Raw genomic sequence first — 57,671 nt, 5'->3', positions numbered from 1 at the left:
CGTTGCTCGCGGTACGGCACATTTTGCTGGAGTGTGCGCCGGACGACGCCGAGGCGCGGCATGTCGCGCATTCCCAGGCCGAGGTGTTGTTGTTGAGCCTGCAAGAGTCACCGGCCAGCTTTGCCGACCTGGCCTTGAAGTACTCGGCGTGCCCGTCCAAGGCCCAGGGCGGTTCGTTGGGGCAGGTGAGCAAAGGCCAGACCGTGCCAGAGTTGGAGCGCCAATTGTTTACCCTGGCCCCGGGCCTGGCCAGCAAACCCCTGGAAAGCCGCTACGGCTGGCATGTGATCTGCGTCGATCAGCGCATCGAAGGCCAGCCGCTGCCCTACGAGGCGGTCGCCACAGCGATTCGCACCCAGTTGCAGCAAGGGGTGTGGCAGAAGGCGCTGGTGCAATACCTGCAAACCCTGATTGGCGCGGCCGATGTACGTGGCATCGCGCTGCAGGGCGCCGACTCGCCGTTGGTGCAGTGACATGAGCCTGGTGGATGGTGTGGGCCGTTCCATTGACTACCTGCGGTTGTCGGTGACTGATCGTTGTGATTTTCGCTGTGTGTATTGCATGGCAAAAAACATGACCTTCCTGCCGCGCCAGCAGGTGTTGACCCTGGAGGAGCTGCAACGGCTGGCGACGGTGTTCGTCAGCCAGGGTGTGCGCAAGATCCGCCTGACCGGGGGCGAGCCGCTGATCCGCCCGGGCATTGTCGAGCTGTGCCGCCACATCGCCGCGTTGCCCGGCTTGCGCGAACTGGTCATGACCAGCAACGGCTCGCAACTGGGCCGCCTGGCGCGGCCGCTGGTGGAGGCTGGGGTCAAACGCATGAATATCAGCCTCGACAGCCTCGACCCCGAACGTTTTCGCGCGATCACCCGCAACGGCGACTTGCGCCAGGTGCTGGGCGGCATCGAGGCCGCCCGGGATGCCGGGTTCGAGCGGGTCAAGCTCAACTGCGTGGTGATGAAGGGCCGCAACTTTGATGAAGTGCCGGCGCTGGTGCAGTACGCCATCGACCAGGGCATCGATATCAGCTTTATCGAAGAGATGCCGTTGGGGGATGTGGGGCGCTCGCGGGGCGAATCCTTTTGTTCCAGCGAGCAGGTTCGGGCCTTGATTGCCGAGCATCACTCGCTGCTCGACAGCACCGAAAACAGCGGCGGCCCGGCACGTTACGTGCGCCTGGCCCGGCATTCGCAGACGCGCATCGGCTTTATCTCGCCCAACTCCCACAACTTCTGCGCCAGCTGCAACCGGGTACGGATGACGGTGGAAGGGCAGTTGCTGCTGTGCCTGGGGCAGGACAACGCGGTGGATTTTCGTGCGTTGCTGCGCCGCTATCCGTTGGATGACCGGCCGTTGGTGGAAGCGCTGCACAAGGCGCTGCGGGGTAAACCACTGCGCCATGACTTTACCGGGGAGGGCGAGGTGCAGGTGGTGCGGTTTATGAACATGAGTGGGGGGTGAGGAGGTGCTGGAACCCTGTCGAACAGTAGTTCCCGTTGTTTTGTATCAAGGGCATTCCGCTGGCCCGCGTGGCGTTTTTCCGTCGTTACCATTGCTGGTTTCTACAACGGGCAATATCGACAAGGAACCCGGAATGAATCGATCCGCTGAGGGCCTCACTACACCTCCTGAGGGATATGGCGACTGGTTGAAGGAGCTGAAAAACCGTATTCACTCTGCCCAGCAGCGTGCATCGCTGGCAGTAAACCGTGAGCTTGTGCTGCTGTACTGGCAGATTGGCCAGGACATCTTGACCCGCCAGGCGCAGCAAGGGTGGGGAGCAAAAGTCATTGAGCGCCTGGCGCAGGATTTGCGTTCAGCTTTTCCTGATATGAAAGGTTTTTCGCCGCGTAACCTCAAGTACATGCGCGCATTTGCCGAGGCTTGGCCGGAACCTGAGTTTGTGCAAGCGGTGCTTGCACAATTGCCTTGGTATCACCAAATAGCACTGCTCGATAAACTGCCCGGCCCCGAAACCCGCCGCTGGTACGCCGCCCAAGCCATTGAACACAACTGGTCACGCAACATTCTGGTCATGCAGATCGAGACCCGTTTGCTGGAGCGCAGTGGCAATGCTGTCAGCAACTTCGAAACCCTGCTGCCCAAGCCCCAGTCGGACTTGGCCCGCGAGTCGCTGAAAGATCCCTATCGTTTCGATTTTCTGGGGCTGACCCTGGACGCGCAGGAGCGTGAGATCGAAAGCGCTCTGATCAGGCATGTCACCGACTTTTTGCTGGAGTTGGGGGCAGGCTTTGCTTTTGTCGGCAAGCAGGTCCTGCTGGATGTGGGCGGCGAGGAGTTCTTCATCGACCTGCTGTTTTATCACCTGAAACTGCGCTGTTACGTCGCTATTGAGCTCAAGGCCGGCAAGTTCAAGCCAGAGCATCTGGGGCAGTTGGGTTTTTACCTCGCAGCGGTGGACGCCCAACTCAAGCACCCGCAAGACAGCCCCACCATTGGTTTGCTGCTGTGCAAAAGCAAAAACAAGATAGTGGCTGAATATGCCTTGCGTGACAGCGCTCGACCCATCGGGGTGGCGGAGTACCAGTTGGTCGGCGCCCTCCCGGCAGAACTCCAAACCAGCTTACCCAGCATCGAACAGATTGAACGTGAACTGGCCCGTGACGATACCTCTGCGCAAACTTGACCCTGATCAATTGCAACCCACCTTTCACTGCGTACCATCACTGCATCTTGTGTCTATACGAACTATTAAATCTATATGTAGTGTTTTGGAGCCCCCATGCAGATCACCTCAAGCCCGCTGGTCAGTACCCGCCTACACAAGCGCGATGGCACCCTCGTAGCCTTTGACGCCGAGAAAATCCGCCAGGCGATGATCGCCGCGGGTAACGCCACCGGTGAGTATCAGGACGCCGAAGTCGATCTGTTGTTAGGGGCAGTGCTCGCCCGTCTACGCGGGATTACCCGCCTGGATGTGGAGCAGATCCAGGACAGTGTCGAGCGGGTGTTGATGGACGCCGGGTACTTTTTGGCGATGCGTGCCTATATCGTCTATCGCGAGCAGCACGGGCGCCTGCGCCGGGATCGCAAGACCCTGGTGGAAGTCGCCACCTCGATGAACGAGTACCTCGACCGTGAAGACTGGCGTGTGCAGGCCAACGCCAACCAGGGTTACTCCCTGGGTGGGCTGGTGCTCAACGTGTCGGGCAAGGTCACCGCCAATTATTGGCTGGACGAGGTCTATAGCCAGGAGATCGGCCAGGCCCATCGCGAGGCGGACTTGCATATCCATGACCTGGACATGCTCGCCGGCTACTGCGCCGGCTGGTCCCTGCGCACGCTGCTGCACGAAGGCCTCAATGGCGTGCCCGGCCGCGTCGAAGCCGGGCCGCCCAAGCACCTGGGCAGTGCCTTGGGGCAGATGGTCAACTTCCTCGGCACCCTGCAGAACGAGTGGGCCGGTGCCCAGGCTTTCAGCTCGTTCGACACCTACCTGGCGCCCTTTGTGCGCAAGGACCAACTGACGTTCCCCGAGATTCGCCAGGCAGTGCAGGAGTTTATCTACAACCTCAACGTGCCCTCGCGCTGGGGCACGCAAACGCCGTTTACCAACCTGACATTCGACTGGGTCTGCCCGGAAGACCTGCGCGAGCAGATCCCGATTATCGGCGGCGAAGAAATGCCATTTGCCTACGGTGACCTGCAAGCGGAGATGGAGCTGATCAACCGCGCCTATATCGAAGTGATGCAGGCCGGCGACGCCAAGGGCCGGGTGTTTACCTTCCCGATCCCCACCTACAACATCACCCATGACTTCCCGTGGGACAGCGAAAACGCCGACCGCCTGTTCGAGATGACCGCGCGCTACGGCCTGCCGTACTTCCAGAACTTCCTCAACTCCGATATGCAGCCCAACCAGGTGCGCTCGATGTGCTGCCGCTTGCAGCTGGATGTGCGCGAGTTGCTCAAGCGTGGCGGCGGGTTGTTCGGTTCGGCGGAGCAGACCGGCTCATTGGGGGTGGTGACGATCAACTGCGCCCGCCTGGGCTACCTGTTCAAGGGCGACACCAGCGGCCTGCTGCAACGCCTGGACCACCTGATGGAGCTGGCGATGGAGAGCCTGGAGGTTAAGCGCAAGGTGATCCAGCACCATATGGACGCCGGCCTGTACCCCTACACCAAGCGCTACCTGGGGACCTTGCGCAATCACTTCTCAACCATCGGCCTGAATGGCATGCACGAGATGCTGCGCAACTTCACTGGCGACGAGGAGGGCACCCATACCGCCCGCGGTCGCGAGTTTGCGCTGCAGGTGCTGGACCATGTGCGCGCCACGTTGCTGCGCTTTCAGGAAGACACCGGCCACCTCTACAACCTGGAGGCCACGCCGGCCGAAGGCACCACCTACCGCTTTGCCAAGGAAGACCTCAAGCGTTTCCCCGCGATCCTCCAGGCCGGCAGCTTTGGCGCGCCGTATTACACCAACTCTTCGCAGTTGCCGGTGGGCTTCACCGAAGACCCATTCGAAGCCCTGGAGCTGCAAGACGAACTGCAATGCAAATACACCGGCGGCACCGTGCTGCACCTGTATATGGCCGAGCAGATTTCCTCGGCCCAGGCCTGCAAGCAGCTGGTGCGCAAGGCCCTGGGGCGTTTCCGCCTGCCGTACCTGACGGTGACGCCGACGTTCTCCATCTGCCCGGTGCACGGCTACCTGGCGGGCGAACATGAATTCTGCCCCAAGTGCGACGAGGTCCTGGCCCTTAACGCCACCTTGTAGGAGCGAGCTTGCTCGCGAAGCACTCAAGGACACCGCGTTTAACCAGGCAGCACGCGTGATCGTTGACGTTCTTCGCGAGCAAGCTCGCTCCTACAGAGCAAGGTGCTAACCGTTTTCCAACCCCAAGGAGATTCACCATGCAAACCACCCAGCCACAACGCCAACGCTGTGAAGTCTGGACCCGTGTCATGGGCTACCACCGACCGGTTTCGGCCTTTAACCCCGGCAAACAATCGGAGCACCGTGAGCGCGCGCACTTTACCGAAAGTGCGGCGGCGGCCGGGCGCCAATGAGTCGAGCACTACGGGTCGGGGGCCTCGTGCCCCTGACCACCCTCGACTACCCCGGCATGCTCGCCTGCGTGCTGTTTTGCCAGGGCTGTGCCTGGCGTTGTCGGTACTGCCATAACCCGGACCTGATCCCCCCTCGCGGTAGCGATGAGGTGGATTGGCGCCGGGTTTTGCTGTTTCTGCAACGGCGCCAGGACCTGCTGGATGCCGTGGTGTTCAGCGGTGGTGAACCGACCCTGCAGGAAGGCCTGCCGGCAGCCATGGACGAAGTGCGCAAGATGGGCTTTCGCATCGGCCTGCACAGTGCCGGGATCAAGCCTGCGGCGTTCGCCAATGCCCTGGCCCATGCCGATTGGGTTGGCTTCGACGTCAAGGCCCTGGCCGAGGACTGCCAGTTGATCACCCAGGTCAAGGGCAGCGGCACCGCCAATTGGCGCAGCCTCGACCTGCTGCTGCACAGCGATGTGGACTACGAATGCCGCACCACCGTGCATTGGCACCTGATCGACCCGCAGCGCCTGCTGCTGCTGGCCCAGCGTTTGCAAGAGCGGGGAGTCAAGCGCTTCGCCGTACAGCTGGTGCGCACCGCGCGCATGCTCGATGAGCAATTGCCGAGCGTTTCGGCACAGGCCTTGCTGCCTGAACTATGGGAGAAAATGCGGGCACTGTTCCCGGCATTTGTTTTACGGGGTTGATCCCTTCGCGGAGCCCTTTCAAGCGTGGCGATTGAACTCCCACCGGATTATCAAAGATGCTGCCCCCTGGGGGCAGGTATTCATCAGGGAGCTTATGACATGACTCGACTAACCACCGCTCGCCGTATCGCGATCGGCTTTGCCATCGCCCCCTTGGCCCTGGCGGGCATGGAGCTCTACGCCTTGCACGACCTGGGCACCCTCAAGGAACAATCGGAACTGATCGTGCAGCAGGACTGGCCGAAAATCGCGCCGATCATGGTGATTGCCACCGGTGTGCGCGACAACGGCCGTAATACCCGCGACTTGCTGATCGATGAGGACAACCAGGCCGCACAACAGGCCATTGGTACCACCCGCCAACGCATTACCGATGCCTTCACCCAACTGGAGCCGCTGTTCAACACACCTGCGGGCCAGGCGGCCTATGCCGACCTGAAGCAGCGTCGCGAAGCCTATGTGGGCGCCTTTACCCAGGTGCAGGCACTTATCCGCCAGGGCGCCCATGCCGAGGGTGTGGCGCAGCTCAAGCAGAATGTGCAACCCGCCGAGCAGGCCGTATTCAAGAGCCTGGAGGCGATGATGGCCTTGCAGGGGCAGATCTTTACCGAGCGCGAGCGCGCAGCGCAGACCCTGTACAGCGAGGCGCGGCGCAACATGCTGGGGCTGTTCCTGCTGTGCGTGGCCCTGGTGGTGGCGGCGGGGGTGATTGTCACCCGCAGCGTGACCCGGCCCCTGGGCGGCGAGCCCGACGAGGCCGCGCGGGTATTGAGCCAGATTGCCCAGGGCGACCTGACTACCGAAGTGCCAACGGCGGGCAGCGCCGACGGCAGCGTGATGAAAAACATGCAACAGATGCAGGACAACCTCAATGAAATGGTGCGCCAGATCGCCACGTCGGTGGACCGCGTGGCCAGTTCTTCCGAGGAGTTGAGCGCGGTCAGCAGCCAGACCAGCAGCAGCTTGCAACTGCAAGGCATGGAGATCGAACAGGCCGCCACGGCGGTCAATGAGATGACGGCGGCGGTAGATGAAGTGGCGCGCAATGCAGTGAGCACCAGTGAAGCTTCGCGGTTATCGGCGCAGACGGCCCAACTGGGGCGCGATCAGGTGCAAGAAACCGTCGCGTCCATCAACACCCTGGCAGAGGGCGTCAGTGGCACCTCGGTGCGCATCCAGCAACTGGCCGGGCGGGTGCAGGACATCAGCGGCGTGCTGGAGGTGATCCGCAGTATTGCCGACCAGACCAACCTGCTGGCCCTCAACGCGGCCATCGAGGCGGCACGGGCCGGGGATGCCGGGCGCGGGTTTGCCGTGGTGGCCGATGAGGTGCGGGCCCTGGCCCATCGCACCCAGGCCTCGACCCAGGAAATCGAGCAGATGATCGGCAATATCCGCCTGGACACCGAACAAGCTGTGACCGCGATGCAGGGCAGCAGTGATTTGGTACAGGCTACCTTGAGCGTGGCCGAGCGTTCGGGCCAGGCCCTGGAAGCGATTACCCAGTCGATCTCGCAGATCAACGAACGCAACCTGATGATCGCCAGCGCCACCGAAGAGCAAGCATTGGTGGCGCGGGAGGTGGACCGCAACCTGGTGGGGATTCGCAATCTGTCGGAGCAAGTCTTGCTCGGCGCACGGCATACCGATACGGCAGGCCATGAACTGGCGCAAATGGCTGGGGAACTGCACCTGACGGTTGCCAGGTTCCGCGTCTAACCGCGCAAGATGGGCCATTGTGGCGAGCGGGCTTATTGTGGCGAGCGGGCTTGCCCCGCGCTGGGCGGCGAAGCCGCCCCAATAGCCTCACCCCGTTCTGCCAGATATACCGAGGTGGCTGGTTTTGGGGCTGCTACGCAGCCCAGCGCGGGGCAAGCCCGCTCGCCACAATAAGCCCGCTCACTGCGACAAGCGGGCTCCTAGAGGTTCCAACCCCAGAACTGTAGCCACCAGCCGTACCCCACCAGCCCATTGCCCAGTAGCAGGCAAGTCCAGGCGGCGCAGTGTCGTGCCAGTGGTGTGTCGGCCAGCTGTTTCCACCCCAGCCACAAACACCAGCCCATCGCCCCAACCAGCAGCGCGCCGCGTGCCGGCTGTACCCAGTCGAGCAACAACCCTTCATAACGCAACAACTTGACGGTGGTTGCCGACAGCCCCAGGAACAGTCCTGCACCGCCAAGGGGCGTGAAGGTCAGCGCCAGGGCCCAATACCGTGCACGCTCACCGCTCAGTCGTGCGGCGAGGTGCACCAGCCCCATCAATGCGCCGCCGATCAGCAGGCTGCTGGCACCCAGGTACGCAACGATACAAAACCCATCCAACCAACTGAAGCTGTCGTTGGCCTGGGGGTAATGGGTCAACAGCCACCAGGGCGCGTTGTCCTGCAACGGCCACAACCAGTCGTGCTCCACCAACCATTGCGCCAGGGCTTGCTTGAACGTGATGAACCACGGGCTGACGGTCCACTGGAAGGCGCCCATCGCCAGGCCGATCACGCCAAACAACAACAAGCGCGTATCCCAGGCCAAGGCGGGTTTGCGTGGGGCCTGGAGGATTTCGCTATTGCACGAGCGCGCAATCAACTGCACCGCGCCGCGTTGCCCGCTGCAGCGGCCACAGGCGTGGCAATCGCTGGCACCTTGCAAGCGGCGGATGTCCAGCAGTGGCGCGCAGTTGGGCAGGGGCAGCCGTGGGCCGTCGTTGGCTTTCCAACGTTGTTCATCAACCTGGAAATGCACGGGTGCCAGGCGCGCGAGCAGGGCGAACACACCGCTGACCGGGCACAGGTAGCGGCACCACACCCGTTTGCCGCGCACAAACAGCAGCCCCACCAGCACGGCGGCGACGGTCGAGCCGCCGAGGATCAGCAGGGCCGCCTGGGCGTAGTCGTACACACTGATCAATTGCCCGTAGAGAGTGGTCAGGCAGAAACCCACGGTGGGCCAACCGCCCCAGCGGATCCACCCCGGAATGCCCAGGCCGCGCCCATGGCGGCTGGCCCATTCGCTCAACGAGCCTTCAGGGCAGAGCACGCCGCACCACACGCGGCCGAACACGACGATGGACAGCACCACGAACGGCCACCACACGCCCCAGAACAGGAACTGTGCCAGTAGCGTCAGGTTATCCAACAAGCGCGCCTGGCTGGCGGGCAGCGGCAGCAGCGCGGGTAGCACCAGCAATCCCGCGTAGAACAGCACCACCGCCCATTGCATACCGCGAATCAGCCGCGCGTGGCGGCGCATGCCATCCCCCAGGCGTTGCAGCCAGGGGGGGGTCACAGCGCTGCTCGCCGGGTGCGATACAGCCCTTGGCCCACCAGCAACCAATAGCCGGCCAGAACCAGCAGGGTGACCGTGCTGGGCGTTGCGCGGTACCCGGCAAAGCCGGCGAGCACTGCGCCCAGGCCGTGGCTGTCACTGAGCAGCGCGCTGCTGTCCCACCAGGCTTCGCCCACCAGGGTGTAGACCCAATCGGGCATGTCCATCGCCAACAGTTGCCCGCCGATGCGTTCTGCGGCAGCGACCAGCAAGGAGGCCGCCAAAAGCAGCAACAGCACCTCACTGAGGGCGAAAAACCGCGACCACGAAATCAACCGCTGCGTGCTGCGCAGCAGCATCACTGTCAACCCGGCCAACACCAGGCCCAGCCCCCCGCCAATGGCGAACAGGCCCAATGCCGGGCCATGCAGTTGGGCGCCGGCGCCATACAGGAACACCACGGTCTCGCTGCCTTCGCGGCTGACTGCCAACAACGCCAGCAACAACACACCGAGGCCGCCCTGGCGCGTCGCACGCTGCTCGGCGTCCCGTAGCAGAGTGTGCTTGAGGCCCGGCCCGTGGCGGTGCATCCAGAACACCATCTGCACCATCAACAGGCTTGCCACCAGGGTCATGCCGGCCTGGAACCATTCACCGCTGGGCCCGCTCATGGCTTCACCGGCCCACAGCATCAAGCCCGCCAACCCGGCGGAACACAGCAGCCCCAGGAGCACTCCGGCCCACAGGAAACGCCCCAGGCGCGAGCCCTCGGATTGTTGGCTGATCCAGGCCTGGAGGATGCCGATCACCAGCAACGCCTCGACGCTTTCGCGCCAGACGATAAACATCGATTGATTCATCAAATGCTCCTGGGCCGTTATTCGGCGAGGATGCTGCCCTCGGGCAACTGTGGGTTGAATTCGTCGAAAAACCCATAAGTGCCCGGCTTGAGCGGGTGGATCACCACAAAGGTGGTGACCCCAGGCGACAGCACTTTCTCCACGCGTAGCGGCGTGCTCTCGAACTCGGCCGGGCCTTGGCCGATGTTTTTCAACACGATCTTGAAGCGCTGGCCGGCCGGCACCTTGAGCTGCGCCGGGTTGAAGTGGCCGTCCTGCAGCGTCAATTTATAGGTCGGCAAAGGTGCTGCCAGGGCCGCACCAGCGGCCAGCAGGGCGCACAGGGCGCACAGGGCGAGGGCGCGGCGCATTCAGTAGCCGCCTTTCTTGCCAATACCCGCGTAGACGAATTCGTAGTGCACTTCACAGCGCTCGAACCACGGCGCGACCCCGGTTTCCTTGTCGGTATGCCGGCCCAGTGAGCCGTGGCCGCTGGGTGGCATCACGGTGAAAGTCAGCTGGTACTTGCCAGGGCCCAGCAGCTTGACGTTATCGCCGTAGTGCGGCCCGTCGTTGGCCACCATGGCGTGGAACTCACCGATGATCGGGCTGGCTGCACCTTGCTTCTGCAGACGGAACGAGACGTTGAGGTAAGGCACGAAACTGCCTTCCTGGAAGCCCTGCTGATTGTCGGCAGTGGCGCGGATATCGGCCTCCAGATGCACATCCGAATCGGCGGTGGCGCGCATCATGCCCGGTGGCGCCATCTCGATCGGTTGCAGATAGACCGCACCGACTTCCAGGCCGGGGCACATTTGTGGCTCGCCGATCGGGTATTCCTTGGCGACGGCCGCGCCAGTCGACAACAGCAAGGCCAGTGACAGCGTGAAGGGGATACGCATGGGGGCTTCCTGACAGGGCAAAAGAGAGTCCGAGTCTAGAAAGCTTTGCTGTAAATAATAATGATTCCTGTCAAGTTTCCAGGGATATAACCACAACCATTCTTGACGTTGGTCAAGGCTGTGGGCGGGCGGCGGCCGTAGGATCAAATCACCGCCCACTGCCGTGGAGCCTGCTCATGGCCAAGCCATTCCCGCTAAACCCCAAACACCCTGAGCGTATCTGCTGGGGCTGCGACCGTTATTGTGCGACTAGCGCCCTGGCCTGCGGCAACGGTGCCGACCGCACCATGCACCCGGCCGAAATGATCGGTGAGGATTGGTACTTGCATGGCGATTGGGGGATTGAACTGCCGATTGCAACAGACAAGGTGCCAGACCCTGGTTGACCTGAGCCTGCAACTTGCAGCCCACTGCTGGCTTTTTTGTGGCGAGCGGGCTTGCCCCGCGCTGGGCGGCGAAGCCGCCCCAACAGCCTCACCACGTTCTGCCAGATATACCGAGGCGGCAGGTTTTAGGGCTGCGTTGCAGCCCAGCGGAGGACAAGCCTCCTCGCCACAAATCTGAGCAGTCGTTGGTATTTTTTCTGAACCCTCGCGTTCACCCCTGGCCCTAAGGTGTATGACCTCAGGAGGTGAACCATGCAAATCGAATACGTCTGGATTATTTTGGCCACGCTGTTGGTGCTGGTGGAGTTGTGGGCCATCAACTGTGTACTGCGCAGTGCCAGTCGAGCCGAAACCAAAATGCTATGGGTTGTGGTGATTGTCTTCGTACCCCTGCTGGGCGTGATTCTATGGGCGATCACTGGCCCCAAGGCGATTGCCAAGCAAAAGGCTGACGTCAGCCGGTGAACCATCAGCGTAAAAAAATCGTTTAAATGCAAAAAGAGTTGTCCACGAAAACCGTGGGTATCTCTGTGGATAACCTTGCGTGGCCCCGGCGCCACTGGCGATTCGACCTGCGATCAATATTTGATCAGGAACGTTTGCAGGCCTTTTGGCGCGTGGCATGCGCTTGACACGCGTCGCTCCAACCGGTGCCGGATTCGCCGTTCTACAGCAAACCCTGGAGTGCCTGGCGATAGCTGCGGCCGCCCAGGCTCAGGCTGTTGTTGTGACTGGCTCCCGGTACCAACAGCAAGTGCTTGGGTTCTTGCGCGGCATCAAACAGTTGCTGGCTGAAACGCGGCGGCACGTAGCGGTCATCCAGGCCATGCACGACGAGCAAGGGCATGTGGATATCGGCGATCTTGTCGATGGAGTCAAACTTCTGTGACAGCAACCACCGCACCGGCAGCGAGGTGTTGGCCACCGCCGCCGCGACATCGGCCAGGGAGGTAAAGGTGGATTCGATCACCAGCCCACGCACCGGCGGCGGCAGGTGTTCAGCGACGGCCTGCTGGCCCAGTTCGGCCGCCAGGTCAATGGCCACGGCGCCGCCCAGGGAGTGGCCGTAGATCAGGCGCTTGCCCGGGTCGGGTTGCAGCAGTTGGAAGCGCTCCCAGGCCACCCGTGCATCTTCGTAGACACTGGACTCTGAGGGCAGGTCGCCCCGGCTTTGGCCAAAGCCCCGATAGTCGATGGCCAGCACCGAGTAACCCTGGGCATGCAGTTGCTCGATGCGAAACAGCTGGCCGGTAAGGTTCCAGCGCACGCCGTGCAGATACAGGATCGCCGGTGCGTCTTTTTTCGCCGCCGGCCACCACCAGCCATGCAGGCTCTGCCCGGACTTGAAGCTGGCGGGCTTGAGCTCGAACTCCTGCACATCGCTGGGCAGCCCGCGATACCAACTGGCAGGGCCGGGTTCGATACGAAACACCAGCTCCCGCTCCTTGTGTTGCAGCACATTGCACCCTACTGGCAGGCCGAGGATCAGTAGCGCCATGCACAGCAGCGGTAGCCAGCGCCAGCGCGAGAGAGAACGTGAGGACATGGAGGTTCCAGGACAGAAGCGAAGCAGGTTTTTTACCAGAAGCCTTGCCCGTGAAGGAATTATTCAGACCGCCGTCAGGGGGCGATTGCTTGCAAAGTGTTACAGGCCGTCTGTACGCGGTTGCGCCCCTGATCCTTGGCGCGATACAGCGCCTGGTCTGCCTGGGACAGCAGCCGTGACAGATCGTGGCACGCGGCGGTGCTGGTCACCACCCCGATACTCACACTGAGGAACCCGGGGGCCAACAAGTCCAGTTCGGCGAACCGCTGGCGGATACGTTCGGCCACCTGCACCGCGCCTTGTTCATCGGTGTCGGCCAGCAGGCAGGCAAATTCTTCACCGCCGATGCGCGCAAACAGATCGTGCTTGCGCAAAATCGACGAGGTCAGTTGGCTGAAGGCTATCAATGCCTGGTCGCCCATGGGGTGGCCGAAACTGTCGTTAAGGCGCTTGAAGTAGTCCAGGTCACACAACAGCAGTGTCACCGGCTTGCCGCGTTGTTGGCTGTCGGCCAGCAGTTGCTCGCCATGCAGCATGAACGCCCGGCGATTGCCGATGCCGGTCAACACATCGCTGAATGCAGCGGCCTTGAAGTTGAGTTCGGCGCGCTCCTTGACCATCGCCAGGGTGACGTAGGCGATGCCGATCGCATACAGCATGGATTCGAACAGCATGAACGAAAAAAACGGCACGCCTTCGCCCATCAGCGCATGTTCATTCTTGAGCGGCATGCCGGGGTCAATCACCGCCCGTACGCAGTAAAACGTCGTATGAAACAGCATCAGCCCCATCGCTGGCAGATAGGCCACTTCCAGGTGTCGGCGATGGCGCCACAACTCCAGCGCCGACAGCACGCCATAGCTGGCAGCCAGCAGGGAATACAGCGACACCCGGCTGGACATCGACCCATAGAACTGCGGCACCAGGCACATCAACAGCCATAGCGCGGGGCCTGCGAGGATGCCCGGCAGGTGCGGCCTGCCATGGACGAACAGGCGCATGGCGGTCCAGTTCATGGCGGCACTGAGCAGCAGCACCACATTGCCCAGCACCAGCGCGACAAAATCCACGCCCACGCCGCGCACCACGATCAGCGTGGTGCCGAGGGAAGCCAGCAACAGCATCACCCCCAGGTAGCCCAGGGTCGGCTCACGCACGCGATGCCAGGCGTGGACGGTAAGCAGGCCCATCAGGCAGAAAACGAAGACCGCGACCATCAAGAGCGTCGGTATGTGCAGCATCATGTCCTTGACCCCGCAAGATGCATTGTCGAGATAACCCCGTCAGCCACACGCGTGGGCGGTCATCCGGTACAGAAAGGGCGCGATTGTAGCCGGATAACGCGCGCCGATGCTGGCCGATGGACAGCTTGACGCTGACAGGATGTCCCCGACATGCTGCGCCCCCTGCGACCAAAAGGACCTGCCATGGACAACAGCCCCGTACGCATCACCTCCCAAGAGCTGCTCTCGGACAACTGGTACCTGCTGAAAAAGTACAGCTTTGACCTGCGCCGCCGTGATGGCAGTTGGCAAGCCCAGACGCGGGAGGTGTATGACCGTGGCAACGGAGCGACCATCCTGCTGTACAACACCCAGCAGCGCACGGTGTTGCTGATTCGCCAGTTCCGCATGCCGACCTTCGTCAATGGCCATGACGGCTACCTGATCGAAGCCGCTGCAGGCCTGCTGGACAACGCCAGCCCAGAGGAACGTATCCGCCTGGAAGCCGAGGAAGAGACCGGCTACCGCATCGGCCATGTCGAAAAAATCTACTCGGCGTTCATGAGCCCCGGGTCGGTGACCGAGCGCATTCATTTCTTTATCGGTGAGTATCAACCCGGCGACCGCGTGAGCGAAGGCGGTGGGCTTGCGGAGGAAGGCGAGGATATCGACGTGCTGGAGCTGGGCTTCGACGAGGCAATCGCCATGGTTGCGCGCGGTGAGATTGTCGATGGCAAGACCATCATGCTCCTGCAATACCTGGAGCTGCGATTGCTCAAGGCAACCCTGGCGGGAAGGTAGGCGCCGGCTCCTGCAGGGGCATTTTGTTCAATACGCATTGGCTACAGGAACGTAGCGTACAGGCCTCGCTCCCTGTGATTACAAAAAGGAAATGCAATGAGTTTGATCATGTCCATGGCCGCCTTCGCCCTGGCGACCTCTATCACCCCCGGCCCAGTCAATATCGTCGCCCTCGGCTCGGGGGCGCGCTTTGGTTTTGTCGCCAGCCAGAAACACGTGGCTGGCGCGGCGCTGGGGTTCACATTGTTGCTGGTGTTGATCGGCCTGGGCTTGCACGAATTATTGATCCGTTGGCCGCTGTTGACCCAGGGTATCCAGTGGGGTGGGGTGATATTCCTGCTGTACATGGCCTACAAGCTGGCGACCGATGACGGCCGGCTGGATGCGCAAGATGCCAGCGTTGCGCCTTCGATGCTGTATGGCGCGGTCATGCAGTGGCTCAACCCCAAGGCCTGGCTGGCATGTGTCGCCGGTATGGGCCTGTTTGCGGCCGACGGCGAAGCCGCGCGGGTCTGGCAACTGGCGGCGGTGTACCTGGTGATTTGCTATTTGTCGGTGGCGTGCTGGTCGTATGTGGGCACTTTTTTTCGGCGTTACCTGAGCAATGCGCGGGGCATGCGCCTGTTCAACCGGGTGATGGCGTTGTTGCTGGTGATCAGTGTGGCGTACCTGTTGCTGGGCTGATTCAGCCGCGATATTGCCCCGGCGTGGCTGCCAGGTGCTGCTTGAACGTGCGCTGGAAGTGCGCCTGGTCGGCAAAGCCCGCGGCCAGTGCCACATCGGCAATCAACTGGCCGCTGCGCAGTTGCTGGCGGGCAAACTGGATACGCTGGTTGACCAGGAATGCGTGGGGCGTCATGCCGTAATACTGCTTGAACGCGCGGATCAGGTACGACGGCGACAGCTGCGCGGCCTGGCAGATATCTTCGAGTTTCAGCGCCTCGGTGCACTGTTCGCGGATGTACTCGGCGGCGCGCTCCAACTTGTGATTGACCTCCCGCACCACTGTTGCCGCTGGGTTCAGGCGCAATTGCACGTCACTGAAAAAACTCACCACGGCGCTGTGTTTGTGCAGGTGCTCGGCGTGTTCGTCGGTCAGCACGGCGTACAGTTCGAGCAGGCCGGCAAACAGCTGCGGGTCATCGGTGTGGGTGGTGCTGAAACGGCGAAAGTCCAACTCGCTGGCAAACCCCAACTGGTGTTGCAGGTCGGTCAGCCAGGGCGTGTCTATGTAGAGCATGTGATACGACCAGGGTTGGTCGTCGATCGGGTTGCAGGCGTGCACGTCGCCGGGGTTCATCAGCACCACGGTGCCGGTATGGATATGGAAGGTGTCTGCGCCATGGATATACAGGCTCTGCCCGGCGGTGATCGCGCCAATCGAGAAATGGTCGTGTGCATGCCGGGTGTAGCAGACCTTGCGCCCATCATCGATGGTACGTGCTTCGATAAACGGCAGGCTGGCATCACGCCAGAAGCGCGGGGCGGCCAGGTCGGGCAGCGACATGATGGCAATCTCCAATGGGCCTTGTAGGGCCTCGATGATTGCACATAAATACGCCGCCGACCTTATGTAGGCGCCGGCAAGCCGGCTCCTACGTTTGTGTTGGGTTAGAAGTCCCAGCGTGTGGCCAGTTGCAGGCTGCGCGGCTCGCCGTAGAAACCGGTACCGAAGTTGCCCAGGCCTGTGTAGTACTTTTTGTCGAAGGCGTTCTTCACGTTCAACGTGGTGCTCAAGTGCTCGTTGAAGCGATAGCGTGCCATCAGGTCCACCAGGTAATAGCTGTCCTGGGTGATGCGCGCGTATTGGCCGAAGTTGACCGTGTCATTCGGGTTGGGCTGGAACACATTGCCGAAGAACTCGCTCTGCCAGTTGACACCGGCACCGATCGTCACCTTATCCAGCGCCCCCGGCAGGCGATAGGAGTTGAACAGGCGCACCACCTGCTGCGGCGTGGTGGTTTGCAGGACGGAGCTGTAGACATAGTCGTCGTTGGCATCACGGGTGTGCTGGTAGGTATAGCCGGCCGAGACATTCCAGCCGTCGAGTACTTCGCCGGCCAGCTCCACTTCAAAGCCCTTGGTCGTGGCGCCGGCAATCGGGCGGTAGATCGAGTCGCTTTCAAAGCCCGAGACGTATTGCGCAACATTGTCCTGCTCGATACGGAAGGCGGCGAAGCTGGCATTCAGGCGGCCGTCGAAAAAGGCCGCCTTGAGCCCGGCTTCGTAGGTGTCGCCTTCAATCGCGTCAAGCAGCTTGCGGTCGGCGTCCTTGGTGTTCTGCGGGCGGTAGATCTTGGTGTAGCTGCTGTACACCGACCAGATATCGTTGAGGTCGTAGACCACCCCGGCATAGGGTGTCACCACGCCGGTCTGCTTGTAACTGGTGCGCGCGTCGGTGGCGGTCGGATCGTAGAAATCCGTGGTGTCGTTGTTGCTGAAATTGCTCACGCGGGTGCCGAGGATCACCGACAAGTCATCGGTAGGTTTCAGGCGGGTCGCCAGGTAGGCGCCGGTCTGGCGTTGCACAATGTCGTTCTGGCCGCTGCGTGGAATGTTCGGCTTGGCATACTCGCCACGCCAGTCATAGATGCTGCCGCCCACCGGCGGGTAGACCGAACCGTAGACCGGCACGTCCTGTTTGGAGCGGGTCGCCATAAAGCCCATGATCAACTCATGCTCGCGGCCCAACAGGCTGAACGGGCCGCTGAGGTTGACGTCGAGGGTGTTCTGCACCTGGTCGCCCTTGTACTTGCCCATGAACATGTACATGCCTTCGCCTGTGACCTGGTCCGGGTTGCCGCCGCTGGCGGAGGCGAGCAGGGTGTCGTGCTGGCTGCGCTTGCGGTCCAGGCTGACTTTGAGTGACCAGTCGTTGGCCAGCTTTTGCTGGACCGAGGCGAAGATCGTCTGGTTCTGGAAGTCGCGGCGGCTCCAGTCGGCGGCCGGGTTGAACGAGCGCGAGAAGTTCGTGCGATTGCCGTTGCTGAAGTACATCGGGAACCCGGTCCAGCTGGCGCCACGGGAGCGGGTGTCCTGCTGGTCGATACCGAAGGTCAGCAGGGTGTCGGGGGTGAGATCGGCTTCGAGGATGCCGTAGGCAATGTCCTTGGTGTTCTGGTAGTGGTCCAGGTAGGACGAGCGATCCTGATAGACCCCGACAAAACGCCCACGCACATTGCCCGACTCGGTCAACGGCCCGGAGATATCACCTTCGGTGCGGTAGTTGTCCCAGGAGCCCACGGTGCCGGTCACCGAGGCCTTGAATTCTTTGGTGGGTTTTTTGCGGATCAGGTTGACCGTGGCCGAGGGGTCGCCGGAACCGCTCATCAGGCCCGACGAGCCCTTGATGATTTCCAGATGGTCGTACACCGCCATGTCGGTACTGGTGGTGCCGTAGTCATACACGCCGTCATAGGTGGAGTTGACGCCGTCGTACTGGAAGTTGGTGATTGGCAGGCCCCGGCTGGAGAATTCCCAGCGCTCGCTGTCGTAGTTCTGCACGCTGACGCCAGGGGCGCGGCGCAGGGTGTCGGCGATGTTGTTGGAACCCTGGTCGTCCATCTGCTGGCGGGTGATCACGGTGACTGACTGTGGGGTTTCGCGGATCGACAATGGCAGGCCGGTGGCCGAGGCCATCGAGCCGGTGGTGTAGGAGTGGCTGTCTTCGGTGGTGGCCCCCAGTGCCACGCCGGAAATAGTGGTAGCGCCCAGTTCAAGTTCGCCGGTATTGAGCGGCGCAAGTTCCAGCACATAGCCATTGTTGCCCTGGGGCTGGGCCTGCAGACCGCTGCCTTGCAACAAGCGTTGTAGACCGGCAGCCGGGGTGTAGCTGCCGCTCAGGCCCGGACTGGTCTTGCCTGCCGCCAGGCTATTGTGGCCGGCGATGAAAATCCCCGACTGTTCGGCAAAGCGGTTCAACACACTGACCAAGGATCCTGCGCCGATGCTGTAGCTGCGGGCGGTTTCCTGGGTTGCCGGCGTTTCTGTCGCCTGCACGGTAAGCGGGCCCAGGCAGAGCAGGGTTGCGGTGATGGCCAGCGCCAGAGGGCGCAGCGTGAAAGCAGCGGGTTGCGGCATGGAAGGTTCCCTAGGGGTTCGGCGAATTTGAAAGCGTCTGCTGGGTTAACCGAACGAACGTTGAAAAGGGGAACTGGGGGAACGCAATTCGCATGGCAATGGGGCTTTGTGGCGAGGGGGCTTGTCCCCCGTTGGACTGCGTAGCAGGCCCATTTTTGGGGTCGCTTCGCAACCCAGCGGGGGACAAGCCCCCTCGCCACAAAAGCCCCCACAACAGCCTGGCAGCCCGACAGTCAGGTGGCGTGTATTTTCGGTCCCACGCTGACCCACCATGGCATCACTTTGTCTATCTGGATCGGCAGCGCGGCCTCCAGCAGTTGCAACGCGTGCTCGCTGTCCTTGAGCGGGAATGAGCCCATCACCGGCAGGTGGGCCACGGCCGGATCGCATCCAAGGTGGCCGGGGCGGTAGCGATTCAGTTCGCTGATCAATTGGCCCAGTGGCAAGTTGTCCGCCAGCAGCACGCCCCGGCTCCAGGCCTCGCGGGTGGCGGATGCCGTGCTGGTGCCGCGGATGGCGTGGCGATCGAATACCGCCTGTTGCCCTGCCTCGATAATGCGCACCTGTTGGCCGTCGGCGGTACGCACTTCTACCCGGCCATCGAAGACATTGAGGGCAGTGTCGTGCTCGCCTTGCAGCACGCTGAAGCGGGTGCCCAGGGCACGCAGGCGGCCGTGCGCGGTGTCGACCAGGAACGGGCGCTGGAGGTCCTTGGCGGTGTCGATCAGCACTTCGCCAAAACGCAGGTGCAGCAAGCGTTGATATGGATCGAAGCGCACGTCCATGGCGCTTAATGCGTTGAGCCAGATATGCGTGCCGTCACCGAGCAAGGCATCGCGGATCTCGCCGCTGGCCGTGGCGTAGTCGGCGCTCCAGCCGCCGACCACCCGGGGCAGGGCGGTGCCGCGCCAGGTGCCCCAGGCCAATGCCGAACCTACACCCAGCACCAGTAGCGTCTTGAGGGTTTGCCGTCGAGTACAGCGCAGGGCCCGGCTGGCGCCGATGGGCTCGTCGGTCAGGGGCGCAAAGCGCTGGCTGACGCGCTCGACGTACCGCCAAGCCGCCTGATGCTCTGGGTTCTGTCCAAGCCATGTCTGCCAATGCTGTTGTGCCTGGCTGCCGCCCTGAGGGTCTTGCAGGCGCACATACCATAGGGCTGCCTGCTGCAAGCTGGCGTGGCTGAGTTTTGCGCTGGGGTTCATTCCACGAGCAACCCGTCGAGTTCGGCTTCCAGCACCGCGCAGTGCAACAGCGCCTGGGCCATGTATTTTTTCACCATGCGCTCACAGACCCCCAATTGCACGGCGATTTGCTTGTAGGTCAGGCCATGCAGTTGCGCCAGCAGGAAGGCGTCGCTGACCTTGCGCGGCAGGCGCGCGAGCATGGCGTCTACCTCGTACAGGGTTTCGACGATGATCGCCCGCTGCTCCGGCGAGGGTTGCACCGCTTGCGGGCGGTCGGCGAGGCTTTGCAGCCAGGCTTGCTCCAGTTGGCGGCGGCGCCAATGGTCGATGCACAGGCCCCGGGCGATGGTCGCCAGGTACGAGCGCTCGCGCACCGCATCGGCCTGCTCGGGTGGGCGTTTGAGCACGCGGATAAAAGTGTCTTGCGCCAGGTCGGCTGCATCCCAGCGATTGCTCAGGCGTCGGCGCAGCAGGCCGAGCAGCCACGAGTGGTGGCTGCCATAGAGCTGACTGAATGAAGTGGGGGAAGTCGACACAATATCCAACCGGCGCTGACGCCATGACGTGAATAGGAATTGGTCGCGATTAAAGCAAAGGGCTGCGGGCAGCGCAAATGATATTGGTTTGCTTTTGCGAAAGACGTTGCCTGCAGATCTGCACAGATCAAATGTGGCAGCTGGCTTGCCTGCGATAGCGGTGTGTTGCCTGACCCACCGCTATCGCAGCCTCGCCGGGCGAGACGGCTCCCACAGGATCCCCCTGAATCAGATGCGAGAGGTCGGCACCAGGAACGCGGCCTCCAGCAACTGCCGGGTATAGGCATGCTGGGGAGCGGCGAAGATGGTCTTGGCATCGCCCTGTTCCACCACCTGGCCTTGCTTGACCACCATCAACTGGTGACTCAGCGCCTTGACCACCGCCAGGTCGTGGCTGATAAACAGGTAGGTCAGGTTGTACTTGGCCTGCAGGTTGCGCAGCAGTTCTACCACCTGGCGCTGCACCGTGCGGTCCAGGGCCGAGGTCGGTTCATCCAGCAGGATCAGGCGTGGCTTGAGCACCAGGGCGCGGGCGATGGCGATGCGCTGGCGCTGGCCGCCGGAGAATTCGTGGGGGTAGCGGTGGCGGGTCTGCGGGTCCAGCCCCACTTCCTTGAGCGCGGCGATAATCGCCGCTTCCTGCTCGGCCGCCGTGCCGATCTTGTGGATGCGCAAGCCTTCGCCGACGATCTCGCTGACGCACATGCGCGGGCTCAGGCTGCCAAATGGGTCCTGGAACACCACCTGCATTTCCCGGCGCAATGGCCGCACCTGTTGTTGGGTCAGTTGGTCCAGTTGCTGGCCTTCAAAACGGATCCCTCCCTTGCTGCCGATCAACCGCAGGATCGCCAGGCCAAGGGTGGATTTGCCGGAGCCGCTTTCGCCGACGATGCCCAAGGTCTGGCCCTGGGGCAGGCTGAAGTGGATACCGTCCACGGCCTTGACGTAATCGACGGTGCTGCGCAAGAAGCCTTTCTTGATCGGGAACCAGACCTTGAGGTCGTCGACTTCCAGCAACGGTGGACCAATGGCGTTGCTGACTGGCCCGCCGCTGGGTTCAGCGGCCAGTAGCTCCTGGGTGTACGGATGCTGCGGGGAACGGAACAGTTCTTCACAAGACGCCTGTTCGACAATGCAACCGCGTTGCATCACACACACGCGGTGGGCAATGCGCCGGACCAGGTTCAAGTCATGGCTGATCAGCAGCAGCGCCATACCCAGGCGCGCCTGCAACTCCTTGAGCAGTTCGAGGATCTTCAACTGCACGGTTACGTCCAGAGCGGTAGTTGGCTCATCGGCGATCAGCAGTTCCGGCTCGTTGGCCAGGGCCATGGCGATCATCACCCGCTGGCGCTGGCCGCCGGACAATTCATGGGGCAGGGCCTTGAGGCGCTTGTGTGGCTCCGGGATGCCCACCAGCTCCAGCAACTCCAGGGAGCGCAGGGTCGCGGCCTTGCCGGTCAGGCCCTTGTGCAGGCCCAGCACCTCGTTGATCTGCTTCTCGATGGAGTGCAGCGGGTTCAGCGAGGTCATCGGCTCCTGGAAGATCATCGCAATGCGGTTGCCGCGGATCTGGCGCAAGGGTTTTTCTTTCATGGTCAGCAGATCCTGCCCGGCATACCCGATCGTGCCGGACGGATGCCGCGCCAGGGGGTAGGGCAGCAGGCGCAAGATCGAGTGGGCAGTCACCGATTTGCCGGAGCCGCTTTCGCCGACCAGGGCCAGGGTTTCACCACGGCGGATATCGAAGCTGATGTTTTCCACCACGCGCTGATGCTGCTCGCCGGTGACGAACTCGACACTGAGGTCGCGGACTTCGATCAGATTGTCCTGGTTCATCTCATTTCCTCGGGTCGAAGGCATCGCGAGCGGACTCGCCGATAAACACCAGCAAACTCAACATAATCGCCAGCACCGCAAAGGCGCTGATGCCCAGCCACGGTGCCTGCAGATTGGATTTGCCCTGGGCTACCAGCTCGCCCAGGGACGGCGAGCCGGCGGGCAGGCCGAAGCCCAGGAAGTCCAGGGCAGTCAGGGTGCCAATCGCGCCGGTGAGGATGAACGGCATAAACGTCATGGTCGAGACCATGGCGTTGGGCAGGATATGGCGGAACATGATCGCCCCGTTCTGCATGCCCAGGGCCCGCGCGGCGCGTACGTATTCCAGATTGCGTCCGCGCAGGAACTCGGCGCGCACCACGTCCACCAGGCTCATCCACGAGAACAGCAGCATGATCCCCAGCAACCACCAGAAGTTGGGCTGGACGAAGCTGGCCAGGATGATCAGCAGGTACAGCACCGGCAAACCGGACCAGATTTCCAGGAAACGCTGGCCGGCCAGGTCGACCCAGCCGCCATAGAAACCCTGCAAGGCGCCGGCCGCCACGCCGATGATCGAGCTCAATACGGTGAGGGTCAGGGCAAACAGCACCGAGACCCGAAAGCCATAGATTACCCGCGCCAGCACATCGCGCCCCTGGTCATCGGTGCCCAGCAGGTTATCGGCCGACGGCGGTGCCGGTGCCGGGACTTTCAGGTCGTAGTTGATGCTCTGGTAGCTGTAGGGGATCGGCGCCCAGAGCGTCCAGGCATCCTTGGCCTTGAGCAGTTCGCGGATATACGGGCTTTTGTAGTTGGCTTCCAGGGGGAATTCGCCGCCGAAGGTGGTTTCCGGGTAGCGCTTGAGCGCCGGGAAGTACCAGTCGCCGTCGTAATGCACCGCCAGCGGTTTGTCGTTGGCGATCAACTCGGCGCCCAGGCTCAGGCCAAACAGGATCAGGAATAGCCACAGCGACCACCAGCCGCGTTTGTTGGCCTTGAAACGTTCGAAGCGGCGGCGATTGAGGGGGGATAGGTTCATCTCAATGCTCCCGGCTTTCGAAGTCGATACGTGGGTCGACCAGGGTGTAGGTCAAATCACCAATCAGTTTCACCACCAGGCCCAGCAGGGTGAAGATAAACAGGGTGCCGAACACCACCGGGTAATCGCGGTTGATCGCCGCCTCGAAGCTCATCAGCCCCAGGCCGTCGAGGGAGAAGATCACTTCCACCAGCAACGAGCCGGTAAAGAAGATCCCGATAAACGCCGAAGGGAAGCCTGCGATCACCAGTAACATGGCGTTGCGGAATACGTGGCCGTAGAGCACGCGGTGATTGGTCAGGCCCTTGGCCTTGGCGGTGATCACGTACTGCTTGTTGATCTCGTCGAGAAAGCTGTTCTTGGTCAGCAATGTCATGGTGGCGAAGTTACCGATCACCAGGGCCGTGACCGGCAGTGCCAGGTGCCAGAAGTAGTCGAGGATCTTGCCGCCCCAGCTCAGTTCGTCAAAGTTGTTGGACGTCAGCCCGCGCAGGGGGAACCAGTCGAAATAACTGCCGCCGGCAAACACCACGATCAACAGGATGGCAAACAGGAACGCCGGGATTGCATAACCGACGATGATTGCCGAACTGGTCCACACGTCAAAGTGGCTGCCATGCCGGGTGGCCTTGGCGATCCCCAGGGGGATCGAGACCAGGTACATGATCAGGGTGCTCCATAACCCGAGGGAGATGGACACCGGCATCTTCTCCTTGATCAGGTCGATGACCTTGGCATCGCGAAAGAAGCTGTCGCCAAAATCCAGCTGGGCGTAGTTCTTGACCATGATCCACAAGCGTTCCGGCGCCGACTTGTCGAAGCCGTACATTTTCTCGATTTCCTTGATCAGCGTCGGGTCCAGGCCCTGGGCCCCGCGGTAGCTGGAACCTGCCACCGAAACTTCGGCGCCGCCACCGGCGATACGGCTGGTGGCGCCTTCAAAGCCTTCGAGCTTGGCAATCATTTGCTCCACCGGGCCGCCGGGCGCAGCCTGGATGATGACAAAGTTGATCAGCAAAATGCCGAACAGCGTCGGGATGATCAGCAGCAACCTGCGAAAAATATAAGCCAGCATGTCAGTCGCCTCCGCTCGCCGGGTCGGCGCTGGTGTCTGTGGGCGGTGTCATTGCCGGTGGCGTGTTGGGTTTGATCCACCAGGTATTGATACCCACGTCATAGCGCGGCGGGACTTCGGGGTGACCAAGGTGATTCCAGTAGGCCACGCGGTAGGTCTTGATATGCCAGTTGGGGATCACGTAGTAGCCAAACTGCAAGACCCGGTCCAGGGCCTTGGCGTGGGCCACCAGGCTGTTGCGTGAGTCGGCGTTGATCAACTGTTCCACCAGTTCGTCGATGGCCGGGTCCTTGAGGCCGATGTAATTGCGGCTGCCGGGGTTGTCGGCACTGCTCGATTGCCAGAATTCACGCTGCTCGTTACCGGGTGACGAGGACTGCGGGAAACTGCCGACCATCATGTCGAAATCCCGTGAGCGTACGCGGTTGACGTACTGTGAAACGTCGACCCGGCGGATCACCAGTTCGATGCCCAGGTCTGCCAGGTTGCGCTTGAAGGGCAGCAGGATGCGCTCGAAGTCGGTCTGGAACAGCATGAATTCGATGCTCGCCGGTTTGCCATTGGTGTCGACCATCTTGTCGTCGACGATGCGCCAGCCGGCTTCCTGCAGCAGTTGGTAGGCTTCGCGCTGCTGGCTGCGGATCATGCCGCTGGCATCGGTTTTCGGCGGGGCGAAGGCTTCGGTGAACGCTTGGGGCGGAATGCGGCCGCGCAACGGTTCGAGAATCGCCAGTTCGGCGGGGCCGGGCAGGCCGGTGGCGGCCATGTCCGAGTTTTCGAAGTAACTGCGGGTGCGTGTGTAGGCACCGTTGAACAGTTGCTTGTTGCTCCATTCAAAGTCCAGCAACAGGCTGATGGCCTTGCGCACCCGCACGTCCTGGAACATCGGCTTGCGGATATTGAACACAAAGCCCTGCATCCCGGTGGGGTTGCCGTTGGGCAGTTCTTCCTTGATCAACCGCCCCTCGGCGACGGCCGGGACGTTGTAGGCATTTGCCCAATTCTTCGCCGTGGTTTCCTGCCAATAGTCGAACTGCCCGGCCTTGAGTGCTTCCAGGGCCACCGTGCTGTCCCGGTAGTAATCGCTGATGCGGTAATCGAAGTTGTACAGGCCCTTGTTGATCGGCAGGTCCTTGGCCCAGTAATCCTTGACCCGCTCGTAGCGGATCGAACGCCCCGGCTTGACCTCGGCCACCTTGTACGGGCCGCTGCCCAGGGGGATCTCCAGGCTGCTCTTGGCAAAATCGCGGCCGGCCCACCAATGCTTGGGCAACACGGGCAATTGGCCGAGGATCAGTGGCAGTTCGCGGTTGCTGGTGTGTTTGAACTTGAACAGCACCCGCAGCGGGTCTTCGGCCACCACTTCGGCGACATCGGCGTAGTAGGTACGGTAGATGGGGCTGCCTTGCTTGATCAGGGTGTCAAAGGTGAACACCACATCCTCGGCATGCACCGGATGGCCATCGTGGAAGCGCGCTTCGGGGCGCAGGTAAAAGCGTACCCAGCTGTTATCCGGGGCTTTTTCGATCTTGCCGGCAATCAGGCCGTACTCGGTGATGGGTTCGTCCAGGCCTTGCTGGGCCAGCGTGTCGAAGACCAGGGAGATGTTATCCGCCGGCACGCCCTTGCTGATAAACGGGTTGAGGCTGTCGAAGCTGCCCATGGCCGACTCGCGGAAGGTGCCGCCTTTGGGTGCGTCGGGATTGACGTAGTCGACGTGCTTGAAATTGGCCGGGTACTTGGGCGGTTCGTCATACAGGGTCAAGGCATGTTGGGGAGCGGCGACAGCCTGGGTGCACAACAACAGGCCACTGATAATCGCAGTACGCAAAGCCATCATTGGGGTTTCTCCGATGCTTTCAGCCACCACGCGCTCAGGCCCAGGCTGTAGGGCGGCGTGGTCACGAAGGCGAACCGGTTACGGTACGCCAGGCGATGATAGTTGAGATACCAATTGGGAATACTGTAGTGCTGCCACAGCAGGACCCGATCCAGGGCCCGGCCGGCGGCGATTTGTTGGTCGCGGGTCTGCGCGGCGAGCAATTGCTCCAGCAGGTGGTCGACCACCGGGTTGGCGATGCCCGCGTAATTCTTGCTGCCCTTGATCCCGGCCTGGCTGGAATGGAAGTACTGCCACTGCTCAAGGCCTGGGCTGAGGGTCTGGTTGAGCGTCATCAGGATCATGTCGAAGTCGAACTGGTCGAGGCGCTGCTTGTACTGCGCGCGATCCACGGTGCGCAAGCGCGCATCGATGCCGATGTAGCGCAGGTTCTCCACATAGGGCTACAGGATCCGCTCCAGGTTCGGATTGACCAGCAGGATTTCGAAACGCAGCGGCTGCCCGTCGCTATTGAGCAGGCGCTGGCCGGACAGTTTCCAACCCCCTTCGGCCAGCAGGCCGAGGGCGCGGCGCATGGTTTCGCGGGGGATACCGCGGCCGTCGGTCTGCGGCAAGCTGAACGCCTGGGTAAACAGATTGGCCGGTAATTGTTCGCGGTAAGGCGAGAGCATCAGCCATTCATGGCCCACCGGCAGGCCGCTGGCGGAGAATTCGCTGTTGGGGTAATAGCTCAAGGTACGTTTATAGGCGCCGCTGAACAGCGTGCGGTTGGTCCACTCGAAGTCGAACATCAGCCCCAGTGCCTCGCGCACCTTGGCCTGGCTGAAGGTGGCGCGGCGGCTGTTCATGAACAGGCCCTGGCTTTGGGTCGGGATCTGGTGGGCAATCTGTGCCTTGATCACCTCGCCACGGTTGACCGCCGGGAAGTTGTAGCCATTGGCCCAGTTCTTGGCCTGGTGTTCGATGTAGATATCAAACTCGCCGGCCTTGAACGCTTCGAAGGCCACGTCGCTGTCACGGTAGAACTCCACCTCGACCTTGTCGTAGTTGTAGAACCCGCGATTGACCGGCAGGTCCTTGCCCCAATAGTCCTTGACCCGCTCGAACACCAATTGCCGGCCTGGCTGGACCTGGCTGATCCGATAGGGCCCGCTGCCCAGCGGCGGCTCGAAGGTGGTGGCCTTGAAGTCACGGTTCTTCCAGTAGTGCTGGGGCAGCACCGGCAGTTCGCCCAGGCGCAGGATCAACAGCGGGTTGCCGGCGCGCTTGAATACAAAACGAATGCGGTGGGGGTTGAGCACATCTACCCGGGCCACTTCCTGCAGGTTGGTGCGGTACTGCGGATGGCCTTCGGTCAGCAATGTGCGGTAGGAAAACGCCACATCGTCGGCGGTGATGGGCTTGCCGTCATGAAACCGCGCTTGCGGGCGCAGGTTGAACACCACCCAGCTGCGGTCTTCGCTGTACTCCACCGATTGCGCAATCAGGCCATAGCTGGACGTGGGCTCGTCGCCGGAAGGGGCGTATTGGCCGGTGCCGACCATCAAGGGCTCGTTGAGCTCATTGACGCCGTATTGCAGGAAATTGGCGGTGGAAACCGGGCTTGAGCCCTTGAAGGTGTAAGGGTTGAGGGTGTCAAACGTGCCAAACGCCATGACCCGCAAGGTACCGCCCTTGGGCGCTGCGGGGTTTACCCAATCGAAGTGGGTGAATTTGGCCGGGTACTTGAGCGTACCGAACTGCGCATAACCGTGGTTCTCGGTAATGGTCGCGTTCGCGGAAAAGCTCAAGGCCAGACTTATTAGTAGAAGGAGGGAACGCTTCAAGTCAGAGATCCGATCCGGGCGGCTTGGGCTTTATGATCGGTACAGTAACAGCTTGTTCCACTTGGAAAAAGACTGTTGAAAATGACGAAAATCAATGTGGGAGCGGGCTTGCTCGCGAAAGCGCTGTGACAGGCGAAAAATGTATCACCTGATGCACCGCTTTCGCGAGCAAGCCCGCTCCCACAAGGGGTCAGCGTGGCCCGGAAACCACCAGCATCTGCCCCGGCTTCAGCGCCTGGCCAGTGCGTGGGTTCCAGCGTTTGAGATGTTGCATCTCAACGTTGAAGCGCTTGGCAACCATGTAAAGCGAGTCACCTTTCTTGACCTTGTACTGCACCGGCTTCTTGCCGCCAGCCTTGGCCACGACTTTGCGGGTGTCCTGCATCACCAGGGTCTGGCCGACTTTCAAGGCCTGGCCATTGAGCTTGTTCCAGCGCTGCAGGTCATGCACATCGACCTTGTTGGCCTTGGCAATCAGCGTCAGGTTGTCGCCGCTCTTGACCTTGTAGCTGCGCGAACGCCCGGCCACGGCCTTGTGCTCGACTTCGTCAAACACCGGTTTTTTCGGGCGCAGGCTCAACAGCTCCTCGGGGTTCATCGAGGACAGGCTGCTGGCCAGCAATTGCGCCTTGGAAGTGGGCACCAGCAAATGCTGGGGGCCGTCCAGGGTGGTGCGTTGCTTGAAGGCCGGGTTGAGCTGGAACAGTTCGTCTTCGTCGATCTCGGCCAGCGCGGCGACCCGGGACAGGTCCATGCTTTGCTTGACTTCAACCATCTCGAAGTACGGCGTGTTGGCAATCGGGTTCAGGTTGACGCCGTAGGCCTCGGGGGCCAGCACCACCTGGGACAGCGCCAGGAACTTAGGCACGTAGTCCTTGGTTTCCTGGGGCAGCGGCAGGTTCCAGTAGTCGGTGGGCAGGCCAAGCTTCTCGTTACGCTCGATGGCCCGGCTGACCGTGCCTTCGCCCGCGTTGTAGGCTGCCAGGGCCAGCAACCAGTCGCCGTTGAACATGTCATGCAGACGTGTCAGATAGTCCAGGGCAGCAGTGGTGGAGGCGGTGATGTCGCGGCGGCCATCGTAGGCGCGGGTCTGGCGCAGGTTGAAGTAGCGCCCGGTGGAGGGAATGAACTGCCACAGGCCCACCGCATCGCTGCGTGAATAGGCCATTGGGTTGTAGGCACTTTCAATCACTGGCAGCAGCGCCAGCTCCAGGGGCATATTGCGTTCTTCCAAGCGTTCTACGATGTAATGAATATAGAGACTGCCGCGTTCGCCGGCGTTCTCCAGGAACGATGGGTTGCTGGCGAACCACAGGCGCTGTTGCTCGATACGCGGGTTGACGCCGACACCGTCCTGCAGTTGAAACCCCTGGCGCATGCGTTCCCAGACATCCTGGGGTACCTGCGGGCTTGGCTTCTCTGAGAGCCAAAGGGGTTTTTGCTTGATCTTGGCAGCAAATACGGGTTTGGGTTGCACGGTGGATTGTGCAGCGAAATTATTGGTTTGGCAGCCCGCCAGAGTTGCGGATACGGCCACCGCAATGGCTTGAGCCAGGCGGGTCAATGCGTCTGAATGGTTGGATTTACGAATAGATGACGACATTGGCTGGAAGTTAGTTCCGGGCAAAAATGTCGGGCGATTCTAGAAAGCGCTTTGGTTCCGGTCAACCATTCAGAAATTTCGTACCAGAACCTCTCTGCTTAGAACGTATCTTTCCAAGCGCGCAAGCTAGCAAACACCTCGCTCCCAGAGCGGTTGTCGCGGCCATTCCGCTGGTCCGCTTTTTGTTTAACGGATGTTTCAGCGGTGCGCAGAAAAGGGTTAGTCAACTTTTCCAGGGCCAAGGTCGAAGGTAATGTCATCTTGCCGCCTGCCCGCAGCTCGCTGACCTTTGCCACTCGTTCGGCTATATCGGCGTTATCCGGCTCCACTGCCTGGGCAAAGCGCAGGTTGCTTTGTGTGTATTCGTGGGTGCAGTAGACCAGCGTGTCGGCGGGCAGGGCGGCCAGGCGTTCCAGGGAGTGATACATCTGCTCTGGCGTGCCCTCGAACAAACGCCCGCAACCGGCGGCGAACAGGGTGTCGCCGCAGAACAGCAAGCCATGATGATAAAAAGCTATATGTCCCAGGGTATGTCCGGGCACGGCCAACACCTGGAGGTTCCAGCCCAGTACCTCGATACGGTCGTTATCGTGGAGCGCGACGTTACGGGCCGGGATCTTTTCGTTGGCCGGGCCATAGACCGTGGCGCCCGAGGCCTGCTTGAGTTGCTCCACACCGCCGACGTGGTCTGGGTGATGATGGGTCACCAGGATGTCGCTGAGGGTCCAGCCGGGGTGCTGCGCAAGCCACGCCAGTACGGGCGCGGCATCACCGGGGTCAACCACCGCGCAGCGATGGCTGCGATGATCTTGTAACAACCAGATGTAGTTATCGGTGAAGGCGGGCAGGGCACTGATCTGTATCATTCTTCTATTCGCCAAGCTGAACACATTGGTGCATCTTAGAACGTCTTGGCGAGTTGGAGAATGCAATGACTGATAAAGCGTTCGCCCAGGCCGATCCTGAGTGGCTGGCCCTGATCAGCGCAGCCCGTGAGTGGCTGTCCGGGCCGATCGGGCAATTTCTGCTGGAACAAGAGCGGCTTATGCTCGAAGAAGAGCTGGAACGCTTCTTTGGCGGTTACTTGGTGCACTACGGCCCTTCGGCCCAGACCCCACCGCCCGCACCCCAGGTGCAGCGCAATGTGCGCCTGGGTGCGCCGTTGCCGGGGGTCGAGATTGTCTGTGAAGAGCAGGCGTGGCCTTTGAGCGAGCATGCCGCCGATGTGGTGGTGATGCAGCATGGCCTGGATTTCTGCCTGTCGCCCCATGGTTTGTTGCGTGAAGCGGCCAGCGCCGTGCGCCCAGGCGGGCATTTATTGATCGTTGGCATCAACCCCTGGAGTTCGTGGGGCCTGCGGCACGTCTTTGCCCATGATGCGCTGCGCCAGGCCCGCTGCATCTCGCCCTCGCGGGTCAGCGACTGGTTGAACCTGCTGGGCTTCGCGCTGGAGAAACGCCGCTTCGGGTGCTATCGTCCGCCGCTTGCCTCGCCCAAGTGGCAGGGCCGCCTGGCTGGCTGGGAGCGCCGGGCCGGCGCATGGCAGTTGTCCGGTGGCGGTTTCTACCTGTTGGTAGCCCGCAAGATCGTGGTCGGGCTGCGGCCGGTGAGCCAGGTGAGGCGCGAGCCCATGGGTAAACTGGTGCCGATGCCCCTGGCCAAGGTCAACCGTCGCTCCAGCGAGCCATAAATCATTTTTTTCGAATTCAGGTCGCCGTGTTCGACCTCGGGAACTGCCGGTCGATTGCCGGTAACCCGCTTTGATGGATAGCGTAATGACCGATAGCGTAGAACTCTTTACCGACGGCGCCTGCAAGGGCAACCCTGGCCCCGGGGGCTGGGGCGCCTTGCTGGTGTGCAAGGGGGTGGAGAAGGAGTTGTGGGGCGGCGAAGTCAACACCACCAATAACCGCATGGAGCTGATGGGCGCGATTCGCGGCCTCGAAGAGCTCAAGCGCCGTTGCGATGTATTACTGGTGACGGACTCGCAATACGTCATGAAGGGCATCAACGAGTGGATGGTCAACTGGAAAAAGCGCGGCTGGAAAACCGCCGCCAAGGAGCCGGTGAAGAACGCTGACCTGTGGCAGTTGCTGGATGAGCAGTGCAACCGCCACAACATCACCTGGAAATGGGTGCGCGGGCACATCGGCCACCCCGGCAACGAGCGCGCAGACCAGTTGGCCAATCGTGGCGTGGATGAAGTGCGCGGGTACAAACAGAGCTGAAGCTCCCCATCGCCTCGCCGGGGGGCTGGAAGTTACAGCGCCAGCATTGCGCAGGCGAGTTGCCCGTCCGTCTCGCGCAACGCCGGCAAAGTGCGGCGGATGTGCAGCAATGCAGACTCCAGCCGCGCACCGTGTATTTCACCCCCGCTTGCGACGTAAGCCGCCGCATCGTCCTTTGCCGCCAATACGATTTTGTCATCCTTGAAACTGCTGCTGGTGCCCTTGGTGGCACTCATCGACAGGCTGACCAGCGCATCCGTGGTCATCACAAAGCTGGTGGCCTGGGCATTGGCGGCACTGATCAGGCACAGGGCGAGCAGGTAGTTTGGTGTGGACATGGGTAGTTTTTACGCATAGTAAAGAGCGGCGCAGGCTACCAAAGGGCGTGATGGCAAACTGCGCAAGCTTTGCTAAACCTTGTTAAAAACTGTTGGGCGAGGGGGCATGGCGCTCCGCCGTGGGGCGCGTCGGGTATAGAGCGTGTTAATATCCCGCCCCTTGAAATACACACACCGTTGAGAGCTGAACCCTGATGGCCATCCGATCTGTTGTACTCGATACCGAAACCACCGGCATGCCGGTGACCGATGGCCACCGGATCATTGAAATCGGCTGTGTCGAACTGATGGGTCGTCGCCTCACGGGTCGCCATTTCCACGTGTACCTGCAACCGGACCGGGAAAGTGACGAAGGCGCCATTGGCGTCCACGGCATCACCAACGAATTCCTGGTCGGCAAGCCGCGCTTTGCGGAAGTTGCCGATGAGTTTTTCGAGTTCATCAACGGCGCGCAGTTGATCATCCACAACGCGGCTTTCGACGTTGGCTTCATCAACAACGAATTCGCCCTGATGGGCCAGACGGATCGCGCGGACATCACCCGTCACTGCTCGATCCTCGATACCCTGATGATGGCCCGCGAGCGCCATCCGGGCCAGCGCAACAGCCTCGACGCCTTGTGCAAGCGCTATGGCGTCGACAACTCAGGCCGTGAACTGCACGGCGCCTTGCTCGACTCCGAGATTCTGGCGGACGTCTACCTGACCATGACCGGTGGGCAGACCAGCCTGTCCCTGGCCGGCAACGCCTCCGATGGCAACGGCTCGGCAGAAGGCTCGGGCAACCGGCCTTCGGAAATCCGCCGCCTGCCGGCTGACCGTAAGCCCACCGCGATCATCCGCGCCAGCGAGCAGGACATGGCCGAGCACGCGGCACGCCTGGAGGCGATCGCCAAATCGGCGGGTGCGCCGGCGTTGTGGACCCAACTGACCCAGCAATAATCGCGGTCAAAACTGTGGGAGCGGGCTTGCCCGCGATTGCGGTGTGACAGTCAGCGCATTCCTTACTGACCCACCGCCATCGCGGACAAGCCCACACAAGCCCATTCCTACATTACTTATTATCTTCATTCGCCACATTCGCTCCCAGCTTCTACCCTGAGTACATCGCCCTCAGGACGCCAAGCCCTCATGTACAAAGACCTGAAGTTCCCCATCCTGATCGTGCATCGCGACATCAAGGCCGACACCGTCGCCGGTGATCGGGTCCGGGGGATCGCCCGGGAGTTGGAGCAAGAGGGTTTCAGCATCTTTTCCGCCATGGATTACGCCGAGGGCCGCTTGGTGGCCTCGACCCACCATGGCCTGGCGTGCATGCTGATCGCCGCCGAAGGCGCCGGGGAAAATACCCATTTGCTGCAGAACATCGTGGAACTGATCCGCCTGGCGCGCCTGCGTGCACCTAACCTGCCGATCTTTGCCCTGGGCGAGCAAGTCACCCTGGAAAACGCCCCGGCCGATGCCATGAGCGAGCTCAACCAACTGCGCGGTATTCTCTATCTGTTCGAAGACACGGTGCCGTTCCTGGCCAGGCAGGTGGCCCGCGCGGCGCGTACCTATCTCGATGGCCTGTTGCCGCCCTTCTTCAAGGCCCTGGTACAACACACCGCCGACTCCAATTATTCCTGGCATACCCCCGGTCACGGCGGCGGCGTTGCCTATCGTAAAAGCCCGGTGGGGCAGGCGTTTCATCAGTTTTTCGGGGAAAACACCCTGCGCTCGGACTTGTCGGTGTCAGTGCCGGAGCTGGGTTCGCTGCTGGATCACACCGGCCCCTTGGCTGAAGCCGAAGCCCGCGCGGCGCGTAACTTTGGCGCCGACCATACCTTTTTTGTGATCAACGGCACCTCCACGGCCAACAAGATCGTCTGGCACTCTATGGTCGGGCGCGATGACCTAGTGCTGGTGGACCGCAACTGCCACAAGTCGGTATTGCACTCGATCATCATGACTGGGGCGATCCCACTGTACTTGTGCCCAGAGCGCAATGAACTGGGGATCATCGGCCCCATCCCACTGACTGAGTTCAGCCGCGAATCGATTCGCGCGAAGATCGAGGCCAGCCCGTTGACCCGTGGCCGCGAACCCAAGGTCAAGTTGGCCGTGGTGACCAACTCGACCTATGACGGGTTGTGTTACAACGCCGAGCTGATCAAGCAGCAATTGGGCAACAGTGTAGAAGTGCTGCACTTTGACGAAGCCTGGTACGCCTACGCGGCCTTCCACGAGTTTTTCGCCGGGCGCTATGGCATGGGGACCTCGCGTACGCCCGACAGCCCGCTGGTATTCACCACGCACTCGACCCACAAGCTGCTGGCCGCGTTCAGCCAGGCCTCGATGATCCATGTCCAGGACGGCGGCGCTCGGCAGCTGGATCGTGATCGCTTCAATGAGGCGTTCATGATGCACATCTCCACCTCGCCGCAGTACAGCATCATCGCCTCGCTGGACGTGGCGTCGGCCATGATGGAAGGGCCCGCCGGGCGTTCGTTGCTTCAGGAAATGTTCGATGAAGCCTTGAGCTTTCGCCGCGCCCTGGCCAATCTGCGCCAGCATATCGCCGCCGATGATTGGTGGTTTTCCATCTGGCAACCGCCTTCGGTGGCGGGTATCGACCGGGTGGCGACGGCTGACTGGTTGCTGCAGCCCGAGGCTGATTGGCATGGTTTTGGCGATATTGCCGAGGACTATGTATTGCTCGACCCGATCAAGGTCACCCTGGTCATGCCCGGCCTGACCGCGGGTGGCGCGTTAAGCGATTGCGGAATTCCGGCGGCGGTGGTCAGCAAATTCCTCTGGGAACGCGGCCTGGTGGTGGAAAAAACCGGGCTGTATTCGTTCCTGGTGCTGTTCTCCATGGGCATTACCAAAGGCAAGTGGAGTACCCTGCTCACCGAATTGTTGGAGTTCAAGCGCAGTTACGACGCCAATACCAGCCTGGCCAGTTGCCTGCCGTCGGTGTTCCAGCAAGGCCCGGCGCGCTACCAGGGCATGGGTTTGCAGGACTTGTGCGACCAGTTGCACGGCTGCTATCGCAGCAACGCCACGGCCAAACACCTCAAACGCATGTACACGGTGCTGCCGGAGATTGCCATGAAACCGGCCGATGCCTATGACCAGTTGGTGCGCGGCGAAGTCGAGGCGGTGTCCATCGACGCCTTGCCAGGGCGTATCGCTGCCGTGATGCTGGTGCCTTATCCGCCCGGCATTCCGCTGATCATGCCGGGGGAGCGCTTTACCGAATCGACGCGCTCGATCATCGACTACCTGGCCTTCGCCCGGGAGTTTGATAGCAGTTTCCCTGGGTTTGTCGCCGATGTGCATGGCTTACAACACGAAGACGACGGCAACGGTCGTTGTTACACCGTCGATTGCATCAAGTGTTAAGGATGGTTATGCAAGCTGTAATGAATCCGAAGTACCCGGGGCTCAGTGTGCGAGTCGCCGACGAGGGATTTGACGCCTACGTGTGGGGCAATGATTTCAGCTTCGAGGTGTGCACATATGGCACGCCGGAGCTGGGCAAGCCTGTTGACCAGTGGGCGGTGGAGCAGATATTGCCGTACCGCAAATGCTACGGCATCGATCCCGAGGAGTTCGCCAGTTACCGCAATGCCACCGACAGTGCGGTATTCATGGCGTACCTGGATGATCGGCCGGTTGGGCATATTGTTGTCAGTACCAATTGGAACGGTTTTGCCCATGTCGATGAACTGGCGGTGGTGCTCCCGGCCCGTCGGCATGGCGTGGCCAAGGCTTTGCTTGATGTTGCGCAATTCTGGAGCCGCAAGAAAAACCTGCCGGGGATGATGCTGGAGACGCAGAACAATAATCTGGGGGCGTGCCGGCTGTACGAACGCAGCGGCTATGTGATGGGCGGCATCGACCACCTGCGCTATCGCGGGATTGATCCGCAGACCCGTGAGGTGGCGATTTTCTGGTATCGGCTGTTCCACTGACCAAGGGCAGGTGGTGGCTGTGGGTCTTTTATGGCGCTTTTTGTGGAGAGGGGGCTTGTCCCCCGCTGGGCTGCGCAGCAGCCCCAATAAGACCGCCGCGGTTTATCAGGCTGGCCGCATAGCCAGAATTTGGGGCTGCTGCGCAGCCCAGCGGGGGACAAGCCCCCTCGCCACAACTGGCCCCCACAACTCCACAATAGGCCCTCTCAGCTAATTGATCGGGGACAGCAGGGCCTGTGCCTTCTGCGTGACAATCTCCAGCAACGCATTCAGCGCCGGGCTCGGGTTGCTGTCCTTGACCGTCAACCCGTACAAACTCACCAGGATCGGTGGTGACAATGGGCAAGTATCCAGCCCGGCTTCCCGTGCGCCACTGGCGGTGAAGGGGTCGACCACTGCCAACCCTTCGCCAGCTTCGACCATGCTGCGCATCATCTGGTAGGTCTGCACCCGTGTCTGGATCACCGGCAACGGCCGCAGCGCTTGTAGCTTGCTGTCCAGCAACTGGCTCAACGGGTCTTGTCCCTCCAGGCCGATCATTGCCTGGCCGGCCAGTTCTTGCAGGGCGATGTATTTTTGCCGTGGCTTGAGCCAGCCATGGGGCGCCAGCAACTGCAGCTTGCCCTGGCCCAACAGGGTACTGGTGATTTGCGGGTGTTCGGGGTCATGCAGGCTCAGCCCCAGGTCTGCCTCGTGCAGCAGCAGGCTCCTGACGATGTCGCGTGTCGGTTGGCTGGACAGGTTGCAGGGCGTGTCCTGGAAGCGGCGGCGCAACAACGCGATGCTTTGCGGCAATAGCTGGTTGGCCAAAGGCGGGGTACAGAGCGTGCGCAGCGGCGGGGCATGGTGGTGCTTGAGGCTGCTGGCCAGGCGCTGTATGGGTTCCAGTGCTTCGTAAAGGTGGGCGATCTGCGCCTGCATGGCCAGGGTTTCACGGGTGGCCTGCAACCGCCCGCGGACGCTGGCAAACAGCATGAAGCCCAACTGTTGTTCAGCGTCCCTCAGGGTAGCGTCCACATCGGACACAGCCAGTTGCAACCATTCGGCGGCCGTGCCGAGGTGTCCGGTCTGCAAAATGGCTTGAATCACTTCGATATGACGTAAACGCATGCATGAAGTCCATGTTCAGCAGGTAAGGGATTCACCGGGTGAATCCTAACCCAAGTCCGCTCATATGACTTCTGCCTGGAGGCACAGCCTTGTCAAACAGGCATGTTTTCAGGCTCGCGGGTCAGGGATACCTGCGACTGAACCAAAACGAAGGTGTTCTCATCGACCTTGTTGACCCGGTCGCCAATCGCCAGCTTGTAGGAAATTACCGGTTCTGAACCGTCGCCTGACGAGGTGGACTCCTGGAATTCATGCACGGAATAAACGCGACCTTCCGCGTCACGAGCATGGAATTGTCCGACAAGTACTGCTGCCATCTGCTTAGAACCTCTGGAGAAAAACACCGATTTGCGGTTCTGTAGACCGTCATTAAGGCGGGTAGTTTACCTACATCAAAAAAATACTATTCGTTGATGTTCCGCTTATTTTTCCTACGAGCCGGCAATGGGGCCAAACCGCTGCCGATTGAGCAAAACCTGCTGGTGATAGGCCGGCGAAGGCTCTATAACTACAGGTTCCTTTAGTCAGATGTCGGGAAAGCCCCATGAGCAAGGTCTATACGATTGCCGTACTGGTCGGCAGCTTGAGAAAAGAGTCGATCAACCGCAAGGTCGCCTTGGCATTGGCACAGTTGGCGCCGGCCAATCTCAAGCTCAACATCGTCGAAATCGGCGAATTGGCGCTCTATAACGAAGACCTTGATGGTGCAACGCCACCTGCGGCCTACACCACGTTCCGCCAGCAGGTGGCGGCGGCCGATGGAGTGCTGTTCGTCACCCCTGAATACAACCGTTCGGTGCCGGCAGCCCTGAAAAATGCCATTGATGTCGGCTCGCGCCCTTACGGCCAGAGCGCCTGGAGCGGCAAGCCTGGTGCCGTCATCAGTGTTTCGCCAGGGGCCATTGGTGGCTTCGGCGCCAATCATCATTTGCGCCAGTCCCTGGTGTTTCTGAATGTGCCTTGCATGCAGCAGCCGGAAGCCTACCTCGGAGGCGCGGGCAGCGCGTTCGATGAGTCGGGCAAACTGTCGGAGAAAACCAAACCGTTCCTGCAAGCGTTTATCGATGCCTATGGCCATTGGGTCGCACAGCACAAGGGCTGACGTACACAACGGCGCCTCTCGGAGCCCATAAAAAAACCGAAACCTGCGACGCCAGGTTTCGGTTTTTTTGTTTCCCGTCAGGGCTTAGCGACGACGGAACAGCGGCAGCGGTTCGTCGGTTGCGGCCTGGTACGTCACCGAGAAGTCCTTGAGGCTTTCCAGTGCTTCGTACGGGTCTTTGTCGGCGCGCAAGGCGTAGGCATCGAAACCGCAGCGGTGCAGGTAGAACAGCTGGTCGCGCAGCACATCGCCAATCGCCCGCAGTTCGCCTTTATAACCATAGCGGTCACGCAGCAGGCGCGCGTTGGAGTAGTTGCGCCCGTCGGTGAAGGCCGGGAAGTTCAGCGCGATGACCTGGAAGTGCTGCACGTCATCACCGATTTCTTCGGCTTCTTCATCGGCGTCCAGCCACACACCCAGGCCGCCGTCGCGGGCCTTGAGGGCGTGGCCATGCTCACGCCACAGGGCCAACGGTACGATCAGGTCGTCGCAGTTGGAGATGCCATCGAACGTCGCGTCCTTGGGCAGCAGGTGCCAGGTTTCGTCGACGACTTCGTTGTTCTTAATGATTCGCTGCATAGACGCGCTCCTTGAACAGGTCAATGCCGATGCGCTGGTAGGTGTCGATGAAGCGCTCATCTTCGGTGCGCTGTTCGACGTAGACGTCGATCAGCTTGCCAATCACCTCGGGCATGGCTTCCTGGGCGAAGGATGGGCCGAGGATCTTGCCCAGGCTCGCATCACGGCTGGCGCTGCCACCCAGGGACACTTGGTAGAATTCTTCGCCTTTCTTGTCCACCCCCAGGATGCCGATATGGCCAACGTGGTGGTGACCACAGGCGTTCATGCAGCCAGAGATGTTCAAGTCCAGCTCGCCGATGTCGAACAGGTAGTCCAGGTCGTCGAAACGGCGTTGGATCGACTCGGCAATGGGAATTGACTTGGCGTTGGCCAGGGAGCAGAAGTCGCCGCCCGGGCAGCAGATGATATCGGTCAACAGGCCGATGTTCGGCGTAGCGAAACCGCCTTCGCGCAGTTCGCCCCACAGGGTGAACAGTTGGCTCTGCTCAACGTCCGCAAGGATGATGTTCTGCTCGTGGGAGGTGCGCAGTTGACCAAAGCTGTAGCGGTCGGCCAGGTCGGCGACGGCGTCCAGTTGCTTGTCGGTGATATCACCAGGCGCCACGCCGGTGGGCTTGAGTGACAAGGTCACCGCCACATAGCCCGGCTGCTTGTGCGCCAGGGTGTTGCGGGTCCGCCAGCGGGCAAAGCCGGGGTGCTGCTGGTCGAGTGCGGTCAACTCGGCGTCCTGGTTGCCCAGGGCCTTGTAGTCCGGGTCGACGAAGTGCTTGGCCACGCGATGCACTTCGGCTTCGGTCAGGGTTGTCTGGCCGCCGCGCAGGTGTTCCATCTCGGCGTCGACCTTCTGGGCAAATACCTCTGGAGTGAGGGCCTTGACCAGGATCTTGATGCGCGCCTTGTACTTGTTGTCACGACGGCCATAGCGGTTGTACACACGCAGGATGGCGTCGAGGTAGCTCAACAGGTCTTGCCAGGGCAGGAATTCATTGATGAACGCGCCAACTACCGGGGTACGACCGAGGCCGCCACCCACCAGGACGCGGAAGCCCAGTTCGCCGGCGGCGTTGTACACTGGCTCCAGGCCGATATCGTGGACTTCGATCGCGGCGCGGTCGGAAGTCGAGCCGTTGATGGCGATCTTGAATTTGCGCGGCAGATAGGCAAATTCTGGGTGGAACGTAGTCCACTGACGAACAATCTCGCACCACGGACGCGGGTCGATCACTTCATCGGCGGCAACACCGGCGAACTGGTCGGTGGTCACGTTGCGCAAGCAGTTACCGCTGGTCTGAATGGCGTGCATCTGCACGGTGGCCAATTCAGCCAGGATGTCTGGCACGTCTTCCAGGGCCGGCCAGTTGAACTGTACGTTCTGGCGGGTACTGATGTGGGCGTAGCCCTTGTCGAAGTCACGGGCGATCTTGGCCATCATGCGCGTCTGACGCGAGGTCAACTGGCCGTAAGGCACGGCCACCCGCAGCATCGGCGCAAAGCGCTGAACATAAAGGCCATTTTGCAGGCGCAGAGGGCGGAACTCTTCTTCGCTCAGTTCACCTGCCAGATAGCGTCGGGTCTGATCACGGAACTGCTTGACGCGGTCCTCGATGATGCGCTGATCGTATTCGTCGTATACGTACATATAGGTCCTGTTCTCGGCAAATCTGCGCGCACGGCCGCGCACTCCCAACGGAGCCGGCGCACGATACCAGCTTGCGTTTATGCGCAAAAGTGATGTTTTAGTATATGCAAAGAACCAAATCGACTAATGAGAACGTTTATCGCGATACCCCCATTTGTCATAAGGGCAATCATCGACTTTACTGTGGTCGAGTCTTAGTGCAATCACCTATAAAACCGACAAGAGGCGATGCGATGAGCAATCCAATCAAAGCCCGTAAAACCGACAGTACCGTGGACGCCTGGGCGATTCTGTTTCTGATTATCCTGGTGGTTTCAACCGCCGTGTTCTGGGTCAGCCATCAATAACCGGCGCTGATCCCTGCGAAGCTGTCCGATCTGCCGGTAAATAGCCAAGATCAAAAGGCTCGTTGCCATTATCATGATCGGTCAATTTCCGGGGTTCGGGCTGTAATGTTGAAGGTTCTCTGCGGGTGCGTGTGGTGGGTGGGAATGACGTTCGGGGCGATGGCCCATGCCACGTCAGTGGTGTTTCTCAACCCTGGAATGTCCACTGAAGCCTTCTGGGTCAGTTACGCGCAATTCATGCAGGCTGCGGCCAAGGACCTCGGCCTGGATTTGCGTGTGCGCTATTCAGAGCGTGATCCGCAAAATACCCTGCAGCAGGCCCGCGAAGCATTGCAGGGGCCGCAGCGCCCGGATTACCTGGTGCTGGTCAACGAGCAATACATTGCCCCGCAGATCCTGCGCATGGCCCAGGGCAGCACGGTCAAGTTATTGATCGTCAACAACGCCCTGACGCCGGACCAGGCGCAATTGCTCGACGCGGGCAAATACCCCAACCTGCTGGGCAGCATGGTCGCCAATGACGAGGAGGGCGGCTACCTGATGTTCACGGAGTTATTGCGCCAATACGGCCCGGTCCCGGCGGGCACGACCCTCGACGTGCTGGCGTTTTCCGGCGCGAAGAACACCCCCACCGCGCAACTGCGTGAACAGGGCCTGCAGCGTGCCCTGCGCGAACACCCCCAAGTGCATCTGCGCCAACTGGTCTACGGCGAGTGGAAGCGGGAGCGCGCGTTTGAACAGGCCATCCAAATGTTCAAGCGCTACCCGCGCACCGCGCTCGTCTGGTCGGCCAATGATGAAATGGCCCTGGGCGCAATGCAGGCGCTCAAGGCCAGTGGGCGCACGCCCGGCAAGGACGTATTGTTCAGCGCGGTCAACAGCTCGCCCGACGTCCTGCGAGCGCGGCTCGACGGGCAGCTCAGCGCCCTGGTCGCCGGGCATTTCACGGTCGGTGGCTGGGCGATGGTGCTGCTGCATGATGATGCACGGGGCGTGGATATCCAGCGCCATGGCGGGCGCGAGCGCCAGGTGAAGCTGTTTCAGGTGATCGCCGAGCCACAGGCTCAACGCTTGCTCGACAGGGCGGGCCGCGAGGGCGAGGGCGTGGACTTTCGCGCGCTGTCGGCCCAGGGCAAGCCTGCGGCCTATCAGTATCCCTTCAGCATGCAGAGCGTGCTGCACTGAACCCCTAGACCCCGGCCAGATGCACCACCAGCTTGACGATGGCAAACAGGGTCAGGGCAAACAGCACGGTAAACACAATCCCCAGCACCACAAAATGACTGGGCTTGCCATGGGTAAAGTCCCGGGCGCGGTTTTTCCCGCTCTGTACGCCGAACGCGGCGGCCATCACGCTGTGCAGCATCTGCCAGAAGGTCGGCGGTTTGTTGTCGGGAGCATCCATAAGTCCTCCTGCTGGGGTGGGTACGTGGGCGACTCCACAGAGAATAGCCAACCCCCCGGGAATGTGCAGACGTAGTTACCGCCGCGCTTTCCAGTGAGCGTGGTGTGCTGTGGCTTTTCCTGGAGCCGCACCATGACCGACTCTCCTGTATTGCCCCCGACCCCCAGCATCCACGGGCGGTTGTTGAAGACACGTACGCCGCAATGGCTGATCGACGCCAGCTCCCCACGCCGCGAGGCACTCAAGCGCAGCGATGCGCCTGTGCCGCCCGCCTACCGGCGCGCGCCCCCCGAGCAACGCCAGCGAGTGCGCGACTGCATTGTCGCCAGCTTCACCGCGCAGACTGCCCTGGACAAGACGATGTCAGCCCTGCAGGACATAGAGACCTTTGCCCGGCCGCTGCTGGTCAACGCCCTCAAAGACCAGTTCGGCGTGACGCTGGCCCCGCGGATCGAAACCTGGCTGAGCCTGCGCAAATCACTGCAAGTGACTCACTTCAACGTGAACACGCTGGCCTATGACTTTCTGAAACTGGAACTGCTGCAAGCGGCGCTGCATAACTTTGAGGAAGCCGAGTGCGAGCAGGGCGCGTTTCACCCGTCATCGGGTTTCAAGTGGCAAGTACCGACGCGTGGTGTATCACCCCAACATTCCTTGTTGCCGTTGCGCATGCGAGGCCTTGAAGTCCATCAGTTCATGACCATGTGCCGGACCCTGGACCTCGGTGGCCAGTACCGCAGTTACATCAGTAAATTCTTCAACCCCAGCGATGCCGCAGTCGAGACAACCCTGCGCCAACAGTTCATTGCCAGTCAAAAGACGGCGATGAGGGCGGCCGCCGAACTGGCCCTGGTGGGCGAGGACATAACCCACGACGACTACAACATGCTGCTGTCGGTGATCGATGGCGAGCGTTCACCGCGCAGTGGCGGCCAACCGGTATGGATCTGCGACCTGGGCCTGATGAAGCTGCGCATGACTGGGTGCGTGTTGTTTCTGGCTTTCGATCAGGCCCGCGCCCATTTCCCTATCTTGTACATCCCCCACGACCCCTATACCCCGCTCAAGCGCTACGCCTCCCTCGCGCAGATGCTGGAAACCCTCACACAGCGCCTGATCACGCCGGGCTCGGCGTCAACCCGCGTGACCCGTCCGACGGATTACCAACGGTTCTTCAGTCAGTTCGTTGACGACGCCGATCGCCCTCACTATTTCAGCGAGTTCACCGAGGATGCTGCCGATGCGACCTTGCTGGAAAAAATCGGTTCTAACTTTGCTGGTCTTGGGCAGACATACGAACTGATCAGCAAGCTGACGCCATTCACCGTGAACAATCTGCCGGCCATGCCGTTAGCGCCGCAGGTCCCGAACCCGCAGCCTCATCTGGCACCTATAGCGCTGGCGTTAAAAGGCCAGGTGCATGGCAGCGACAAGGTCGATCTGTGGAGCTATTTGTATGAACAGCACCGGCAAAAATGCATCGCTGATGCAGCCAGTCGTGCGGTGCCCACGGCCGATGTCGATGCCAGAGTGCGCAAACGTAAACTGGCGATGCTGCTGAATGTGGGGCTGTTCGGGCTCAGCACAATTGCGGGGTTCGTGCCGGTGCTGGGGGAGGTCATGATGGCGGTGATGGTCGAGCAACTGTTGAGCGAGGTGATCGAGGCCGCGCAGGAGTGGAGTGAAGGCGACCGCAAGGCCGCCAAGGCGCATATCATCGATCTGGCGCAAAACCTGGCCTTGATCGGGCTGACGGCGGCGGGTGGTGCCGCTTTGAGTCGGCTCAGGCCTGAGCCGGTAATCGAGGGCCTGGTGCCGGTGCAGTTACCCAACGCCAAGGTACGCCTGTGGAAACCTGACCTGGCCCCCTACAAGCAGGCCGACAGCCTTGTTGCCGGGAGCACGCCCAATGCCTTGGGGCAATACACGATCGGCAACCGGCATTACGTGCGTATCGATAACGGCGTGTACGAGAAGGCCTTTGACCCGCTGCTGAAAAAATGGCGCATCCAACATCCCCATGACCCCATGGCCTATCAGCCGGTCCTCGAACACAACGGGCTGGGCGCCTGGCGCCATCGTCATGAGTCGCCCCTGGCGTGGGACCGCCTGACCTTGCTGCGGCGCCTGGGGCACATCACTGATAGCTTCGCGGATGAGACCTTGAGGGTTATTGGCGAGGTCAGCGGCGTTGATGACGACGTGTTGCGCAAGGTACACATGGATGGTTTGCCAGTACCTGCGGCGCTGGCCGATACCCTGGAGCAGTTCCAGGTCGATCAGGAGGTCGAAGCGCTGATTGGCCGGCTGCGCCGTGGCGACGGGTTGGACAGCCGCGATACCTACGCCGTGCCCCTTGCGCTTGAAATGCGCGGCTGGCCACGGGGGCGGGTGGTGGAAGTGTTTGAACAGGCTGCTGTAGATCTTCCTGCCGTTGAAGAGCGGCAGTCGTTGTCAGATTTGGGCGAAGCACAGGCGCGTTACCTGCTCGGCACGCCTGATCGTCGAAACCTACATGGCGTGCCCCTGAGCGATGAGTGGGGCGGCCCCACCGTCACTGCGCCGAAGCCCACTGGCCGCTCTGTGCGTTATGGCAGTCCGGCGTCAGCCGACGACCTTCGGCCCACCCTGAAAATCACCCGTGCCGACCTGCTGCAAGGCAGGCTCGCCCAAGCGGTGTTGGCGGGCCTGGACGAGCAGGAAACGGCCGCTTTGCTAGGCACTGGGTCAAATACAGGCGAGCTGACCAGGGCGCAGCGCTTCAATGAGCGCCTCGCCGAGCATGCCCTGCACAGGCAACAGGCGCTGTTTGACGCCCTGCTGCGCGCCAAGGGGCCGCCCCCCGCCGATACAGGGTTACTGGCGCGCCGGTTTCCCTCGCTGTCCCACCGCGCCCGCAGTGAGGTGCTGAACCACGCCAGCCCGCAGGAACTGACCAACCTGCACCACCACGCCCGGGTCAGTGCCCGTCTTGATCACCTGGCCCGTACCGCGGTGCAACAAGGCCGGGTGAGCCGTGCGATCAGTGGGCTGCATCGCGATCGGCTTGCCAGCCCTGACAGCGACCGCTTGGCCTTGCATGGCCTGGAGCGCCTGCCGGGTTGGCCCCAGGGCCTGCGTCTTGAGCTGCGCCTGGACAGTCATCGCGGGCCCCTGGTGGACAGCATCGGGGATGCCGACGCCGCCGTGCGCCGCTACCTAGTCAAGCACGGCGATCAATTCCAGGCCTTTGATGCCGCAGGCAACGTGCTCAATAGCGCCGACGCCCCAGGGCGTAACTTGTTCCCGTCGATCCTTGCTGCGCTGCCCGATGACACCCGCCAGGCGTTGGCGCTGACGGGGCAGGGCACGGATTTGCAGACGCTGTTGGCGACTTATGCCAGGGCGCATCGGCAGATCGTCGCCGAGCAGCTTCTGAAGCTGCGCGCCCCCAGGTCCCGGCCTTCGCTACGCCTGCAGCGCGGGCGCCTGGGCTATGCGTTGTCCGGTCGCGGCCCGCTGCTGGGCATGGATGAGTATTTGATTGTCCTGGCTCGGGGTGTCTACCCGAACTTGGCGGACGATGAGGTCCTGGAGTTCATCGAGACCCGCCGACTCGACGGCGAAAGCGAGCGGAAAATCGCCCTGTTGTTTGCCAACCGCCAGCGCGAATTGACGACCTTGCGCGCGACGCTGGAGCAATGGGCAGGGGATGATGCGTCGCGCCTGCCCGCCGTGAACGATGTCATTGACTGTTGGCGCCAGGGCCTGGATCGGGAACGCGCTCCCCACGCCACATTGAATCTGCGCGCGGATCAGGTGCTGCCTGAGTGGGAGGCGGACTTTTCCCATGTGCAGACCCTGAACTTGTCGGGGGCGCGCTTGCTGGCCGAAGAGCCAACACAACTACTGCGACCGTTTCCCCGTGTGCAGCAATTGGAGTTGTACGTGAGCCCCGAGCAACTCGGGGCCGTGACCCAGCGCCTGGCGCACGTTTCAGGCCTCACGGCCGTGTCGATCACTGGCCCGGAACTGACCTACACCCCGCAAGCGCTACAGCCCCTTGAGCGCATGACCGGCCTCCAGCAACTGTCCCTGGTCGGTAGCTTGCCGGCCCTGGACCTCAGTGGCCTGACCTCATTACGCCGCTTGAGCGTATCCGGCACGCTGTCTGCCTGGCCTCAAGGGCTACTGGCACTTGAGCACTTGGAGTTTGTGGACTTCACAGGCACGCCGCTGCGTAACGTGCCGCCCGAAATGTTTGCCGGGCACCCTCGCCTGTGGCGGGGCTTGCACGTGAATTGGTCGGAATACGAAGCCCAGGATTTCATGAGGGTGTATGAGCACCTGCATGACAACCCGGCCCACCTGGTGGATGAACAGCGCCTGGTGCAAACCTATTGCGAGGGGGCCTTGTCCGGCTTGAAAGATGGCGACCAGGGCTTTGCCGATAAAGTCCTCGCCGGGTTCAGGGCCCAGGACCTGAGCGCGCGTCAACGCTTGGATCGGGTCAATGCCTTGCGCAAGGAATACCGCGAGTTGTTCGAGGTGCTGGAGCAATGGTCGGATCACGAGTCCAGTGTCGGTAGAGTAGAGGTCGAGCGTCAGGTGGCGACTGAAAAAATCCTCGATTGCTGGCGCCACGGGCTGCAGCCGCGCTTGGTGACTGACGGCGAGTTGCCTGCCATGGGCGCGCACCTGGATCTGTCCGGCGCCAGACTGGTCGATTTGCCACGGTTGCCTGCCCCTGGGTTCAGCCATGTGCGCAGCCTGGACCTGAGTGATATAGGCGTCTCATTGGAAGGCATCAATGGCTGGATCGGCCAATTCGCCCAGCTCGACACATTGAGTCTGGCCCGAAACAATCTGGCCGAACTACCGTCAGTGCTTGCGCAATGCCCATCCCTGCGCCACTTGGACCTTTCCCATAACTGGCTGGTCGTCAGCCCGGCGATACAGGCCCAGGTCAGCCAACTGACGGGGCTAGTTTCGCTGCGCCTACCGTATAACCCGATCCGCAGCCTGGATATCAGTGCCCTACATGACCTGCACACTCTGGACCTGAGCCACAGTGCGCTCGACGAGTGGCCGCAAGGGGTGCTGGAACTGCCGTCGTTGCAACGGCTGGATCTGAGTTACAGCGCCGTGACCGGTATCCCCGAGGCGGCTTTGAGCGGGCATGACCCCTTGTTGCTCAACACCCACCTGCGGGGTTGCCGCCTCGACATGGCGACGCGCGCCGAGGCGCGGCTTTTTGCGCGCAGGCACCCAGCAACCCGGCTGGAAAACCCCCTGGGTATCCCCCGCGACCTTCTTGCCCAGGGGCTGACGGGGGGCAAGCCCGAATATTTTCCCGAAGATGCCTTGCGCCGTCCTGAGCTGCTGGTGGCGCTGCCCACGGCGTCCGCTGCCGACGCGGTGCAGTTAGCGCCAAGCGCCCGCTTGCAACGGCTGGCCCCAGCCCTGGATGACCTGCAGGCGGCGGCTCGCATAGACGAGCTGCACAGCCATGGCCTGGATGCGCAGCAGGTCCACGCCCGCCTGGATGAATGGGAAGCGCAATACGCGCAGTGGGTGTCGCTGCTCAACGACTGGATGGATGTTCACGGCTATTTGGACGGCAGTTGGGTCAGTGCCCTGGATCGCCGCCGGGCGGCGGATCGCCTGTTGGAGAGTTGGCGGCACACCCTGCGCGCCACACCGCCCGCACCTGGGCTGGACGGCGTGCAATTGCTGGACTTTTCCCAGCTCTCGTTGGGGGATCTGCCCACGTTGCCTGACTATTTTGCGCATGTCAGCGAACTGAACCTGAGCCGAATCCGGCTTACCGCCCAGGGCTCCAATGGGTTTCTGCGGGCCTTTACCCATGTGCGTAAATTGACCCTGAGCCACAACGGCTTGCGCGGCATACCCGATGCCATCGCTGAGTTTCGGGGGCTGCGACACCTGGATATGGCCAGCAATGAACTGCAGACCACGGAGCCACTGTCGGCCCTGGGCGAACTGGAATGGCTGGACTTGAGCGAGAACCTGTTGACCGAGGTGGAGCTGGGCGGCCTGGCCCGGCTGAATACGCTGTATCTGCAGCACAACCTGCTGGACGATTGGCCCATGGCGGTCCTGGAACTGCGACACCTCCGCAGCCTGAACTTGCAAGACAACTGGATCGAGAACCTGCCGGAGGCGGCACTCGCACTCCAGTATCGGCAACTGCTGGCGGGGACCAGTTTGTCAGGCAACCGCCTTGAGCAAGCTGCCTGTGAGCGTCTACAGGTCTATCTAACCCAGACCGGCAGCGGCCTGGGCTTTTCCACCGAGCAACTCGACGCCATGATCCGCAGCTATCAGGAACGCGACGAACTGGCTGCTTTCGACTCCCCGGATTACTCCCTCAATCATCCCGACATCGAAACGCCCCAGGAGCAGAAAGCTCGCTGGTTTGGCGGTGTCGCGCCGTATTCGTCAAAGCACCGGCTGTGGCAGCAACTGTTCGCCCAAGAAGGCAGTGGCGACTTTTTCTTCACGCTCTCGCAATTGCGCAATACCGAGGACTTTCTTGAGACGCCAGCGGACCTGACGCAACGGGTGTGGGCGCTGCTGGAGGCGATGGATAAAAAACCGTCCCTGCGCCGCGATCTGTTTGCCCGGGCCACGGCGCTGATGCCCGAGGTGACCTGTGGGGATGGCCGCATCCTGATGTTCAATGAGCTGGAAACCCGTGCCCTGGAGTTCGATGCACTGACCCTTGCTGAAAAGGGACAGGACGGGGCCACACTGTTGAAATTTGCCCGCAGCATGCTGCGCCTGGAGGCTGTGGAAGAGATTGCCCAGGCCACTATCGAAAGCCGCGAGGACATTGACCCAGCAGAGATTCGCCTGGCCTTGCGCATCGGTCTTGCCCAGCGTCTGGAGCTGCCGCGGCAACCGTTGAGCATGCTGTACAGCGAGTTATCGGAAGTGACCACGGCCGATCTGGACAGCGCCTTTGCCGCGGTGCTGGAACGTGAGTGCACCTCGACGTTCGAGGAAAAGCTGGTGGGGCTGGAGTATTGGCTCAATTACCTGAAGCAGAAGTACGCCGCTGATTTTTCGGCGTTGGCCCAGGAGGTGGAGCAAAAGGCCGAAGCCTTGGAAGAGCGCTATCCCGACAATGGTTCGGACTACTTGCGCGACTATGCTGCGTTGGGAACCTGGAGCAAAGAGCAGCGCACGGCCCTGGCGATCCGCCTGACCCGGCAGGAGCGACAGGCGCTGAACCTCTAAGCGGCCAAGGAAAGCCGTGACCCGGCACTGGTTTTTTTGTGGCGAGCGGGCTTGCCCCGCACTGGGCGGCAAAGCCGCCCCAACACCCTCACCAAGTTCTACCAGATACACCGAGGGGAATGGTTTTGGGTCTGCTGCGCAGCCCAGCGGGGGACAAGCCCCCTTGCCACAGAGGGCTATGCAGCAGCCTGGAACTCGCTGCCAACACTGGCTTTTTTGTGGCGAGCGGGCTTGCCCCGCGCTGGGTGGCGAAGCCGCCCCAACACCCTCACCAAGTTCTACCAGATACACCGAGGGGAATGGTTTTGGGTCTGCTGCGCAGCCCAGCGGGGGACAAGCCCCCTTGCCACAGAGGGCTATGCAGCAGCCTGGAACTCGCTGCCAACACTGGCTTTTTTGTGGCGAGCGGGCTTGCCCCGCGCTGGGCGGCAAAGCCGCCCCAACACCCTCACCAAGTTCTACCAGATACACCGAGCTGGCTGGTTTTGGGTCTGCTACGCAGCCCAGCGGGGGACAAGCCCCCTTGCCACAGAGGGCTTTGCAGCAACCTGCAACCTGCTGCCCAACACTGGCTTTTCTTGTGGCGAGCGGGCTTGCCCCGCGCTGGGCGGCAAAGCCGCCCCAATAGCCTCACCAAGTTCAGCCAGATACACCGAGGGGAATGGTTTTGGGTCTGCTGCGCAGCCCAGCGGGGGACAAGCCCCCTTGCCACAGAGGTCTATGCAGCACCCTGGAACTCGCTGCCAACACTGGCTTTTTTGTGGCGAGCGGGCTTGCCCCGCGCTGGGCGGCAAAGCCGCCCCAATAGCCTCACCAAGTCCTGCCAGATACACCGAGGGGGCTACACCCTCTAGCCAGAGGGACCCATGCAGCCCTTAGTTGTCGTATCCCAGGTTCGGCGCCAGCCAGCGTTCGGTCACGCTCAGGTCTTGCGCTTTGCGTGCGGTGTAGCTCGTCACCTGGTCCTTGTCGATCTTGCCCACGGCGAAGTACTGCGCCTGCGGGTGGGCGAAGTACCAGCCGCTGACCGCCGCGGCCGGGAACATCGCGTAGTGCTCGGTGAGGAACACACCGCTGCGCCCAGCGTGCATTTCGCGGGCCTCGGGGTCCAGCAACTGGAACAATTGGGCCTTCTCGGTGTGATCCGGGCACGCCGGGTAGCCTGGGGCAGGGCGGATGCCACTGTACTGCTCTTTGATCAGGGCCTCGTTATCCAGCGCTTCGTCCTTGGCGTAACCCCAGTAGTCCTTACGCACCTGCTGGTGCAGCCACTCGGCGCAGGCCTCGGCCAGGCGGTCGGCCAGGGCCTTGACCATGATCGAGTTGTAGTCGTCGCCCGCATCCTGGTAGGCCTTGGCCACCTCTTCGGCGCCGATGCCGGCGGTGGTGATAAACCCGCCGATGTAGTCGGTCACGCCGCTGTCCTTGGGAGCCACAAAGTCGGCCAGGGAGAAGTTCGGCTTGCCGTCGGTCTTGATGATCTGCTGGCGCAGGTGGTGCAACTTGGCAATCGGCTGGCCATCGTCGCCGTACACTTCCAGGTCATCGTCCTGCACCTGGTTGGTCGGCCAGAAGCCGAACACCGCGCGGGCGCTGATGAGTTTTTCGTCGATCAACTTCTTGAGCATCTCCTGGGCGTCGGCGTACAGCGCGGTGGCGGCTTCACCCACCACTTCATCGGTGAGGATGCGCGGGAATTTGCCGGCCAGATCCCAGGAAATAAAGAACGGCGTCCAGTCGATGTATTCGGCCAGGACCTTGAGGTCGATATTGTCCAGCACCTTGGCCCCGGTAAACGTCGGCTTGACCGGGGTGTAGGTGCCCCAGTCGAACTGGGGCTTCTTGGCGATGGCCGCCGCGTAGCTCAGGCGCTCGGTGCGGGCGCTGCGGTTCGAAGTGCGCTCACGCACGTCGATGTATTCCAGGCGGGTCTTCTCGACAAAGCCGGCCTTCAGTTCCTTGGACAGCAACTGTGTGGCCACGCCCACCGCACGCGAGGCGTCGGTCACGTAGATCACCGCATCGTTGCTGTACTTGGGTTCGATCTTCACCGCCGTATGCGCTTTGGAGGTGGTGGCGCCGCCGATCATCAATGGCAGGTGGAAGTCCTGGCGCTGCATTTCGCGGGCCACGTGCACCATCTCATCCAGGGACGGCGTGATCAGCCCCGACAGGCCGATGATGTCGCACTTCTGCTCCTTGGCCACCTGCAGGATTTTTTCCGCCGGTACCATCACGCCCAGGTCGACGATGTCGTAGCCGTTGCAACCGAGTACCACACCGACAATGTTCTTGCCGATATCGTGCACGTCACCCTTGACCGTGGCCATGAGGATCTTGCCCTTGGCTTCCGGCTTGTCGCCTTTTTCCAGTTCGATAAACGGAATCAAGTGAGCCACGGCCTGCTTCATCACCCGGGCGGACTTGACCACCTGGGGCAGGAACATTTTGCCGGCGCCGAACAGGTCGCCGACGATGTTCATGCCGGACATCAACGGGCCCTCGATCACCTCGATCGGGCGCGCGAAGGACAGCCGCGACTCTTCAGTGTCTTCGACGATATGGGTAGTGATGCCCTTGACCAGCGCGTGTTCCAGGCGCTTGTTGACGTCCCAGCCACGCCATTCCTCGGTCTCGGCTTCCTTGACGCTGCCATCACCCTTGTACTTGTCGGCGATAGCGAGGAGGGCATCGGTGCCTTCCGGCGTGCGGTTGAGTACCACGTCTTCGACAGCGTCGCGCAACTCGGTGGGGATCTGGTCGTAGATCTCCAACTGGCCGGCGTTGACGATGCCCATGGTCAAGCCGTTGCGGATCGCATACAGCAGGAACACCGAGTGGATCGCCTCGCGCACCGGGTTGTTGCCACGGAACGAGAACGACACGTTGGACACGCCGCCCGAGGTCAGCGCGTAGGGCAGCTCATCGCGGATATAGGCACAGGCGTTGATAAAGTCCACGGCGTAGTTGTTGTGCTCTTCGATACCGGTGGCCACGGCGAAGATGTTCGGGTCGAAGATAATGTCTTGCGGCGGGAAGCCCACCTCATTGACCAGGATGTCGTAGGAGCGCTTGCAGATTTCTTTCTTGCGCGCCTCGGTGTCGGCCTGGCCGGCTTCGTCGAACGCCATCACCACCACCGCCGCGCCGTAGCGCTTGCACAGCTTGGCGTGATGGATGAACTGCTCGACGCCTTCCTTCATGCTGATGGAGTTGACGATGCCCTTGCCCTGGATGCATTTGAGGCCGGCCTCGATCACTTCCCACTTGGAGGAGTCGATCATGATCGGTACCCGCGAGATATCCGGTTCGCCGGCAATCAGATTGAGGAAGGTCACCATGGCCTTCTTCGAATCGAGCATGCCCTCGTCCATGTTGATATCGATCACCTGGGCGCCGGCTTCCACCTGCTGCAGGGCAACTTCCAGGGCTTCGGTGTAGTTGTCTTCGCGGATCAGCCGGGCGAACTTGGCCGAGCCGGTAATGTTGGTACGTTCGCCGACGTTGACGAAAAGCGACTGGCGATCAATGGTAAACGGCTCCAGGCCCGACAGGCGGCAAGCCTTGGGAATGTCCGGGATCGGGCGCGGCGCGTAGCCGGCCACGGCCTTGGCGATGGCTTCGATATGCCCCGGCGTGGTGCCACAGCAGCCGCCGACGATATTGAGGAAGCCACTCTGGGCAAACTCTTCGATGACCTTGGCGGTCTCCGAGGGCAGTTCGTCGTACTCGCCGAATTCGTTGGGCAGGCCGGCGTTGGGGTGGGCGGACACGTAGGTGTCGGCCTTGTTCGACAGCTCTTCGAGGTATGGCCGCAACTCACTGGCGCCCAGGGCGCAGTTCAAACCCACGGAAATCGGCTTGGCGTGGGCGATGGAGTTCCAGAACGCCTCGGTGGTCTGGCCCGACAGGGTGCGCCCGGAGGCGTCGGTGATGGTCCCGGAAATCATGATCGGCAGCTCGACGCCAAGCTCTTCATATACGCCTTGTACGGCGAAGATGGCAGCCTTGGCGTTGAGGGTGTCGAAGATGGTTTCGATGAGGATCATGTCCGCACCGCCTTCGATCAGGCCTTTGGTGGCCTCGGTGTAGTTCTCCACCAGTTCATCGAAGGTGACGTTGCGGTAGCCGGGGTTGTTCACGTCGGGCGACAGCGAGCAGGTACGGCTGGTCGGGCCGAGCACGCCGGCGACAAAGCGCGGTTTGTCCGGGGTCTCGAGGGTCTTGGCGTCGGCGACTTTACGCGCCAGGCGCGCGCCTTCCAGGTTCAGCTCGTAGGCCAGCGCCTCCATGCCGTAGTCGGCCTGGGACACCTGGGTGGCGTTGAAGGTGTTGGTTTCGAGGATATCGGCGCCGGCATCCAGGTACGCCTTCTCGATCCCGCCGATCACGTCCGGGCGGGTCAGGATCAACAGGTCGTTATTGCCCTTGACGTCACTTGGCCAGTCGGCAAAGCGTTTGCCGCGGTAGTCCTCTTCCTCCAGCTTGTAGCTCTGGATCATCGTGCCCATGCCGCCATCGAGGATCAGGATGCGTTCCTTGAGGGCTTGCTGGAGGGCTTGCAGGCGAGTGCTACGATCGGACATGGGACTACTCTAATCAGGCATTACGGAGGGCGTGGATCATAGCAAACCTGTGCGCTTTTAGAGCATGCCCTGGTTTTGCATGAATATCGCTCATGTTGATCGGGTGCCGACATCGGTAGAATCGCGGCAATTTTTCAGCGCACGCATTGAATCGGGACCGGATAGATGTCACTTCGCCTCATTACCAGCGCCGCCTTGGCGCTGGTCGCCTGTATCGCACAGGCCAACGGACCCGCCCCGGCGATTTCCTATACCCGCGACATTCAACCGATCTTCACCGAGAAATGCGTGGCTTGCCATGCCTGCTATGACTCTGCCTGCCAGCTCAACCTGGGCAGTGGCGAAGGCGCGGCACGCGGCGCAAGCAAGGCGCCGGTGTATGACGGCGAGCGCAGCCAGGCGTCGCAGCCGACCCGGTTGTTTTATGACGCCTTTGGCAAGGCCGCCTGGCAACGCCAGGGCTTTGCCTCGGTGCTGGACGCCCAAGGCACTCAGGCTGCGTTGATGGCACGCATGCTGGAACTGGGCCATAACACCCCCTTGGTGGCCAATGCCAAGTTGCCCGATGACATTGTGCTGGGCCTGAACCGCCAGAACATGTGCCCGCTGCCGGGGGAGTTCGACGCCTACGCAGGCGCGCATCCCAAGGAAGGCATGCCCCTGGCCGTCACTGGGCTGACCGACCAGCAATACCAGACCTTGCAGCGCTGGCTCGCGTCCGGCGCGCCGATTGATGAGCAAGGCCTGGCGCCCAATGCCCAGGAAGCCTTGCAGGTGCAGCAATGGGAAAACCTGCTGAACCAGCCCGGTGCCCGCGAAAGCCTGGTGGCGCGCTGGTTGTTCGAGCATTTGTTCCTTGCCCACATCTATTTCGAAGGCGGTGAGCCGGGGCATTACTTCCAATGGGTGCGCTCGCGTACGCCCAGCGGCCAGCCGATCGACCTGATCAACACCCGTCGCCCCAATGACGACCCGGGCACCCAGGTGTACTACCGCCTGTGGCCGGTACAAGGGGTGATCGTGCACAAGACCCACATTACCTACCCGTTCAGCGCGGCGAAGATGGCGCGGATCAAGTCGTTGTTCTACAGCGGCGACTGGCAGGCCATGGCGCTGCCGGGCTACGGCCCTGGCCGCCGGGCCAACCCGTTCGAAACCTTCGAGGCGATCCCGGCCAAGGCGCGCTACCAGTTCATGCTCGATAACGCCGAATACTTTGTGCGCACCTTTATCCGTGGGCCGGTGTGCCGGGGGCAGATTGCCACGGATGTGATCCGCGACAACTTCTGGACCCTGTTCCAGGATCCGGACCACGACCTGTACATCACCGATGCCCGTTATCGCGGCCAGGCCACGCCGTTGCTCGCCATGCCGGGGCAGAACGATGACGTGGGCAGTGTGTTGAGCCTGTGGCTGGCCTACCGCGACAAACGCAATCAATACGAGGCCCTGCGCCGCGACAACTACGCTGACTTACCGGCGCCTGGCTGGCCGAGCCTGTGGGCGGGCAATGACAACGCCTTGCTGAGCATCTTCCGCCATTTCGATAGCGCCTCGGTGACCAAGGGCTTGATTGGCGAAGTGCCGCAGACGATGTGGTTGTTCGATTTCCCGTTGCTGGAGCGCACCTATTACCAGTTGGCGGTCAATTTCGACGTATTCGGCAACGTCTCGCACCAAGCCCAGACCCGCCTGTATTTCGACCTGATCCGCAATGGCGCCGAACAGAACTTCCTGCGCTTGATGCCGGCGGATTCGCGCGATGGATACCTGGATGACTGGTACCAGAACAGCGGCAAGGTCAAGCTGTGGCTGGACTATGAAGCCATCGACAACGACAAGCCAACGGGCCTGAAGCTGGATGAAAAGGACCCGAAACGCGACTTTGCCAACCAGTTGCTCGCCCGTTATGGCAATTTGAACGCCAGCCCCGACCCGATCAACCGCTGTATTAGCGCCTATTGCTCGCGTCCCGGTATCGATCCGCAACTGCGCGATGCCGAACAGACCCTCAGCCGCCTGACTTCCAGGCCGGCGGCCGGGCTCAAGGTGATCGAGCAATTGCCGGAAGCCACCTTGCTGCGCATCCAGACCCGCAGTGGCAAGCGCGAGGTCTACAGCCTGCTGCGCAACCGTGCCCACAGCAACGTGGCGTTTATGCTGGGCGAGGCCTATCGCTACCAGCCGGGCCTGGATACCCTGACGATCTACCCAGGCGTACTCAGCAGCTACCCCAACTTCATCTTCAACGTGCCGGCCGAGGATGTGCCTGAGTTCGTCGAGGACATGGAGTTGGCCAGGGATACCAAGCGTTTTGAGCGGATTGTCGAGCGCTGGGGCATCCGCCGCAGCCACCCGCAGTTCTGGGAGTACTTCCACGATCTGTCGCAGTACCTCCACGAAACCACGCCGGTGGAAGAGGGTGTGCTGGATATGAACCGCTACGAGAACCTGTAGAGGTGGATTTGCCCGACAAAAATACTAGGACTTTGTGCCGCCGAGGCGATTGGCGTAAACTGCCGGCAAGCCTGTGAGGAGTTCCCATGACTGCCATAACCATTACCGACGCCGCCCACGATTACCTGGCCGATCTGCTGTCCAAGCAGAACACCCCGGGCATCGGCATCCGCGTCTTCATCACCCAGCCGGGCACCCAGTACGCAGAGACGTGCATTGCCTACTGCAAGCCGGGCGAAGAGAAGCCTGAAGACACCGCGCTGGGGCTCAAGAGCTTCACTGCGTACATCGATGCCTTCAGCGAAGCGTTCCTTGACGATGCCGTGGTCGACTACGCCACTGATCGCATGGGCGGCCAACTGACCATCAAGGCCCCCAACGCCAAGGTGCCGAACGTCAATGCCGACAGCCCGGTCAACGAGCGCATCAATTATTACCTGCAAACCGAGATCAACCCGGGCCTGGCCAGCCATGGCGGCCAGGTCAGCCTGATCGACGTGGTGGATGACGGCATCGCCGTGCTCAAGTTCGGTGGCGGCTGCCAGGGCTGTGGCCAGGCTGACGTGACCTTGCGTGAAGGTATCGAGCGCACGTTGCTCGAGCGCATCCCCGAGCTCAAGGGCGTACGTGATGTGACCGACCATACGCAGAAAGAAAACGCCTACTACTAAGGCGTTCGCTGCAAACAAAAAACGGCGCCCGTGAGCGCCGTTTTTTATTGATTTAAATTAATGAGTTACACGAGCTATCTAACAAAGAGAATCAACTGTGGGAGCTGGCTTGCCTGCGATGACGGTGCGCCAGGCGACTTATCTATCGACTGTTTCACCGCTATCGCAGCATCGGTATCTACACAACTTTCAGAAACTGACGAACTCTCCTGTGGCGAGCGGGCTTGCCCCGCGCTGGGCTGCGAAGCAGCCCCAGTAAGCCGTATGCGGTGTATCAGATACTCCGTAGCGGCTGGTTTTAGGGCTGCTTCGCAGC

Annotated in this window: 44 protein-coding genes and 1 pseudogene (1 of these 45 running past the window's edge); 21 read left to right on the top strand and 24 right to left on the bottom strand. The window is 61.5% G+C overall.

Translation table 11 applies throughout. From position 1 onward, the window contains the following. From FIV38_RS08590 to FIV38_RS08560, 7 genes are all read left to right on the top strand, one after another. Positions 1-473 carry the 3' portion of a peptidylprolyl isomerase gene (locus FIV38_RS08590; protein ID WP_092237027.1) on the top strand. 424 nt of this gene lie to the left of the window's left edge, so only the last 473 of its 897 coding nucleotides appear in the window; its start codon lies off the left edge, out of view; the stop codon is at positions 471-473. Position 474: 1 nt separating this feature from the next. Then, the gene (gene moaA / locus FIV38_RS08585) at positions 475-1,461 is read left to right on the top strand and encodes a GTP 3',8-cyclase MoaA (RefSeq protein ID WP_092237024.1); all 987 of its coding nucleotides are present in this window, start codon (positions 475-477) and stop codon (positions 1,459-1,461) included. Between the two features lie 133 nt (positions 1,462-1,594). After that, positions 1,595-2,647: a PDDEXK nuclease domain-containing protein gene (locus FIV38_RS08580; RefSeq protein WP_092237021.1), complete on the top strand. Its 1,053-nt coding sequence runs from the start codon at positions 1,595-1,597 to the stop codon at positions 2,645-2,647. Positions 2,648-2,743: 96 nt separating this feature from the next. Continuing rightward, entirely contained in the window at positions 2,744-4,744 is a 2,001-nt protein-coding gene (locus FIV38_RS08575; RefSeq protein ID WP_092237018.1) for a ribonucleoside triphosphate reductase, read from the top strand. A 137-nt stretch (positions 4,745-4,881) separates the two neighbouring features. Then, positions 4,882-5,037, top strand: a complete 156-nt coding sequence (gene nrdD, locus FIV38_RS08570; protein WP_029291331.1) for an anaerobic ribonucleoside-triphosphate reductase — start codon at positions 4,882-4,884, stop codon at positions 5,035-5,037. Continuing rightward, positions 5,034-5,729 carry an anaerobic ribonucleoside-triphosphate reductase activating protein gene (locus tag FIV38_RS08565; RefSeq protein WP_092237015.1) on the top strand — a complete coding sequence of 232 codons (696 nt, stop codon included), beginning with the start codon at positions 5,034-5,036 and terminating at the stop codon, positions 5,727-5,729. The genes nrdD and FIV38_RS08565 overlap by 4 nt, the downstream gene beginning before the upstream one ends. A gap of 99 nt (positions 5,730-5,828) precedes the next feature. After that, positions 5,829-7,448, top strand: coding sequence for a methyl-accepting chemotaxis protein (locus tag FIV38_RS08560; protein WP_092237012.1), 1,620 nt, complete (start codon positions 5,829-5,831; stop codon positions 7,446-7,448). 200 nt (positions 7,449-7,648) lie between these two features. Here the strand turns inward: FIV38_RS08560 and FIV38_RS08550 are convergent, their stop codons facing one another. Genes FIV38_RS08550 through FIV38_RS08535 form a run of 4 tightly spaced genes read right to left on the bottom strand, consistent with a single transcriptional unit; the run spans position 7,649 to position 10,730 of the window. Further along, entirely contained in the window at positions 7,649-8,974 is a 1,326-nt protein-coding gene (locus FIV38_RS08550) for a 4Fe-4S binding protein (protein ID WP_092237478.1), read from the bottom strand. Positions 8,975-9,006: 32 nt separating this feature from the next. Beyond that, entirely contained in the window at positions 9,007-9,849 is an 843-nt protein-coding gene (locus FIV38_RS08545; RefSeq protein ID WP_092237010.1) for an FTR1 family iron permease, read from the bottom strand. A 17-nt stretch (positions 9,850-9,866) separates the two neighbouring features. Then, positions 9,867-10,199: a cupredoxin domain-containing protein gene (locus FIV38_RS08540; RefSeq protein ID WP_092237007.1), complete on the bottom strand. Its 333-nt coding sequence runs from the start codon at positions 10,197-10,199 to the stop codon at positions 9,867-9,869. Continuing rightward, complete coding sequence (locus FIV38_RS08535; protein ID WP_029291344.1) at positions 10,200-10,730, bottom strand: iron transporter; 531 nt, start codon at positions 10,728-10,730, stop codon at positions 10,200-10,202. A 176-nt stretch (positions 10,731-10,906) separates the two neighbouring features. Between FIV38_RS08535 and FIV38_RS08530 the strand changes: the two genes are divergently transcribed. Both FIV38_RS08530 and FIV38_RS08525 read left to right on the top strand, forming a co-directional pair. Then, positions 10,907-11,116 carry a DUF3079 domain-containing protein gene (locus FIV38_RS08530; protein WP_029291346.1) on the top strand — a complete coding sequence of 70 codons (210 nt, stop codon included), beginning with the start codon at positions 10,907-10,909 and terminating at the stop codon, positions 11,114-11,116. A 252-nt stretch (positions 11,117-11,368) separates the two neighbouring features. Next, a complete protein-coding gene (locus tag FIV38_RS08525) occupies positions 11,369-11,581 on the top strand; it encodes a PLDc N-terminal domain-containing protein (RefSeq protein ID WP_029291348.1) in 213 nt (70 codons plus the stop codon). A 202-nt stretch (positions 11,582-11,783) separates the two neighbouring features. On the opposite strand, the gene FIV38_RS08520 is transcribed toward FIV38_RS08525, so the two are convergent. Both FIV38_RS08520 and FIV38_RS08515 read right to left on the bottom strand, forming a co-directional pair. Then, the gene (locus FIV38_RS08520) at positions 11,784-12,662 is read right to left on the bottom strand and encodes an alpha/beta hydrolase (protein ID WP_092237003.1); all 879 of its coding nucleotides are present in this window, start codon (positions 12,660-12,662) and stop codon (positions 11,784-11,786) included. A 74-nt stretch (positions 12,663-12,736) separates the two neighbouring features. Then, positions 12,737-13,906, bottom strand: a complete 1,170-nt coding sequence (locus FIV38_RS08515) for a GGDEF domain-containing protein (RefSeq protein ID WP_070994257.1) — start codon at positions 13,904-13,906, stop codon at positions 12,737-12,739. A 183-nt stretch (positions 13,907-14,089) separates the two neighbouring features. On the opposite strand from FIV38_RS08515, the gene FIV38_RS08510 reads away from it, so the two are divergent. Further along, on the top strand, positions 14,090-14,686 hold the full coding sequence (locus FIV38_RS08510; protein ID WP_029291354.1) for an NUDIX domain-containing protein: 597 nt from the start codon (positions 14,090-14,092) through the stop codon (positions 14,684-14,686). A gap of 96 nt (positions 14,687-14,782) precedes the next feature. Further along, entirely contained in the window at positions 14,783-15,370 is a 588-nt protein-coding gene (locus FIV38_RS08505; RefSeq protein WP_070994258.1) for a LysE family translocator, read from the top strand. Between the two features lies 1 nt (position 15,371). Here the strand turns inward: FIV38_RS08505 and FIV38_RS08500 are convergent, their stop codons facing one another. The 11 genes and pseudogenes from FIV38_RS08500 to gloB form a co-directional block, all read right to left on the bottom strand. Beyond that, positions 15,372-16,193 (bottom strand): AraC family transcriptional regulator, encoded by an 822-nt coding sequence (locus FIV38_RS08500; RefSeq protein WP_092237001.1) that lies wholly within the window; start codon positions 16,191-16,193, stop codon positions 15,372-15,374. A gap of 104 nt (positions 16,194-16,297) precedes the next feature. Beyond that, positions 16,298-18,766: a TonB-dependent siderophore receptor gene (locus FIV38_RS08495; RefSeq protein ID WP_092236999.1), complete on the bottom strand. Its 2,469-nt coding sequence runs from the start codon at positions 18,764-18,766 to the stop codon at positions 16,298-16,300. Between the two features lie 233 nt (positions 18,767-18,999). After that, positions 19,000-19,968, bottom strand: a complete 969-nt coding sequence (locus tag FIV38_RS08490; RefSeq protein ID WP_092236996.1) for a FecR domain-containing protein — start codon at positions 19,966-19,968, stop codon at positions 19,000-19,002. Beyond that, a complete protein-coding gene (locus tag FIV38_RS08485) occupies positions 19,965-20,495 on the bottom strand; it encodes a sigma-70 family RNA polymerase sigma factor (protein ID WP_092236993.1) in 531 nt (176 codons plus the stop codon). The genes FIV38_RS08490 and FIV38_RS08485 overlap by 4 nt, the downstream gene beginning before the upstream one ends. Before the next feature lie 219 nt (positions 20,496-20,714). Beyond that, on the bottom strand, positions 20,715-22,325 hold the full coding sequence (locus tag FIV38_RS08480) for an ABC transporter ATP-binding protein (protein ID WP_092236990.1): 1,611 nt from the start codon (positions 22,323-22,325) through the stop codon (positions 20,715-20,717). A gap of 1 nt (position 22,326) precedes the next feature. Continuing rightward, positions 22,327-23,346, bottom strand: a complete 1,020-nt coding sequence (locus FIV38_RS08475; RefSeq protein ID WP_029291368.1) for an ABC transporter permease — start codon at positions 23,344-23,346, stop codon at positions 22,327-22,329. 1 nt (position 23,347) lies between these two features. Beyond that, positions 23,348-24,421, bottom strand: coding sequence for a microcin C ABC transporter permease YejB (locus FIV38_RS08470; RefSeq protein WP_057436807.1), 1,074 nt, complete (start codon positions 24,419-24,421; stop codon positions 23,348-23,350). 1 nt (position 24,422) lies between these two features. Further along, positions 24,423-26,261, bottom strand: coding sequence for an extracellular solute-binding protein (locus tag FIV38_RS08465; protein WP_092236988.1), 1,839 nt, complete (start codon positions 26,259-26,261; stop codon positions 24,423-24,425). After that, positions 26,258-28,087: pseudogene (locus FIV38_RS08460) on the bottom strand (extracellular solute-binding protein). Before FIV38_RS08460 ends, FIV38_RS08465 begins: the two are co-directional and overlap by 4 nt. Positions 28,088-28,277: 190 nt before the next feature. Then, positions 28,278-29,690, bottom strand: coding sequence for a lytic transglycosylase domain-containing protein (locus tag FIV38_RS08455; RefSeq protein ID WP_029291374.1), 1,413 nt, complete (start codon positions 29,688-29,690; stop codon positions 28,278-28,280). Positions 29,691-29,788: 98 nt separating this feature from the next. Beyond that, positions 29,789-30,556: a hydroxyacylglutathione hydrolase gene (gloB, locus tag FIV38_RS08450; RefSeq protein ID WP_092236985.1), complete on the bottom strand. Its 768-nt coding sequence runs from the start codon at positions 30,554-30,556 to the stop codon at positions 29,789-29,791. Positions 30,557-30,621: 65 nt separating this feature from the next. Here gloB and FIV38_RS08445 point away from each other — a divergent pair, with 65 nt between their 5' ends. Together FIV38_RS08445 and rnhA are read left to right on the top strand one after the other, a co-directional pair. Next, on the top strand, positions 30,622-31,380 hold the full coding sequence (locus FIV38_RS08445) for a class I SAM-dependent methyltransferase (protein ID WP_029291378.1): 759 nt from the start codon (positions 30,622-30,624) through the stop codon (positions 31,378-31,380). 85 nt (positions 31,381-31,465) lie between these two features. Further along, positions 31,466-31,918, top strand: a complete 453-nt coding sequence (gene rnhA, locus FIV38_RS08440; protein ID WP_092236982.1) for a ribonuclease HI — start codon at positions 31,466-31,468, stop codon at positions 31,916-31,918. Positions 31,919-31,950: 32 nt separating this feature from the next. Here the strand turns inward: rnhA and FIV38_RS08435 are convergent, their stop codons facing one another. Continuing rightward, a complete protein-coding gene (locus FIV38_RS08435; RefSeq protein WP_092236979.1) occupies positions 31,951-32,256 on the bottom strand; it encodes a DUF2388 domain-containing protein in 306 nt (101 codons plus the stop codon). 200 nt (positions 32,257-32,456) lie between these two features. Here FIV38_RS08435 and dnaQ point away from each other — a divergent pair, with 200 nt between their 5' ends. The 3 genes from dnaQ to FIV38_RS08420 all read left to right on the top strand — a co-directional run bounded on the left by dnaQ (position 32,457) and on the right by FIV38_RS08420 (position 36,214). Continuing rightward, positions 32,457-33,197 carry a DNA polymerase III subunit epsilon gene (gene dnaQ / locus FIV38_RS08430; RefSeq protein WP_166647897.1) on the top strand — a complete coding sequence of 247 codons (741 nt, stop codon included), beginning with the start codon at positions 32,457-32,459 and terminating at the stop codon, positions 33,195-33,197. 189 nt (positions 33,198-33,386) lie between these two features. Next, positions 33,387-35,642, top strand: coding sequence for an Orn/Lys/Arg family decarboxylase (locus FIV38_RS08425; RefSeq protein ID WP_092236976.1), 2,256 nt, complete (start codon positions 33,387-33,389; stop codon positions 35,640-35,642). Positions 35,643-35,650: 8 nt separating this feature from the next. Then, positions 35,651-36,214, top strand: coding sequence for a GNAT family N-acetyltransferase (locus FIV38_RS08420; protein ID WP_071609994.1), 564 nt, complete (start codon positions 35,651-35,653; stop codon positions 36,212-36,214). Positions 36,215-36,424: 210 nt separating this feature from the next. Here FIV38_RS08420 and FIV38_RS08415 read toward each other — a convergent pair whose 3' ends face one another. After that, positions 36,425-37,324: a LysR substrate-binding domain-containing protein gene (locus FIV38_RS08415; protein WP_092236973.1), complete on the bottom strand. Its 900-nt coding sequence runs from the start codon at positions 37,322-37,324 to the stop codon at positions 36,425-36,427. A gap of 92 nt (positions 37,325-37,416) precedes the next feature. Then, positions 37,417-37,641 (bottom strand): hypothetical protein, encoded by a 225-nt coding sequence (locus tag FIV38_RS08410; protein WP_029291392.1) that lies wholly within the window; start codon positions 37,639-37,641, stop codon positions 37,417-37,419. Between the two features lie 227 nt (positions 37,642-37,868). Between FIV38_RS08410 and FIV38_RS08405 the strand changes: the two genes are divergently transcribed. Next, complete coding sequence (locus FIV38_RS08405; protein WP_092236970.1) at positions 37,869-38,426, top strand: NADPH-dependent FMN reductase; 558 nt, start codon at positions 37,869-37,871, stop codon at positions 38,424-38,426. 84 nt (positions 38,427-38,510) lie between these two features. Here FIV38_RS08405 and FIV38_RS08400 read toward each other — a convergent pair whose 3' ends face one another. Continuing rightward, positions 38,511-39,005 (bottom strand): DUF934 domain-containing protein, encoded by a 495-nt coding sequence (locus FIV38_RS08400; RefSeq protein ID WP_029291397.1) that lies wholly within the window; start codon positions 39,003-39,005, stop codon positions 38,511-38,513. Continuing rightward, a complete protein-coding gene (locus FIV38_RS08395) occupies positions 38,989-40,647 on the bottom strand; it encodes a nitrite/sulfite reductase (RefSeq protein WP_029291399.1) in 1,659 nt (552 codons plus the stop codon). Before FIV38_RS08395 ends, FIV38_RS08400 begins: the two co-directional genes overlap by 17 nt. A gap of 452 nt (positions 40,648-41,099) precedes the next feature. Between FIV38_RS08395 and FIV38_RS08390 the strand changes: the two genes are divergently transcribed. Beyond that, complete coding sequence (locus FIV38_RS08390) at positions 41,100-42,179, top strand: ABC transporter substrate-binding protein (RefSeq protein ID WP_092236967.1); 1,080 nt, start codon at positions 41,100-41,102, stop codon at positions 42,177-42,179. 4 nt (positions 42,180-42,183) lie between these two features. Here the strand turns inward: FIV38_RS08390 and FIV38_RS08385 are convergent, their stop codons facing one another. Further along, entirely contained in the window at positions 42,184-42,399 is a 216-nt protein-coding gene (locus FIV38_RS08385) for a DUF2970 domain-containing protein (protein WP_029291403.1), read from the bottom strand. 132 nt (positions 42,400-42,531) lie between these two features. Here FIV38_RS08385 and FIV38_RS08380 point away from each other — a divergent pair, with 132 nt between their 5' ends. Further along, positions 42,532-49,641 (top strand): NEL-type E3 ubiquitin ligase domain-containing protein, encoded by a 7,110-nt coding sequence (locus tag FIV38_RS08380; protein WP_092236964.1) that lies wholly within the window; start codon positions 42,532-42,534, stop codon positions 49,639-49,641. Between the two features lie 875 nt (positions 49,642-50,516). Here the strand turns inward: FIV38_RS08380 and metH are convergent. Next, complete coding sequence (gene metH / locus FIV38_RS08375) at positions 50,517-54,227, bottom strand: methionine synthase (protein ID WP_092236961.1); 3,711 nt, start codon at positions 54,225-54,227, stop codon at positions 50,517-50,519. Positions 54,228-54,392: 165 nt separating this feature from the next. Here metH and FIV38_RS08370 point away from each other — a divergent pair, with 165 nt between their 5' ends. Next, positions 54,393-56,684, top strand: coding sequence for a fatty acid cis/trans isomerase (locus FIV38_RS08370; protein WP_092236958.1), 2,292 nt, complete (start codon positions 54,393-54,395; stop codon positions 56,682-56,684). Positions 56,685-56,770: 86 nt separating this feature from the next. Further along, positions 56,771-57,355 carry a Fe-S biogenesis protein NfuA gene (gene nfuA, locus FIV38_RS08365; RefSeq protein ID WP_003190728.1) on the top strand — a complete coding sequence of 195 codons (585 nt, stop codon included), beginning with the start codon at positions 56,771-56,773 and terminating at the stop codon, positions 57,353-57,355. Positions 57,356-57,671: the final 316 nt, after the last annotated feature.

The sequence above is a fragment of the Pseudomonas proteolytica genome, from assembly GCF_007858275.1.
GTDB classification, from domain to species: Bacteria; Pseudomonadota; Gammaproteobacteria; order Pseudomonadales; family Pseudomonadaceae; genus Aquipseudomonas; species Aquipseudomonas proteolytica.
This window is presented reverse-complemented; position numbering and strand designations above follow the sequence as displayed.

Coding starts and splice junctions, on each gene's coding strand:
- moaA (WP_092237024.1), top strand. CDS start 475: ATGAGCCTGGTGGATGGTGTGGGCCGTTCCATTGACTACCTGCGGTTG.
- FIV38_RS08580 (WP_092237021.1), top strand. CDS start 1,595: ATGAATCGATCCGCTGAGGGCCTCACTACACCTCCTGAGGGATATGGC.
- FIV38_RS08575 (WP_092237018.1), top strand. CDS start 2,744: ATGCAGATCACCTCAAGCCCGCTGGTCAGTACCCGCCTACACAAGCGC.
- nrdD (WP_029291331.1), top strand. CDS start 4,882: ATGCAAACCACCCAGCCACAACGCCAACGCTGTGAAGTCTGGACCCGT.
- FIV38_RS08565 (WP_092237015.1), top strand. CDS start 5,034: ATGAGTCGAGCACTACGGGTCGGGGGCCTCGTGCCCCTGACCACCCTC.
- FIV38_RS08560 (WP_092237012.1), top strand. CDS start 5,829: ATGACTCGACTAACCACCGCTCGCCGTATCGCGATCGGCTTTGCCATC.
- FIV38_RS08550 (WP_092237478.1), bottom strand. CDS start 8,974: ATGCGCCGCCACGCGCGGCTGATTCGCGGTATGCAATGGGCGGTGGTG.
- FIV38_RS08545 (WP_092237010.1), bottom strand. CDS start 9,849: ATGAATCAATCGATGTTTATCGTCTGGCGCGAAAGCGTCGAGGCGTTG.
- FIV38_RS08540 (WP_092237007.1), bottom strand. CDS start 10,199: ATGCGCCGCGCCCTCGCCCTGTGCGCCCTGTGCGCCCTGCTGGCCGCT.
- FIV38_RS08535 (WP_029291344.1), bottom strand. CDS start 10,730: ATGCGTATCCCCTTCACGCTGTCACTGGCCTTGCTGTTGTCGACTGGC.
- FIV38_RS08530 (WP_029291346.1), top strand. CDS start 10,907: ATGGCCAAGCCATTCCCGCTAAACCCCAAACACCCTGAGCGTATCTGC.
- FIV38_RS08525 (WP_029291348.1), top strand. CDS start 11,369: ATGCAAATCGAATACGTCTGGATTATTTTGGCCACGCTGTTGGTGCTG.
- FIV38_RS08520 (WP_092237003.1), bottom strand. CDS start 12,662: ATGTCCTCACGTTCTCTCTCGCGCTGGCGCTGGCTACCGCTGCTGTGC.
- FIV38_RS08515 (WP_070994257.1), bottom strand. CDS start 13,906: ATGATGCTGCACATACCGACGCTCTTGATGGTCGCGGTCTTCGTTTTC.
- FIV38_RS08510 (WP_029291354.1), top strand. CDS start 14,090: ATGGACAACAGCCCCGTACGCATCACCTCCCAAGAGCTGCTCTCGGAC.
- FIV38_RS08505 (WP_070994258.1), top strand. CDS start 14,783: ATGAGTTTGATCATGTCCATGGCCGCCTTCGCCCTGGCGACCTCTATC.
- FIV38_RS08500 (WP_092237001.1), bottom strand. CDS start 16,193: ATGTCGCTGCCCGACCTGGCCGCCCCGCGCTTCTGGCGTGATGCCAGC.
- FIV38_RS08495 (WP_092236999.1), bottom strand. CDS start 18,766: ATGCCGCAACCCGCTGCTTTCACGCTGCGCCCTCTGGCGCTGGCCATC.
- FIV38_RS08490 (WP_092236996.1), bottom strand. CDS start 19,968: ATGAACCCCAGCGCAAAACTCAGCCACGCCAGCTTGCAGCAGGCAGCC.
- FIV38_RS08480 (WP_092236990.1), bottom strand. CDS start 22,325: ATGAACCAGGACAATCTGATCGAAGTCCGCGACCTCAGTGTCGAGTTC.
- FIV38_RS08475 (WP_029291368.1), bottom strand. CDS start 23,346: ATGAACCTATCCCCCCTCAATCGCCGCCGCTTCGAACGTTTCAAGGCC.
- FIV38_RS08470 (WP_057436807.1), bottom strand. CDS start 24,421: ATGCTGGCTTATATTTTTCGCAGGTTGCTGCTGATCATCCCGACGCTG.
- FIV38_RS08465 (WP_092236988.1), bottom strand. CDS start 26,261: ATGATGGCTTTGCGTACTGCGATTATCAGTGGCCTGTTGTTGTGCACC.
- FIV38_RS08455 (WP_029291374.1), bottom strand. CDS start 29,690: ATGTCGTCATCTATTCGTAAATCCAACCATTCAGACGCATTGACCCGC.
- gloB (WP_092236985.1), bottom strand. CDS start 30,556: ATGATACAGATCAGTGCCCTGCCCGCCTTCACCGATAACTACATCTGG.
- FIV38_RS08445 (WP_029291378.1), top strand. CDS start 30,622: ATGACTGATAAAGCGTTCGCCCAGGCCGATCCTGAGTGGCTGGCCCTG.
- rnhA (WP_092236982.1), top strand. CDS start 31,466: ATGACCGATAGCGTAGAACTCTTTACCGACGGCGCCTGCAAGGGCAAC.
- FIV38_RS08435 (WP_092236979.1), bottom strand. CDS start 32,256: ATGTCCACACCAAACTACCTGCTCGCCCTGTGCCTGATCAGTGCCGCC.
- FIV38_RS08425 (WP_092236976.1), top strand. CDS start 33,387: ATGTACAAAGACCTGAAGTTCCCCATCCTGATCGTGCATCGCGACATC.
- FIV38_RS08420 (WP_071609994.1), top strand. CDS start 35,651: ATGCAAGCTGTAATGAATCCGAAGTACCCGGGGCTCAGTGTGCGAGTC.
- FIV38_RS08415 (WP_092236973.1), bottom strand. CDS start 37,324: ATGCGTTTACGTCATATCGAAGTGATTCAAGCCATTTTGCAGACCGGA.
- FIV38_RS08410 (WP_029291392.1), bottom strand. CDS start 37,641: ATGGCAGCAGTACTTGTCGGACAATTCCATGCTCGTGACGCGGAAGGT.
- FIV38_RS08405 (WP_092236970.1), top strand. CDS start 37,869: ATGAGCAAGGTCTATACGATTGCCGTACTGGTCGGCAGCTTGAGAAAA.
- FIV38_RS08400 (WP_029291397.1), bottom strand. CDS start 39,005: ATGCAGCGAATCATTAAGAACAACGAAGTCGTCGACGAAACCTGGCAC.
- FIV38_RS08395 (WP_029291399.1), bottom strand. CDS start 40,647: ATGTACGTATACGACGAATACGATCAGCGCATCATCGAGGACCGCGTC.
- FIV38_RS08390 (WP_092236967.1), top strand. CDS start 41,100: ATGTTGAAGGTTCTCTGCGGGTGCGTGTGGTGGGTGGGAATGACGTTC.
- FIV38_RS08385 (WP_029291403.1), bottom strand. CDS start 42,399: ATGGATGCTCCCGACAACAAACCGCCGACCTTCTGGCAGATGCTGCAC.
- FIV38_RS08380 (WP_092236964.1), top strand. CDS start 42,532: ATGACCGACTCTCCTGTATTGCCCCCGACCCCCAGCATCCACGGGCGG.
- metH (WP_092236961.1), bottom strand. CDS start 54,227: ATGTCCGATCGTAGCACTCGCCTGCAAGCCCTCCAGCAAGCCCTCAAG.
- FIV38_RS08370 (WP_092236958.1), top strand. CDS start 54,393: ATGTCACTTCGCCTCATTACCAGCGCCGCCTTGGCGCTGGTCGCCTGT.
- nfuA (WP_003190728.1), top strand. CDS start 56,771: ATGACTGCCATAACCATTACCGACGCCGCCCACGATTACCTGGCCGAT.